At 29.8% G+C, this 53,603-nt stretch carries 57 protein-coding genes and 1 riboswitch (1 of these 58 only partly in view); of the genes, 24 read left to right on the top strand and 33 right to left on the bottom strand.

All coding sequences use genetic code 11. From position 1 onward, the window contains the following. Positions 1–98: 98 nt before the first annotated feature. A complete protein-coding gene (gene rpsT / locus ACTTAQ_RS01655; RefSeq protein WP_440694980.1) occupies positions 99–362 on the bottom strand; it encodes a 30S ribosomal protein S20 in 264 nt (87 codons plus the stop codon). A gap of 46 nt (positions 363–408) precedes the next feature. Continuing rightward, positions 409–1,269: a bifunctional DNA-formamidopyrimidine glycosylase/DNA-(apurinic or apyrimidinic site) lyase gene (gene mutM, locus ACTTAQ_RS01650; protein WP_440694978.1), complete on the bottom strand. Its 861-nt coding sequence runs from the start codon at positions 1,267–1,269 to the stop codon at positions 409–411. Between the two features lie 38 nt (positions 1,270–1,307). Here mutM and ACTTAQ_RS01645 point away from each other — a divergent pair, with 38 nt between their 5' ends. Genes ACTTAQ_RS01645 through ACTTAQ_RS01605 form a run of 9 tightly spaced genes read left to right on the top strand, consistent with a single transcriptional unit; the run spans position 1,308 to position 8,958 of the window. Continuing rightward, a complete protein-coding gene (locus ACTTAQ_RS01645) occupies positions 1,308–2,018 on the top strand; it encodes a ubiquinone/menaquinone biosynthesis methyltransferase (RefSeq protein ID WP_440694976.1) in 711 nt (236 codons plus the stop codon). Further along, positions 2,011–3,567, top strand: coding sequence for a 2-polyprenylphenol 6-hydroxylase (ubiB, locus tag ACTTAQ_RS01640; protein WP_440694974.1), 1,557 nt, complete (start codon positions 2,011–2,013; stop codon positions 3,565–3,567). Before ACTTAQ_RS01645 ends, ubiB begins: the two co-directional genes overlap by 8 nt. A 6-nt stretch (positions 3,568–3,573) precedes the next feature. After that, positions 3,574–4,785 carry a bifunctional phosphopantothenoylcysteine decarboxylase/phosphopantothenate--cysteine ligase CoaBC gene (coaBC, locus tag ACTTAQ_RS01635; RefSeq protein ID WP_440694972.1) on the top strand — a complete coding sequence of 404 codons (1,212 nt, stop codon included), beginning with the start codon at positions 3,574–3,576 and terminating at the stop codon, positions 4,783–4,785. Next, positions 4,763–5,206, top strand: a complete 444-nt coding sequence (gene dut / locus ACTTAQ_RS01630) for a dUTP diphosphatase (RefSeq protein ID WP_440694970.1) — start codon at positions 4,763–4,765, stop codon at positions 5,204–5,206. The genes coaBC and dut overlap by 23 nt, the downstream gene beginning before the upstream one ends. Continuing rightward, entirely contained in the window at positions 5,206–5,949 is a 744-nt protein-coding gene (locus ACTTAQ_RS01625; protein ID WP_440694968.1) for a HesA/MoeB/ThiF family protein, read from the top strand. The genes dut and ACTTAQ_RS01625 overlap by 1 nt, the downstream gene beginning before the upstream one ends. After that, positions 5,942–6,400, top strand: a complete 459-nt coding sequence (locus tag ACTTAQ_RS01620) for an SH3 domain-containing protein (protein WP_440694966.1) — start codon at positions 5,942–5,944, stop codon at positions 6,398–6,400. The genes ACTTAQ_RS01625 and ACTTAQ_RS01620 overlap by 8 nt, the downstream gene beginning before the upstream one ends. A 53-nt stretch (positions 6,401–6,453) precedes the next feature. Then, positions 6,454–6,966: a bifunctional 3-hydroxydecanoyl-ACP dehydratase/trans-2-decenoyl-ACP isomerase gene (gene fabA / locus ACTTAQ_RS01615; protein WP_440694964.1), complete on the top strand. Its 513-nt coding sequence runs from the start codon at positions 6,454–6,456 to the stop codon at positions 6,964–6,966. Continuing rightward, on the top strand, positions 6,963–8,174 hold the full coding sequence (gene fabB, locus ACTTAQ_RS01610) for a beta-ketoacyl-ACP synthase I (RefSeq protein WP_440694962.1): 1,212 nt from the start codon (positions 6,963–6,965) through the stop codon (positions 8,172–8,174). Before fabA ends, fabB begins: the two co-directional genes overlap by 4 nt. 1 nt (position 8,175) lies before the next feature. Continuing rightward, positions 8,176–8,958: an enoyl-ACP reductase FabI gene (locus tag ACTTAQ_RS01605; protein WP_440679844.1), complete on the top strand. Its 783-nt coding sequence runs from the start codon at positions 8,176–8,178 to the stop codon at positions 8,956–8,958. Here the strand turns inward: ACTTAQ_RS01605 and pnp are convergent. The 19 genes from pnp to murJ all read right to left on the bottom strand — a co-directional run bounded on the left by pnp (position 8,955) and on the right by murJ (position 27,521). Further along, entirely contained in the window at positions 8,955–11,033 is a 2,079-nt protein-coding gene (gene pnp / locus ACTTAQ_RS01600) for a polyribonucleotide nucleotidyltransferase (protein ID WP_440694960.1), read from the bottom strand. The two genes, ACTTAQ_RS01605 and pnp, sit on opposite strands and share 4 nt — an antisense overlap. Before the next feature lie 13 nt (positions 11,034–11,046). Then, positions 11,047–11,316 (bottom strand): 30S ribosomal protein S15, encoded by a 270-nt coding sequence (gene rpsO, locus ACTTAQ_RS01595; RefSeq protein ID WP_009373039.1) that lies wholly within the window; start codon positions 11,314–11,316, stop codon positions 11,047–11,049. Further along, the gene (gene truB / locus ACTTAQ_RS01590; RefSeq protein ID WP_440694958.1) at positions 11,309–12,202 is read right to left on the bottom strand and encodes a tRNA pseudouridine(55) synthase TruB; all 894 of its coding nucleotides are present in this window, start codon (positions 12,200–12,202) and stop codon (positions 11,309–11,311) included. Before truB ends, rpsO begins: the two co-directional genes overlap by 8 nt. Continuing rightward, positions 12,202–12,567, bottom strand: a complete 366-nt coding sequence (gene rbfA, locus ACTTAQ_RS01585) for a 30S ribosome-binding factor RbfA (RefSeq protein ID WP_009373041.1) — start codon at positions 12,565–12,567, stop codon at positions 12,202–12,204. The genes truB and rbfA overlap by 1 nt, the downstream gene beginning before the upstream one ends. Before the next feature lie 2 nt (positions 12,568–12,569). Continuing rightward, positions 12,570–14,753, bottom strand: a complete 2,184-nt coding sequence (infB, locus tag ACTTAQ_RS01580) for a translation initiation factor IF-2 (RefSeq protein ID WP_440694957.1) — start codon at positions 14,751–14,753, stop codon at positions 12,570–12,572. 21 nt (positions 14,754–14,774) lie between these two features. Beyond that, a complete protein-coding gene (nusA, locus tag ACTTAQ_RS01575; RefSeq protein WP_440694955.1) occupies positions 14,775–16,319 on the bottom strand; it encodes a transcription termination factor NusA in 1,545 nt (514 codons plus the stop codon). A 76-nt stretch (positions 16,320–16,395) separates the two neighbouring features. After that, positions 16,396–16,899 carry a tRNA (guanine(46)-N(7))-methyltransferase TrmB gene (gene trmB / locus ACTTAQ_RS01570; RefSeq protein ID WP_440694989.1) on the bottom strand — a complete coding sequence of 168 codons (504 nt, stop codon included), beginning with the start codon at positions 16,897–16,899 and terminating at the stop codon, positions 16,396–16,398. A gap of 133 nt (positions 16,900–17,032) precedes the next feature. Next, on the bottom strand, positions 17,033–18,190 hold the full coding sequence (gene metK / locus ACTTAQ_RS01565) for a methionine adenosyltransferase (protein WP_440694953.1): 1,158 nt from the start codon (positions 18,188–18,190) through the stop codon (positions 17,033–17,035). Positions 18,191–18,246: 56 nt separating this feature from the next. Further along, on the bottom strand, positions 18,247–19,092 hold the full coding sequence (locus tag ACTTAQ_RS01560) for a hemolysin family protein (protein ID WP_440694951.1): 846 nt from the start codon (positions 19,090–19,092) through the stop codon (positions 18,247–18,249). Then, positions 19,089–19,541 carry an rRNA maturation RNase YbeY gene (gene ybeY, locus ACTTAQ_RS01555; protein WP_440694949.1) on the bottom strand — a complete coding sequence of 151 codons (453 nt, stop codon included), beginning with the start codon at positions 19,539–19,541 and terminating at the stop codon, positions 19,089–19,091. The genes ACTTAQ_RS01560 and ybeY overlap by 4 nt, the downstream gene beginning before the upstream one ends. Next, positions 19,541–20,509, bottom strand: coding sequence for a PhoH family protein (locus ACTTAQ_RS01550; protein ID WP_440694947.1), 969 nt, complete (start codon positions 20,507–20,509; stop codon positions 19,541–19,543). The genes ybeY and ACTTAQ_RS01550 overlap by 1 nt, the downstream gene beginning before the upstream one ends. Positions 20,510–20,514: 5 nt before the next feature. Beyond that, positions 20,515–21,822 (bottom strand): tRNA (N6-isopentenyl adenosine(37)-C2)-methylthiotransferase MiaB, encoded by a 1,308-nt coding sequence (gene miaB / locus ACTTAQ_RS01545; protein ID WP_440694945.1) that lies wholly within the window; start codon positions 21,820–21,822, stop codon positions 20,515–20,517. Beyond that, on the bottom strand, positions 21,819–22,253 hold the full coding sequence (locus ACTTAQ_RS01540) for a Fur family transcriptional regulator (protein WP_009373050.1): 435 nt from the start codon (positions 22,251–22,253) through the stop codon (positions 21,819–21,821). The genes miaB and ACTTAQ_RS01540 overlap by 4 nt, the downstream gene beginning before the upstream one ends. Before the next feature lie 18 nt (positions 22,254–22,271). Then, entirely contained in the window at positions 22,272–22,787 is a 516-nt protein-coding gene (locus tag ACTTAQ_RS01535; protein ID WP_440694943.1) for a hypothetical protein, read from the bottom strand. Between the two features lie 5 nt (positions 22,788–22,792). Continuing rightward, entirely contained in the window at positions 22,793–23,962 is a 1,170-nt protein-coding gene (locus ACTTAQ_RS01530; RefSeq protein WP_440694941.1) for a glucosaminidase domain-containing protein, read from the bottom strand. Further along, positions 23,955–24,494: a NifU family protein gene (locus tag ACTTAQ_RS01525; protein ID WP_440694939.1), complete on the bottom strand. Its 540-nt coding sequence runs from the start codon at positions 24,492–24,494 to the stop codon at positions 23,955–23,957. Before ACTTAQ_RS01525 ends, ACTTAQ_RS01530 begins: the two co-directional genes overlap by 8 nt. 38 nt (positions 24,495–24,532) lie before the next feature. Further along, complete coding sequence (locus tag ACTTAQ_RS01520) at positions 24,533–24,994, bottom strand: universal stress protein (RefSeq protein WP_440694937.1); 462 nt, start codon at positions 24,992–24,994, stop codon at positions 24,533–24,535. Then, positions 24,994–25,995, bottom strand: a complete 1,002-nt coding sequence (gene trpS / locus ACTTAQ_RS01515; RefSeq protein ID WP_440694934.1) for a tryptophan--tRNA ligase — start codon at positions 25,993–25,995, stop codon at positions 24,994–24,996. The genes ACTTAQ_RS01520 and trpS overlap by 1 nt, the downstream gene beginning before the upstream one ends. Beyond that, the gene (gene murJ, locus ACTTAQ_RS01510; RefSeq protein ID WP_440694933.1) at positions 25,992–27,521 is read right to left on the bottom strand and encodes a murein biosynthesis integral membrane protein MurJ; all 1,530 of its coding nucleotides are present in this window, start codon (positions 27,519–27,521) and stop codon (positions 25,992–25,994) included. The genes trpS and murJ overlap by 4 nt, the downstream gene beginning before the upstream one ends. Positions 27,522–27,590: 69 nt before the next feature. Between murJ and ACTTAQ_RS01505 the strand changes: the two genes are divergently transcribed. Continuing rightward, entirely contained in the window at positions 27,591–29,870 is a 2,280-nt protein-coding gene (locus ACTTAQ_RS01505; protein WP_440694931.1) for an NADP-dependent malic enzyme, read from the top strand. On the opposite strand, the gene ACTTAQ_RS01500 is transcribed toward ACTTAQ_RS01505, so the two are convergent. Beyond that, positions 29,867–30,475: a BON domain-containing protein gene (locus ACTTAQ_RS01500; protein WP_440694929.1), complete on the bottom strand. Its 609-nt coding sequence runs from the start codon at positions 30,473–30,475 to the stop codon at positions 29,867–29,869. The genes ACTTAQ_RS01505 and ACTTAQ_RS01500 overlap by 4 nt on opposite strands. Further along, on the bottom strand, positions 30,468–31,304 hold the full coding sequence (gene rsmI / locus ACTTAQ_RS01495; RefSeq protein WP_440694927.1) for a 16S rRNA (cytidine(1402)-2'-O)-methyltransferase: 837 nt from the start codon (positions 31,302–31,304) through the stop codon (positions 30,468–30,470). Before rsmI ends, ACTTAQ_RS01500 begins: the two co-directional genes overlap by 8 nt. Before the next feature lie 44 nt (positions 31,305–31,348). Here rsmI and ACTTAQ_RS01490 point away from each other — a divergent pair, with 44 nt between their 5' ends. After that, positions 31,349–32,491, top strand: a complete 1,143-nt coding sequence (locus ACTTAQ_RS01490; protein WP_440694925.1) for an ABC transporter substrate-binding protein — start codon at positions 31,349–31,351, stop codon at positions 32,489–32,491. On the opposite strand, the gene rdgB is transcribed toward ACTTAQ_RS01490, so the two are convergent. Together rdgB and rph are read right to left on the bottom strand one after the other, a co-directional pair. Continuing rightward, complete coding sequence (rdgB, locus tag ACTTAQ_RS01485) at positions 32,478–33,089, bottom strand: RdgB/HAM1 family non-canonical purine NTP pyrophosphatase (protein ID WP_440694924.1); 612 nt, start codon at positions 33,087–33,089, stop codon at positions 32,478–32,480. The two genes, ACTTAQ_RS01490 and rdgB, sit on opposite strands and share 14 nt — an antisense overlap. Further along, on the bottom strand, positions 33,082–33,795 hold the full coding sequence (rph, locus tag ACTTAQ_RS01480) for a ribonuclease PH (RefSeq protein WP_440694922.1): 714 nt from the start codon (positions 33,793–33,795) through the stop codon (positions 33,082–33,084). Before rph ends, rdgB begins: the two co-directional genes overlap by 8 nt. Positions 33,796–33,831: 36 nt before the next feature. On the opposite strand from rph, the gene grpE reads away from it, so the two are divergent. From grpE to ACTTAQ_RS01445, 7 genes are all read left to right on the top strand, one after another. After that, positions 33,832–34,413, top strand: coding sequence for a nucleotide exchange factor GrpE (gene grpE / locus ACTTAQ_RS01475; protein WP_440694920.1), 582 nt, complete (start codon positions 33,832–33,834; stop codon positions 34,411–34,413). A gap of 95 nt (positions 34,414–34,508) precedes the next feature. Further along, positions 34,509–36,434 carry a molecular chaperone DnaK gene (gene dnaK, locus ACTTAQ_RS01470; protein ID WP_440694918.1) on the top strand — a complete coding sequence of 642 codons (1,926 nt, stop codon included), beginning with the start codon at positions 34,509–34,511 and terminating at the stop codon, positions 36,432–36,434. A 34-nt stretch (positions 36,435–36,468) separates the two neighbouring features. Then, positions 36,469–37,620, top strand: a complete 1,152-nt coding sequence (gene dnaJ / locus ACTTAQ_RS01465; protein WP_440694916.1) for a molecular chaperone DnaJ — start codon at positions 36,469–36,471, stop codon at positions 37,618–37,620. Then, positions 37,620–38,390: a 4-hydroxy-tetrahydrodipicolinate reductase gene (gene dapB, locus ACTTAQ_RS01460; protein WP_440694914.1), complete on the top strand. Its 771-nt coding sequence runs from the start codon at positions 37,620–37,622 to the stop codon at positions 38,388–38,390. Before dnaJ ends, dapB begins: the two co-directional genes overlap by 1 nt. Positions 38,391–38,396: 6 nt before the next feature. Beyond that, on the top strand, positions 38,397–39,056 hold the full coding sequence (nth, locus tag ACTTAQ_RS01455; RefSeq protein ID WP_440694912.1) for an endonuclease III: 660 nt from the start codon (positions 38,397–38,399) through the stop codon (positions 39,054–39,056). A gap of 3 nt (positions 39,057–39,059) precedes the next feature. Beyond that, entirely contained in the window at positions 39,060–39,989 is a 930-nt protein-coding gene (locus ACTTAQ_RS01450) for an adenosine kinase (protein WP_440694910.1), read from the top strand. Positions 39,990–40,023: 34 nt separating this feature from the next. Continuing rightward, positions 40,024–40,974: a dienelactone hydrolase family protein gene (locus ACTTAQ_RS01445; RefSeq protein WP_440694908.1), complete on the top strand. Its 951-nt coding sequence runs from the start codon at positions 40,024–40,026 to the stop codon at positions 40,972–40,974. Here the strand turns inward: ACTTAQ_RS01445 and ACTTAQ_RS01440 are convergent. Then, on the bottom strand, positions 40,939–42,342 hold the full coding sequence (locus tag ACTTAQ_RS01440; RefSeq protein WP_440694906.1) for a sodium:solute symporter family transporter: 1,404 nt from the start codon (positions 42,340–42,342) through the stop codon (positions 40,939–40,941). The two genes, ACTTAQ_RS01445 and ACTTAQ_RS01440, sit on opposite strands and share 36 nt — an antisense overlap. Then, positions 42,334–42,421, bottom strand: a riboswitch (TPP riboswitch). (Overlaps the previous gene by 9 nt.) 50 nt (positions 42,422–42,471) lie before the next feature. Between ACTTAQ_RS01440 and ACTTAQ_RS01435 the strand changes: the two genes are divergently transcribed. After that, positions 42,472–43,395 (top strand): DUF805 domain-containing protein, encoded by a 924-nt coding sequence (locus ACTTAQ_RS01435; RefSeq protein WP_440694904.1) that lies wholly within the window; start codon positions 42,472–42,474, stop codon positions 43,393–43,395. Between the two features lies 1 nt (position 43,396). Here ACTTAQ_RS01435 and arfA read toward each other — a convergent pair whose 3' ends face one another. From arfA to ACTTAQ_RS01420, 3 genes are read right to left on the bottom strand one after another with little or no spacing between them, the layout of a single operon-like run. Further along, positions 43,397–43,504, bottom strand: a complete 108-nt coding sequence (arfA, locus tag ACTTAQ_RS01430; protein ID WP_009373073.1) for an alternative ribosome rescue factor ArfA — start codon at positions 43,502–43,504, stop codon at positions 43,397–43,399. Beyond that, positions 43,501–44,985, bottom strand: a complete 1,485-nt coding sequence (locus tag ACTTAQ_RS01425) for a cryptochrome/photolyase family protein (RefSeq protein ID WP_440694902.1) — start codon at positions 44,983–44,985, stop codon at positions 43,501–43,503. The genes arfA and ACTTAQ_RS01425 overlap by 4 nt, the downstream gene beginning before the upstream one ends. Further along, positions 44,982–45,635 (bottom strand): winged helix-turn-helix domain-containing protein, encoded by a 654-nt coding sequence (locus ACTTAQ_RS01420; protein WP_440694900.1) that lies wholly within the window; start codon positions 45,633–45,635, stop codon positions 44,982–44,984. Before ACTTAQ_RS01420 ends, ACTTAQ_RS01425 begins: the two co-directional genes overlap by 4 nt. A gap of 21 nt (positions 45,636–45,656) precedes the next feature. Between ACTTAQ_RS01420 and ACTTAQ_RS01415 the strand changes: the two genes are divergently transcribed. Next, entirely contained in the window at positions 45,657–46,148 is a 492-nt protein-coding gene (locus tag ACTTAQ_RS01415; protein ID WP_440694898.1) for a L,D-transpeptidase family protein, read from the top strand. Here the strand turns inward: ACTTAQ_RS01415 and ACTTAQ_RS01410 are convergent. Further along, on the bottom strand, positions 46,145–46,780 hold the full coding sequence (locus ACTTAQ_RS01410) for a YggS family pyridoxal phosphate-dependent enzyme (protein ID WP_440694896.1): 636 nt from the start codon (positions 46,778–46,780) through the stop codon (positions 46,145–46,147). The genes ACTTAQ_RS01415 and ACTTAQ_RS01410 overlap by 4 nt on opposite strands. A 4-nt stretch (positions 46,781–46,784) precedes the next feature. Here ACTTAQ_RS01410 and ACTTAQ_RS01405 point away from each other — a divergent pair, with 4 nt between their 5' ends. The 4 genes from ACTTAQ_RS01405 to holA all read left to right on the top strand — a co-directional run bounded on the left by ACTTAQ_RS01405 (position 46,785) and on the right by holA (position 51,416). Next, positions 46,785–47,363: a thiamine phosphate synthase gene (locus tag ACTTAQ_RS01405; RefSeq protein ID WP_440694894.1), complete on the top strand. Its 579-nt coding sequence runs from the start codon at positions 46,785–46,787 to the stop codon at positions 47,361–47,363. Between the two features lie 17 nt (positions 47,364–47,380). Then, positions 47,381–49,936, top strand: coding sequence for a leucine--tRNA ligase (gene leuS, locus ACTTAQ_RS01400; RefSeq protein ID WP_440694892.1), 2,556 nt, complete (start codon positions 47,381–47,383; stop codon positions 49,934–49,936). A 65-nt stretch (positions 49,937–50,001) separates the two neighbouring features. Beyond that, positions 50,002–50,415 (top strand): LPS assembly lipoprotein LptE, encoded by a 414-nt coding sequence (gene lptE, locus ACTTAQ_RS01395; protein WP_440694890.1) that lies wholly within the window; start codon positions 50,002–50,004, stop codon positions 50,413–50,415. After that, the gene (gene holA / locus ACTTAQ_RS01390) at positions 50,412–51,416 is read left to right on the top strand and encodes a DNA polymerase III subunit delta (protein ID WP_440694888.1); all 1,005 of its coding nucleotides are present in this window, start codon (positions 50,412–50,414) and stop codon (positions 51,414–51,416) included. Before lptE ends, holA begins: the two co-directional genes overlap by 4 nt. On the opposite strand, the gene ACTTAQ_RS01385 is transcribed toward holA, so the two are convergent. The 3 genes in view from ACTTAQ_RS01385 to rsmG are tightly spaced (each overlapping or abutting the next) and all read right to left on the bottom strand, a layout consistent with a single transcriptional unit that may run on beyond the window. Further along, positions 51,400–52,266 carry a ParB/RepB/Spo0J family partition protein gene (locus ACTTAQ_RS01385; protein WP_440694886.1) on the bottom strand — a complete coding sequence of 289 codons (867 nt, stop codon included), beginning with the start codon at positions 52,264–52,266 and terminating at the stop codon, positions 51,400–51,402. The two genes, holA and ACTTAQ_RS01385, sit on opposite strands and share 17 nt — an antisense overlap. Beyond that, positions 52,263–53,042 (bottom strand): ParA family protein, encoded by a 780-nt coding sequence (locus tag ACTTAQ_RS01380; protein WP_440694884.1) that lies wholly within the window; start codon positions 53,040–53,042, stop codon positions 52,263–52,265. The genes ACTTAQ_RS01385 and ACTTAQ_RS01380 overlap by 4 nt, the downstream gene beginning before the upstream one ends. After that, positions 53,043–53,603, bottom strand: partial view of a 16S rRNA (guanine(527)-N(7))-methyltransferase RsmG gene (gene rsmG, locus ACTTAQ_RS01375; RefSeq protein WP_440694882.1) — the 3' portion only. The gene runs 57 nt beyond the window's last position; the window shows 561 of its 618 coding nt (coding positions 58–618); the start codon falls outside the window, past its right edge; the stop codon is at positions 53,043–53,045.

Raw genomic sequence — 53,603 nt, 5'->3', positions numbered from 1 at the left:
TTTTGTATTACAAAAAAATTCAAAATTTTTTTAATCTGTAAGTTGAAATTTTAAAATCTAAAGTTGAATTTTTTTTTAAGTTTAAATGAATCTTAGACTTACTTCATCAAAGCAAGCTTTTTTGAAGTTCTAGAAATTTTTCTTGATGCAGTTTGTCTTCTTATAGAGCCTTTTTTAGATACTTTCATCAACTGTGACTGGAATTTATCAAAAAGCTTTTTGGCCTTAGCTTTATCTCCACTTTTGATTGCATTTTCTATCTCAGAAATTGCTGCTTTGTACTTACCGATCCTTATACGATTAACAGCTGTCTTTCTTTTAATGACTTTTGTTTTTTTTTTAGCTGATGATGTATTTGCCATTTTTTTTGATGGGCAGTTTATATAGCCTTTTTAATTGTGGTCAACACTATGTTTGGCACTTAATACAAAAAAAAGAAGACCTTCCAGAAGCGATTACACGCCTAATTTTTCCAGTGCACCCAGCTCTTTTACAAGTTTCACCCTCTCTGTCATAAACTTTAAAATTAGCTTGATAAGAACCAGTCTTCCCTTCAGAGTTGTGATAATTTTGGATAGTTGAACCACCAGCTTTTATTGCCATTTTCAATACTTTTTTAATGGCAATTATAATTTTTCTTGTTTCTATATCTTTTAGAAACTTTCCCGGTTTTTGAGGGCTCACACAACTTCTGAATAGAGCCTCATTTACATATATGTTGCCTAGGCCTGAAACTACAGATTGATTCATTAATAAATTTTTTACAGCAGAATTTGAGTTTCTAATTTTGTTTTTTAAATATTTAAAACTAAAATTTAAACTTAATGGCTCAGGTCCAAGTGAACTTATATGTTTTGTGCTTTCAATATTTGTTGATAAAATTTTCTTAATAAATCCAAATTTTCTAATATCGTTATAAATTAAATCAAAACCTTTGAATGAAAGTTTTAAATGATCATGTTTTTTAATTATTTCGTTTTTAGTGTAAAAACTAGTATCAATTTTATTTTTACCTTTTTTCACAAAATAAAACCGGCCTGTCATTCCAAGATGCACTAATAAAATATTTTTATCATTAAAATGAATCAGTAGATACTTTGATCTTCTAATTATTTTTTTTATAATTTTATTTTTTAAAGATAATAAATTTTGTTTATTTAATTTGTATCGAAGCTTAGGATTTAATATTGTGACATTTTTTACTTTTTTATGCAAAATCTGTTTGCTTAAGCTTATTTTTGTAATCTCAACTTCTGGAAGTTCTGGCATATAATTTTTTTTTTAATACAATCGTCTTTTAAAGAATTATGAAAAATATTCACCAATATAAAAATACTAGTTTAGTAAATAAAGTATTCGATGGCGCTTTTAAGAAGTACGATATGATGAATGATATCATGTCACTTGGTACCCATAGAATATGGAAGCAACAATTTGTAGATACGGTTATATTAGAAAATAACAACACAATAGTTGATATGGCATCAGGAACCGGTGATATTTCAAGATTACTGATCCAAAAAAACAAAAGCAAAGAAATAATAAGAATTGAGCCAAACTTTAATATGTTAAATCAAAATATTGATGAATTTAAAAGTTACAAAAATATCAAGCATCTTTGTAGTTATGCAGAAACAGTACCTCTAAAAAACAATTCTATTGATGCATATCTAATTAGCTTTGGTCTTAGAAATATATCGAAATTAGATATTGCTCTCAAAGAAGCTTTTAGAATTTTAAAAAAAGGTGGGGGTTTTTATTGTCTTGAATTTTATAAAGTTAATAAACCGATACTAAGAGAAATTTATAATTTTTACTCTAAATCAATACCTGCTCTAGGAAAAGTATTTAATCAAGATTCAAAGCCTTATGAATATCTCACTAAAAGTATTGAAGATTTTTATTCTCAAGAAGAAATATCAAAAAAATTAAGAGATGTCGGTTTTAGAAATATTAGCACCAGAGATATATTTGGTGGAATTGCTTCGATACATTATTCTTGGAAGCTAAATGATTAAAAAAATTTTAATTCTTCTGAAAATTGGTAGAGCTCTGGCTAAATCGTCAACCTTAGATTATTTTGGTGAATTGTATAAACCAAATTTTTTAATTCGATATTCAATAAAAATTTTCGGTTTTTCTTCTTTTAAAAAAAAAAGTTTAGACAGCAAAAGTGTTGGCCAAAGATTAGTGTCGGCATTAAAAGAATTGGGCCCAACGTTTATTAAGCTTGGTCAATTTCTCGGAACAAGACCTGACATTGTTGGCAAAGATCTAGCTAAAGAACTTCAAAGCTTACAAGATGACTTGCCACCCTTTGATATGGAAATAGCAAAAAAAAGTATAAGTAATGAAATTGGAGAAAAAAAGTACAAACAAATTGAAAATTTAAGCAAACCGATAGCTGCAGCTTCTATAGCGCAAGTTCATTTTGCAACAATTGAGGGTAAGCAATATGCGATTAAAGTATTAAGACCTGGTATTGAAAAGAAATTCAATGAAGAGTTGGAAGCGTTAATGTTATTTGCTTCAATAGTGGAAACAATTTTACCTAAAACAAAAAGACTTAAATTAATTGAAGTAGTTCATTTGCTTAAAGAAATTACTGCCATTGAGATGGATTTAAGATTTGAAGGATCAGCGGGCAGTGAATTAAAGAAAAATACAAAATCTGATCCAAAATTTAAAGTGCCTGACATTAATTGGGATTTTACATCAAAAAGAGTTTTAACTTCTGAAAAAGTAGAAGGTATTAGTATAAAAGAATTAGATAAAATTAATGAACTTAAAATTGATAAAAAAGAACTTGCAAAAAATATAATTCAAAATTTCCTAAGACAAGCTGTCGGGGATGGTTTTTTTCACGGCGACATGCATCAGGGAAATCTTTTTGTAGACTCAGATGGAAACATTATTCCGGTTGACTTTGGAATAATGGGTAGATTAGATAAAGATAATCGAAAATATTTAGCTGAAATTTTATATGGTTTCATTCAAAGAGATTATGAAAAGGTTGCTGACGTACATTTTATTGCAGGGCTAGTTCCTTTAGATCAGTCAAAAGATGCTTTTTCTCAAGCACTTAGATCCATCGGAGAGCCTATTTTTGGACAATCAATTAAAAATATTTCAGCGGGAAAATTATTAGCACAACTCTTTGAAATTACAGAACAATTCAACATGGCAACTCAGCCTCAACTTTTACTTTTGCAAAAAACTATGGTTGTGGTTGAAGGGGTAGCCAGAACACTTGATGAGGACGCAAATATCTGGGAAATATCAAAACCAGTTTTGGAAGGGTGGCTAAAAAAAGAAGTTGGGCCTGAAGCAAAGATAAATCAAGCTATCAAAACTACATCGCAAGTTATGGACAGACTACCAGAACTGCCAGGTATGATGGATAAAGCCTCAAAAGCATTGGAACTGCTTGCCGCTGGAACAGTGGCATCAAATAATGAGATGGCAAAAAAATTTGAATTTGAAAAATTAAAAATTAAAAATCAACAAAATAAAATAATTATATTTATCTTATTAGTGGTAATATCATTGTTAGTATTATTTAATTAAGCTCTAATGAAAAATAATAAAAAAATTTTATTAATTATTTCTGGTGGCATTGCTGCCTACAAAACTTTAGACTTAATTAGAAATTTACGCTCAAAGAACTATGAAATAAAAACAATATTAACAAAAACTGCAGAAGAATTTGTAACACCTTTGTCAATTTCATCATTGTCTAATAACAAAGTTTATCTTAACAAATTTGATCTTAATGAAGAAATTGAAATGGATCATATAGCTTTATCAAGATGGGCAGATTTAATTTTAGTAGCTCCTGCTACTGCCAATATCATTGAAAATATCTCTAATGGTTCGGCAAATGACTTTATTAATACTGTTATTCTTGCATCTAATAAAAAAATATTTTTAGCACCAGCGATGAATGTAAAAATGTGGGAAAAAGATGCTACTCAAATAAATGTCAAAAAATTGAAAAAAAGAAATTTTTCAATGATTGGTCCATCAGAGGGGCTTTTAGCTTGTGGTGAGTTCGGTGAAGGCAGAATGGCAAATGTTAATGAAATTGAATTTACAATCGATAATTTTTTTATAAAAAAAGATGTTAATTTATCAGCAGTAGTTACTGCCGGTCCAACAAGAGAATATATTGATCCTGTTAGATATATTTCAAATGAGTCTTCTGGCTTGCAAGGTTATTATATTGCTAAAAAAATGGTTGAGTGTGGAATTAAAACAAAGCTGATAATGGGCCCTTCTCAAATCAAAATTGAGGATAACATTAATACAGTAAAAGTTACAACCGCTCAGGAAATGCTTGAGGCGGTTAAAGAAAGTTTGCCTACAGATATTGCAGTATGTTCAGCGGCGGTTTCAGATTTTAGAACTGATAAATTTGAACAAAAAATTAAAAAAAATAATAAAGATTTAAATTTAAAACTATATCAAAATATGGACATACTAAGCTTTATAAGCAATCACAATAATTTACGACCAAAACTTGTCGTAGGTTTTGCAGCAGAAACAAATAATGTAATTGAATATGCTAAAAAAAAACTTGAACAAAAACATTGTGATTGGATAATTGCAAACGATGTTTCTGATAAAAATATTGGTTTTAATTCTAAAAATAATGAAATTTCGATAATTCATAAAAACCAAGAGATTGAAAAAATATCAAAAAGAGAAAAGTCTGAAATTGCAACATTATTAGTTCAAAAAATTTTAAAAGAATTTCCAATTAATGAAAATAAAAGCCTTAATTAAAAAACTTAATCCTAAAGTTAATATCCCTGAATACAAAACAACTGGCTCTTCAGGTTTAGATTTAGAAGCTTTTATTGAGCAAGATATTATAATTAGATCAAAAGAAACTGCATTAATTCCAACAGGAATTTCTGTAGCAATTCCTGAAAATTTAGAAATACAAATCCGACCAAGATCTGGGTTGGCATTTAAGAATAAAATTACAGTATTAAATACACCTGGAACTATTGATGCAGACTATAGAGGAGAAATTAAAATAATTTTAATAAACTTGGGTGACAAAGATTTTATAATTAAAAATGGTGATAGAATCGCGCAAATGGTTCTTTGTCCAATTGTGAAAGCAGAATTTCAAGTGAAAGATAATTTGCCAGAATCTATCAGAGGCGAAGGTGGTTTTGGCTCTACTGGTAAAAATTAATGTCACTAACAATTGATGAAATTGAAAGATACAAAGGTCAGATCAACTTAAAAAAAATAAATATTCAAGGACAATTAAAGTTAAAAAAAGAAAAAATCTTAATTATAGGAGCTGGTGGCATAGGTTCACCATGTGCACTTTTCTTGGCTCGGTCTGGTATTACAAATTTTGGAATTGTAGATTTTGATAAAGTCGCAAAAAGTAATTTACATCGACAGGTCTTATTCGATCAAAAAGATATAGGAAAACATAAAGCTGAAATTACCAAAAAAAAAATTCAGCTCATTAATAAAAAAATAAATATAAAAATATTTAAAAAAAAGATTAATGCTAAAAATATTAAATCAATAATAAAAAATTATAATTATATAATTGATGGTACAGATAATTTTCTTTCTAAATTAGTTATAAATGATGAATGTATTAAAAATAAAAAAAAATTATTTATTGGATCAGTAAGTAAATTTGATGCCCATATTTTTTTCTTTGATTTTTCAAAAAAGAGTGCTTGCTTAAAATGTTTTATGCCTAAGGCTCCAAATATTTCACCAAGTTGTCAAGATGAAGGTATACTTGGCACAGTAACAGGATCGACAGGGGCAATCATTTCAAATGAATTGATAAAAAATATTACAGGAATCAAGTCAAACCTGAAAAATCATGTTTTAGTTATAAACTTTGAAACACTTAATTTTAGGATGGTAAAAATTAAAAAAAGTCAAAAATGTAAAAATCATGGATAAAATTTTATTAATAATTTTTGCTATTTTTTTTTTATATCATTCATCTTCAGCCGAAATTAGAAGTTTAAAAAATAATAAAGTAAATGTTAGGCTTGGACCTTCCAAAACTTATCCAGTAAAATTTATTTATAAAAATAAATATTTGCCAGTTTTGATTATTGATGAACATTATAATTGGAGAAAAATTAAAGATTATGAAAATGACTTAGGATGGATACATATTTCTCAATTATCTAGAACAAGATCAACAGTAACTACAAAAAATAATCAGGTTATATTTTCATCTCCTACAATTTTTTCAAAGCCAAAAGCAAAGCTTGAAATATATCAAGTTTTAATAATTAGTGAGTGTACCAAAAATTGGTGTAAAGTTAAAAATTCAAAAATTAATGGATGGATTAAAAAAAATCATCTCTGGGGTATACAAAAAGATGAAATTATTAAAAAATAACAACGCGTTTTTTGTTTAAATAAATACTTCCATCAAGTATAAACATCTTCTTCATGACAAAAAAAAACTCCTTCACTTACGATGAGCTTATCTCTTGTGCTGATGGAGATATGTTTGGACTTGGTAATGCTAGATTACCTTCGCCTCCTATGCTGATGTTTGATCGAATAACAAAAATTACTGAAAATGGTGGACAGTTCAACAAAGGTTATATCGAAGCAGAACTAGATATAAAAAAAGATCTTTGGTTTTTTGACTGTCATTTTAAAACTGATCCAGTTATGCCTGGTTGTCTAGGATTAGATGCTCTTTGGCAACTTGTTGGTTTTTTTCTAGGATGGATTGGCAATCCTGGTAAAGGCAGAGCATTAGGTGTTGGGGAAGTTAAGTTTGTAGGTGAAGTTTTACAATCAAACAAGTTAGCTAAGTATAAAATCGATATGAAAAAAATTATCAGAAAAGGAGAGACGTCAGTAGGTTTAGGTGATGGTGTACTTTTAATTGATGATAAACAAATATATAGTACTAAAAATTTAAAAGTAGGTTTATTTAAAAGTAATTTATGAGAAGAGTAGTTATTACTGGATTTGGTATAGTTTCATCAATTGGAAACAATAATGAAGAGGTTTTAGACTCCTTATTAAATACTAAATCAGGCATAGTTTTTTCAGAAGAATACAAAGAATATGGTTTTAGAAGCCAAGTCTGTGGGTCTATAAAACTTAATTTAGATGAAGCTTTAGAGAGAAAAGAAAAAAGATTTATGGGCGATGGTTCAGCCTATGCCTATATTGCCATGAAAGAGGCTGTTAAAAATTCTGGCCTTGAAGAAAAAGATATCAGTAATATTAAAACTGGAATTGTAATAGGTTCTGGTGGTCCATCAATTAAAAATGTAATTCATGCGGTAGATACTACGAGAAAATCTTCGCCAAAAAAAATGGGACCTTTGATTGTACCAAGAACTATGTCTAGTACATGCTCTGCTACACTAGCAGTTCCATTCAAAATAAAAGGTATAAATTATTCTATAAGTTCGGCTTGTGCTACTAGCGCTCACTGTATTGGAAATGGAATGGAGTTAATTCAATCTGGAAAACAAGATATTATCTTTGCAGGTGGTGGTGAAGAATTAGAGTGGGGAATGTCAGCAATGTTTGATGCCATGCCTGCACTATCATCGAAAAGAAATGACACACCTCAAAAAGCATCTAGAGCTTACGATGCAGACCGTGATGGATTTGTAATTGCAGGTGGTGCAGCTGTTTTAGTTCTTGAAGAAATGGAGAGAGCAAAATCAAGAGGAGCAAAAATTTATGCTGAAATTACTGGCTATGGTGCTACATCAGACGGTTATGATATGGTTCAGCCTTCTGGAGAAGGGGCTGTGAGATGTATGAAAATGGCTTTATCAACGAAAAGAAATAAGAAAGTTGATTACATTAATACCCATGGAACATCTACACCAATTGGAGATGTAAAAGAGCTAGAGGCTATAAAAGAAACTTTTGGAAATGACGTTCCTTCTATGAGTTCTACAAAATCTATAACTGGTCACTCATTAGGTGCCGTATCAGCTCAAGAAGCTGTATTTTGCCTTCTCATGATGGAGCATGGATTCATGGCTGAGTCAGCTAATATTGAAAATTTAGATGAGAAAGCAAAAGATCTACCAATATTAAGAAAAGTAGAAAAAAAAGATTTAAATTGCGTCATGTCAAATAGTTTTGGTTTTGGAGGAACAAACTCAACACTGATTTTTGAGAAGGTTTAAAATGCTTTTAAAAGGTAAAAAAGGATTAATCATGGGTGTTGCTAATGACAGGTCAATAGCTTGGGGTATATCAAAAAAACTATCAGAACATGGCGCCGAATTAGCTTTTACTTATGTGGGTGATGCTTTAAAAAAAAGAGTAATTCCATTAGCCGAATCTTTGGGTTCTAAGTTTACATTAGACTGTAATGTTGAAAATAAAGAGCAAATTGTAAATACTTTTCAGGAAATTAAAGATAAATGGGGTGAATTAGATTTTGTTGTTCATGCAGTAGCTTTTTCAGATAAATCTGAATTATCAGGAGAATATTTAAATACTACAAGAGATAATTTTTTAAGAAGTATGCTCATCTCATGTTTTTCGTTTACAGAAGTTGCAAAAGAAGCAGCGCCATTGATGAAGCAAGGTGGAAGTATGATTACTTTAACTTACGAGTCTACTAAGACAATTCCTAACTATAATGTAATGGGAGTTTGCAAGTCTGCCCTTGAAACAAGTACAAAATATTTAGCAAGAGATCTTGGTAAAAATGGTATTAGGGTTAACGCGATAAGCGCAGGACCGATCAAAACTCTTGCAGCATCGGCAATCGGAGATGCTAAATTTTTATACAAGTGGAATGAAGACCATTCTTTCTTGAAACGAAATGTTGATATTCATGATGTTGGAAACTCAGCATTATATCTTCTAAGTGACCTTGCAGGTGGTGTTACCGGTGAAATTCACTATGTGGACGCTGGTTATAATAAAGTTGGAATGCCAGATCCTAAAAATATGTCTTAAGAACCTAAAGCCTCTTTAATAGATAGCTTTACTTTTCCCCTGTCAAATCCAATAACTTTAACTTTAACTTCATCGCCTTCTTTGACTACATCTGAGACTTTTTCTACTCTTTTTTCAGCTAACTGAGAAATATGCACCAATCCATCTTGTTTTCCTAAAAAGTTTACAAATGCACCGAAATCCATAATCTTAACTACTTTTCCAGAGTAAATTTTTCCAACCTCAGGCTTTTCTACTAGTGAATTTATCATTTGAATTGCTTTATCTCTAGTTTCTTGATCTGCAGCTGAAACTGTTACTTCTCCACTATCATTAATATCAACTTTTGCGCCAGATACTTCAACAATCTCTCTGATGTTTGCTCCACCTTTTCCAATCACAGTTGCGATATCTTTTTTATCAACTTGAATTTTTTCCATTCTAGGAGTGTATTGCGATAATTCTTTATTAGACTCTTTGATAGCTTTTGCCATTTCATTTAAAATATCTAATCTTCCTTTTTTAGCTTGCTCTAAAGCTTTCTCCATAATTTCAAAAGTAATACCGTTAATTTTAATATCCATTTGAAGAGAGGTGATTCCATCTGCAGACCCTGCAACTTTGAAATCCATATCGCCAAGATGATCTTCATCACCTAAAATGTCGCTTAATACTGAAAATTCGTCACTCTCTTTAATTAAACCCATTGCAATACCAGCAATTGGTTTTGCTATCGGAACACCCGCATGCATTAAAGCCATTGATGAACCACAAACAGTCGCCATTGAAGAAGAACCGTTAGACTCAGTAATATCTGATACAATTCTGATCGTATATGGAAAATCTTCATGCTTAGGAAGTGCTGCATTTATTGCTCTCCAGGCAAGTTTACCATGACCAATTTCCCTTCTTCCAGTTCCACCGACTCTTCCAACCTCTCCTACAGAAAATGGAGGGAAGTTATAGTGAAGCATAAATCTAGATTTTTGCATCCCTTCTAGACTTTCAAACCTTTGTTCATCGTCAGATGTTCCAAGTGTAGCAGCAACAATTGCCTGTGTCTCACCTCTTGTAAACAAAGATGATCCATGAGCTCTTGGAATAATTCCTACTTCACATAAAATATCTCTAACTTCATCTAATTTTCTGCCATCTATTCTAGATTTCTCTTTTAAAATTTTTGTTCTAACAATATCTTTTTCTAAAGACTTTAATTGGTCTTTAATTTGAACTTTTGTGTATGTTTCATCACCTTCGAATAATTGTTCTACTTTTTCATTAGCTTCGCTAATCATAGAAGAGCGTTGCTTTTTATCTTTTTCAGAAAAAGCTTTGACTAAATGATCTCTAACCTCTGAAGAAATTTTTGATTTTAATTCTGAAAAATCTTTACTTTCAATTTCCCATTTAGGTTTGCTTGCTTCTTTAGCTAATTCTTCAATCAAATTAATAACTGGTAAGAAATTTTCATGGCCAAATTTCACAGCATCTAACATCTGAGCCTCTGTTAAACCTGAAGCTTCTGACTCAACCATTAAAACTGCTTCTTTGGTACCAGCAACAACTAATTCTAGGTTAGAACTTTTAATACTTTCTTTTGAAGGGTTTAAAATAAACTTACCATCAATCAAACCCACTTTGGAAGCAGCAACTGGACCTTGAAAAGGCAAGCCAGAAATACTTAGTGCTGCAGAACTTGCAATCACTGCTAAAATATCTGGATCACATTCTTTGTCATATGATAGTACGGTTGTTAAAACTTGCGTCTCATTTCTAAACTGATCCGGGAATAATGGTCTAATTGGTCTATCAATTAACCTTGAAATTAATGTTTCGCTTTCAGTTGGTCTTGCTTCTCTTTTAAAATAACCACCAGGAATTTTTCCAGCAGCATAAAACTTTTCTTGATAGTTTACAGTTAAAGGAAAAAAATCTGTATCCGGATTTGCTTTCTTCGAAGCAACTGCAGTTGAAATGATTACAGTATCACCCCATCTTAATATAACTGCACCATCTGCTTGTCGTGCAATTTTACCAGTTTCTATTGATAAATTTTTTCCCGCCCAATTAATTTCTTTTTTGACAATGTTAAACATGAATTAGCTCCAACTATTTTCTTAGTCCAAGCTGCTCAATAACTTTTTTATATAAGGTTGGTTCTTTTTTATTTAAGTAATCTAAAAGTTTTTTTCTTCTAATAATTAATTTACTTAACCCAGTATTTGAGTGCTTGTCTTTTTTGTTATTTTTAAAATGTTCAGTTAAATATTTAATTCTCTCAGTTAAAATACCAATTTGAACTTCAGAAGATCCCACATCTTTGTCAGATTTTTGAAGCATCTTAATTACTTTGCTTTTATCTAAGTCTTTTTTACTCATTAATATTTAAAATCCTTTTTGGATAAAAAACTCCATTTTTCATAGAACCCAAAGCCACAACGTTTTGATGATAATCTGCTAGAATTTCTTTATGCTCTTTAGAACCAACTTCTTCCAACATGCTTACTTTCATTCCGTTTTTAATAAGCTTTAATTTTTTATCGTTAATTTCAATTGTGGGTATATGATATAAAACAGACTTAATATCAAGCATGTATTTAAAAAAATCATTAATATTTTCGTTATTTATCAGTGTTTTTAGAGCATAAGAGTTTTTTTTTCTAAAAATTCCATCTCTTAATCTTACAATTTTAGAGCAATAACAAAAAGTTTTTAGCTCCATTGCTATATCTTTGGCTAAGCTCCTAACGTAAGTTCCACTCTCACAACTGACTACAAATAAAGATTTTTTATTATTAAAGTCATGGTTTAAAATTTTTAATCCATAAATTTCTTTTTTTACTTTTTTAAGTTCAAATTTAACTCCTTCTCTAGCAAGCTGGTATGCTCTTTTTCCATCAATTTTTTTTGCAGAAAATTCAGGCGGGCTTTGATTAATTATACCAATAAACTTTTTAATTGCTTTTTTAATATGTTCATATGACGGTGTAATTTTAGATATATTAATTACTTCACCTTCAGAATCTAAAGTATTGGTTTGCTTGCCCCAATTCACTTCAAAAAAATAAGTTTTTTTAGACTTATTAATTAAAGGAATTGTTTTAGTTGCTTCATTTATTGCTATTGGCAAAACACCTTCTGCCATAGGATCAAGAGTTCCAATATGACCAATCTTTTTTAATTTAAATTTTTTTTTTAGTAAGTTTAAACAATATGATGAGGTAAAACCTGTGGGCTTATATAAATTTATCCAACCGTGAACCATTAGTCTTTGTCTTTTAACAATAAATTTTCTATTTTTTCTGCATAATCAAATGACTCATCAATAACAAAATTTAGATTAGGCATAAATTTAGCTGTCCATTCTTTTGATGCAGATTTTTTTATTTCTAAGGAATATTCATTTAATGTTTTTAAAAATTTATCTATATCTCTTCCTGCCAGTGGCATGAAGAAAACCTTTGCATGCTTAAGGTCAGGAGATACTCTGACCTCAGTAATAGTTACTAATTTGGTATCAATTTCTGGTAATATAATATTTTGCTGAATAAATGACCTGGCTAAAATTTTTTTTAGATTTTCACCTGCCTTAAGTTGTCTTTGGGTGAATGGCTGATTATTATTTTTCATTATTACTCTCTATCAACTGTAACAATCTGAAAAATTTCTATGATATCTCCTTTTTTATAATCTATAAAATCTTTTATTGTTAGACCACATTCCAGTCCCGACTTTACTTCTTTTGCCTCATTTTTTTCTCTAAATAAACTTCCAATTTTTCCAGTATAAACCACAGTTCCATCTCTAGTTAATCTTGCATCAGAATTATTTCTTACTTCACCCTGCGTAACTTTAACTCCTGCTACTTTGCCTGCTTTTGAAACATTAAAAACTTCCAATACTTCGCATTGTCCAATACTTTCCTCTTTTGTCTCAGGTTCCAAAGTCCCTTTTATCGATTTTTCAACAAAGTCTATTGCCTCATAAATAATATTAAAATAGCTGATGTCCATCTTGTAACTATTAGCCAATTCTTTAGCTTCTTTATTAGGTCTAACATTAAAGCCTAAAATTTTAGCATTTGATGCCTTGGCTAAAGTTACATCCGTTTCTGTAACAGGGCCTACTGCAGATAAAATTATTTTTGGTTTAATTTTCTCGATTTCAATTTTTAATAATGCTGCGTTTATAGCCTCAAGTGAACCGTGTACATCGGCTTTTACTACAATATTTAACGTTTCAGCTTTATCTGCATTTCCAAAAATATCATCATTGTCAGTAGTTGATTTTAAAGTTTTTTGTTTTGCTCCATTTTGTCTAAATTCCAGTATTTCTGAAATCTTATTTTCATCATTCAAAACTATAAAATCATCCCCCGCGCTTGTAACACTTTCAAAACCTATAACTTCTACAGGTGTAGAGGGTTCGGCTTGAGAAATTTGTTTGTTATTATAATCAAACATTGCTCTTACTTTACCTTTTGCTGCTCCACTCACAAAAGTATCGCCTCTTTTTAAAGTTCCACTAGTTACAAGAACTGTCGAAACAGGTCCTTTGCCTTTATCTAGCCTAGACTCAATAACAACACCTTTGGCAAAGCTATCCTTTTTAGTTTTTAAGTCTAATAATTCAGACTGTAATAAAATATTTTCTTTTAACTTATCTAAATTTGTTTTTTTTATTGCTGATATTTCAGTGCACAAAACATCACCACCCATTTCTTCAACAATAAGTTCGTGTTCTAAAAGTTGATTTTTAACTTTATTAGGGTCAACACCTGGCAAATCACATTTGTTTACAGCTACTAAAATTGGAACACCTGCTGCCTTCGAGTGCTGTATTGCTTCAATTGTTTGAGGTTTAATTCCATCATTTGCTGCAACAACAAGTATAACTATATCTGTAATTTTTGATCCTCTGGCTCTCATTTCAGTGAATGCTGCATGTCCAGGCGTATCAATAAAAGTTATTAATTGCTTATCATTAACTTTTACTTGATAAGCACCAATATGCTGAGTGATACCGCCATGCTCTGTTGACACTACGTTTGCTTGCCTTAAAGCATCTAACAATGAGGTTTTTCCATGATCAACATGGCCCATAACTGTTACAACAGGCGGCCTTGGATCACTGCCTTTATCTTCTTTTTCTTCTTCAACTATTTTTTTAATTTGATCTTCAGTAACATCTCCTCTAATTGCATTGTGTCCAAATTCACCAACAATAAATTCTGCAGTATCAGCATCAATACTATGATTAACTGTAACTTTTACATTTTTTTCTAATAAATATTTTATAATTGCACTTGATTTTTCAGCCATTCGATTTGCAAGTTCTTGAATAGTAATAACAGAAGGAATATTCACATCTCTTGCGATTTTCTGGATTTCCTCCTGATCGTCATCTTTTTTAAACTGCTTTTCTCTGGCTCTTTTAACCGATGCATGGCTTCTTTGACGCTCTATTTCATCGGCATCTGTTAAAGCCCTTCCTAGTGTAAGTTTGTAATCTCTTCTTTTTCCCTCAACTTTTTTTTCACTCTTTTTTTTGCCCTTATGCAACTCTTCTTGTATCTTTTTTTTAGCCCACTCTTTGGCATTTTTTTTCTTTTCATCAGATGGAGGTGTTATTTTTGGAGCAAAAGGTTTTGAAAATGGCTTCTTTTCAAAAGTTTGTTTTTTGTCTTGTGATCTAAAATTAGGGTTTTTTCTCTCTACTACAACTTTACCTTGAGTTTTGGTGCTATTATCGTTGAACTTTCGAGGTGTACCCTTGAAATTTTTTAAGGTCAGTTTTTTTTTCTTTTCTTTGCTCATATTTACCCTCGAAACTCATTGTTAAAAATTAAAAACTTTTTTTCTTGCACGCATAATTAAATCTTCAGCATCTTTTCTTGGAATATTAAATTCTTCTAATACTCCATCAAATTTTTCTCTTTTACCTTTGATTTCATCATATCCACCCACAATTTCATCCGTAGATAACTCTGCAAAATCTTTTAAAGTTTTGATATTTTCCTCACCTAACGTCAAAAGCATGCCCAAAGTTAAACCTTTATGATTTGCTAAATCTTCTTCAATTCCAAGCTCTTGCACTTTGCTTGCAATCTCTTTTTCTTCTTCTTCTAAAAACTCTTTAGCCCTATCTTGTAGTTCCTTGGCTGTTTCTTCATCAAAACCATCAATTTTTAAAAAGTCATCAACATTTGCATTATTAATATCTTTGATAGTGTTAAAACCTTCAGAGACTAAAAGTTGAGCCATGGTTGTATCAATTTCTAAAGCTTTAATAAGTTTTGAAGAATTTTCTTTAAATTCACTTTGTCTTTTTTCTGACTCTTCTTTATCTGTTAAAATATCAATTTCATAATCTAATAATTTAGAAGCTAACCTAACGTTCTGACCTCTTCTTCCAATCGCTTTACTTAAATTGTTTTCATCAATAACAACTTCTGCTCTTCTATTCTCTTGATCTAAAACAACTTTCATCACTTCAGCTGGCGCTAAAGCACTAACAACTAATGAGCCAACATCTTCTGTCCAATTAATAATATCAATCTTTTCACCTTGAAGTTCATTAACAATAGTTTGTACACGACTTCCTCGCATACCCACACAAGCTCCAACTGGGTCAATAGAACTATCTTTTGATTGTACACAAATTTTTGCACGACTACCTGGGTCCCTCGCTACGGATTTAATCGAAATTGTGCCTTCATAAATTTCTGGAACTTCTTGCTGGAAAAGCTTTGCTAAAAACTGAGGATGAGCTCTAGATAAGAAAATTTGTGGACCCTTATTTTCTCTTCTTACATCATAACAATAAGCTTTTACTCTATCACCATTTTTTAAATTTTCTCTTGGAATTAATTCCTCACGTCTAATAATCGCCTCTGATTTTTGCAAGTCTACAATAATATTTCCAAACTCTGATCTTTTTACGATACCACTTAAAATTTCTCCAACTTTATCTTTAAACTCATTAAACTGTCTATCTCTCTCAGCATCTCTAATCTGAACTGAAATAACTTGTTTAGCTGTTTGTGCTGCAATTCTTCCAAAATCAATCGGTGGAAGCTCTTCCTTTATCTCTCCTCCAATTTCGGCAGAAGGATCTTTTTGCTTTGCTTCATCCAAACTAATTTCTGAGTGACTTTCTAAAACTTTTTCAACAACTTTTAATTTTCGACCAAGTTCAATAATGCCCGTTTCCCTATCGATGCTGACATAAATATCATTTTCTGATCCGTAGCGTGTTCTCGCTGCCTTCTCAATTGCAGTTTCCATTGATGATAAAACTAGATCTTTATCTATCGATTTTTCGGCTGCAACTGCATCCGCTATTCTTATTAATTCTGTGCTATCAATTCTATTATTAAGCATTTTTTAATTATGTAAAAAAAAATGGGCATAAGCCCATTTTTTAAATTAACAATTTACAAGGTAAATAAACGAAAATTTAAATTTTATCAATCTTTAAAAAATTTATATTATTCTTCAATTTTAAAGCTCTTGCATGATATCTTGTGATTATAGTGGGTGTTTTTTTGTAGCTTTTTACAGATATTTTAAGCTCCTTTTTCAATGATTTAGACTTATTCTTAACGTCATTAAAATAATTGTAATTATCAGAACCGAAATAAATTGTCCCTTTAGAATTACAATGAGAGATAAGTAATTTTAAAAATTGATAGTTAACTAGTCTTCTTTTATGGTGTCTTTTTTTTGGCCATGGGTCTGGAAAAAAAATATAACATTGATCAAAACAGTAGTTTTTGAATTTTTTTTCGAATTTTTGAAAAACAAATGGAAATAAAAATACGTTTTTGATTTTATTTTTTGAACAATAATATGCCGTATTAGCTAAACCATTTTTAAATGGCTCAATTCCTATTACCAAGTTTTTTTTATATTTTTTTGATAAAAAAAATAAATTTTCCCCAACCCCAGAACCTATTTCAATAATAATCTTTTTTCTTTTATTAAAAAAAGATTTTGTAATTTTTTGTTTATTAATGAATTTTTTTAAAATTTTTTTTTTTCTTGAGAAAGTGTTCTTGATTGCAAACGACCGAAAAAAAGTCTCTCTTTAATCATTAAATATTTTTAAACAAATCAACAATATCAGTTTTTTCCCAAGTAAATGTTCCATCAGCACCTGGCTGCCTTCCAAAATGACCATAAGCTGCTGTTGGTTTGTAAATAGGATTATTTAAATTTAATTTTTCTCTTATTCCTCTTGGACTTAAGTTAATTTCTTTTCTAATTACACTTTCTACTTTTTCAGATAGTTTTTGATCGCCATTAAATAGATCAATATAAATTGATAGTGGTTGCGAAACTCCTATTGCATAAGATAATTGAATTACGCATTTATCACTGACTCCTGCTGCAACAATATTTTTAGCTAAATATCTTGAAATATAAGCTGCAGATCTATCAACCTTTGTTGGATCTTTTCCTGAAAAAGCACCGCCGCCATGTAAAGCTGCTCCTCCGTATGTATCAACTATGATTTTTCTACCTGTTAATCCTGTATCACCATCAGGTCCTCCGATTACAAATCTGCCAGTTGGGTTTACATAAAATTGCTCTTCCGGACAATCCCAACCTTCTGGCAAAACTTTTTTTACGTAAGGTCTTACTATTTCTTTTACATCATTCTGATCTAACTTTTCATCATGTTGAGTTGAAATTACTACTGAAGAAACACCTGTTGGTTTTCCATTTTTATAAACAACAGATATTTGGCTTTTTGAATCTGGTCCTAATCCTTTTTCTTTCCCTGACTTACGTACATGCGCTAACTCTTCTAAAATTTTATGAGAATATAAGATTGGAGCTGGCATTAATTCCTTTGTTTCATTGCAAGCATAACCAAACATAATTCCTTGGTCACCAGCACCTTCATCTTTTTCATTTCCAGATGAATCTACTCCTTGAGCAATGTCAGTTGATTGAGCATGTAAATAATTAAAAAATTCTAATTTTTCGTGATGGAAGCCCTCTTGTTCATAACCAATTTCTTTTATTGTATTCCTCACTGCTTTTTCAATTTCTTCAGAACTAATTTCTGGGCCTCTAATTTCACCCGACAAAACAACTTTATTGGTCGTTGTTAAAGTCTCACAAGCAACTCTGCTTTCATTAAATTTGGATAAATACAGGTCCACTATAGTGTCTGAAACTTTATCACAAACTTTGTCTGGATGACCTTCTGAAACTGATTCTGATGTAAAGATGAAATCTTTCATAATTTGAACTAGCAATTATAAACAATCTTTAACGTTGTCAAATCTAAATTGTAATCTTAAAGAATTTTAAATATTCTGATTTTTTTTATCTTTCTAGGGTCAGCTTCAATAATCTCAAATTGATAAGTATTATCCACCTTGATTACCTCACCAGCATAAGGAACTCTGTTAATCTTGGAAAATATATACCCCCCCAGAGTATCAACATTTTCTTCAACAATACTCAAGTTTGACTCATGGTTAAAATCGTCTAACGTCATATCTGCTTTTGCTTCAAAAGTATTAGAGTCTATTTTTTTAAAATTAAAATCATCATCTTTATCGTGTTCATCTTCAATTTCTCCTACAATTTCCTCTATAACATCTTCAATCGTAATTAATCCATCAGTTCCACCATGCTCATCTATAACTAAAGCCATATGAAGTTTGGTAGCTTGCATTTTTAATAATAAATTCATAACAGGCATTGTTGGAGGAACAAATAAGACCTCTCTCATAATTTTTTTTATATTAAAATCATTATGATTTGATCCTGAGAATTTAATTATATCCTTTATGTGTATCATACCCAACACATCATCAAGGTCTTTTCTAAATACAGGCATTCTTGAATGCGATTCTTTATCAATTGTATCTATAATATTTTGAAAAGAAGAGTCTTGTGAAATCGCAATAATTGAAGCTCTTGGTATCATTACATCATCTGCTTTTAATTTATTGATACTTAAAATATTTGATAAAATTGATTTTTCTTTAGAACTTAAGTCTATATTTTGACTTTCCTCGTTTGATTTTTCATCAATAACATCTTTAATACTATCTCTTAAACTCTGATTATTACCTAAAAAATTTATTTTTTTAATAAGTTTAGAAATTATATTTAAATTTTCTTTTTTACTCATGCTAATTTTAATATTTTGTTTTGTATCTTTTCCATTTTTAAAAAATTTTTCTCATTATCATGATCATAACCAATCAAATGAAGAAAGCCATGAACAAGCATTTTTTTTAAATATTCTTCAAATTCAATTCCTTGTTTTTTTATATAGTTGAAGGATAAAGCTAAATCACCCAAGTATATATTTTTTTGTTTTAATTTTTTTTTAAAAAAACTAGGTTTTTCACTAGGAAAAGAGAGAATATCGGTATCTTTTTTTTTATTTCTATACTTGTAATTTAATGAGGTCATTTTTTTTGTATTCGTCAATAAAACAGAAATTTCAATATTTTTAGATAAAAATTTTTTCTCACTCATGATGCTTTTCTTTAAAATATTTTTTATTTTTTTCTCAACATTAGTCGAATCTTTAAGCCAGATTTTTGAATCGCAAGATATATGAATTTTATGCATTATTGATTTTTTTTATAAGCATCAATAATTTTTGATACAAGAGGGTGTCTTTGAACATCTGAAGTGTCAAATCTGGTAATTTTTATCTCATCTATATCATCTAAAATGTTGATAGACTTTAATAACCCTGAGGATTTTGATCCAGGCAAATCAATTTGACTAGGGTCACCATTAACAACCATAGTAGTATTTTTTCCAAGTCTAGTTAAAAACATTTTTATTTGAGTGTCGGTAGCATTTTGTGCTTCATCTAAAATCACAAAAGAATCCTTTAGGGTTCTTCCTCTCATAAATGCTAATGGAGCAATTTCAACAGTTCCATCTTCAATTTTTTTTTGCATTTTCTCATAGCCTACTAGCTCATAAAGAGAATCGTACAGCGGTATGAGATATGGGTCAATTTTTTCTTTCAAATCACCTGGTAAGAAACCAAGATTCTCACCTGCCTCAACAGCAGGCCTAGATAAAATAATTTTTTTGACTTCACCGCTCATTAATTTACTCACAGCAACAGCTACGGCTAAATAAGTTTTACCGGTACCAGCTGGTCCGAGAGAAAAAATTATGCTATTTTTTGCTAAATTATTAATATAAGTTTTTTGCTTTTCAGTTCTTGCAAAAATATTTTTTCTTGGCGTTTTTATAACAACATCGTTAGCTAACACATCATTATTTGATGACGACTCAAAGTGATATAAAGATTTTACATCTTCTTCTTCAAGTTCTTTGCTTAATGACTTTTGTAACATTTGATTAATTGTATTTATAACTAATTTGCTTTTAGAGTTATCACCCTTAATTGTAATTAAATTTCCCCTTAAATTAATTACTGTTCCAGATAATGTTTCTAAAACTTTTAAAAACGAGTCTTGAACACCAACAATTCTATTTAAAGCCTTATTGTCGTTTACATATAAGCTAGTTGATAAACTATCGTTTTCTATGATTTGAAAAAGGTTTGCTGTCAATTAATTTACGCTATTCTGCCAAATAAATTATTTCTATTAGCATTTTCTATAAAAATTTTCTTTATTTCGCCAGCTTTAATTACAGTATTTTTAATAAATACTGGCGTCATATATTGATTGCGACCAAAAAATTGTTCTTCATTTTGTGTTTTGTTCTCAAACAAAACACTATTCTCATGATTAATCATAGAGTGATTGAACTCAATTTGCTGTTTGAACAAAAGACCTTGTAGTTCTTCTAATCTTTTTTGTGATATATTATTGTCTACTTCACTTAAATTTGTGGCTGGTGTACCTGGCCTTTGACTATAAATAAATGAATAAGATAGTGAAAACTTTACTTCTTTAACTAAATTTATTGTATCAAGATGATCTTCATTAGTTTCTCCTGGAAATCCAACTATAAAATCACTTGAAAACTGAATATCTGATTTTTCTTTTCTAAATTTTTCTATAAGGTTTAAATAATCTGAACGGGTATGATTTCTATTCATTAGTTTCAAAATTTTATCAGAACCTGATTGAACCGGTAAATGCAGTTGTGGCATCAATTTAGGCTCTTCTCCAAATAAAGATATTAATTCTTGATCAAAATCATTTGGATGTGAAGTCGTAAATCTTATTCTTTTTACATTATTAATTTTTGCTATTTTTTTTATTAATTTTGCCAAAGAGATATCATTATTTTTATATGCACTAACATTTTGGCCAAGAAGAACAATTTCTTTAGTACCGTTATCTGTTAACAACAAAATTTCGTCTAATATTTTATTATGATCTCTGGAAAATTCTGGACCACGTGTGTATGGCACAACACAAAATTTGCAAAATTTATCACAACCTTCTTGTATAGTCACAAAACTTGATATTTTCGATTTAGTATTTTTTAAATTTTTTAAAACATCAAATTTTCCATCTACATCCAGTTCGGTTTCAACAGATCTTTGTCTGTTGCTTTGGAAGCTTTTAATTAAAGAGGGTAATTTGTGGTAAGCCTGAGGTCCTACAACAATATCAACATAATCACTTTTTTCAAAAACCATAGATGACTCGGCTTGTGCTACACATCCAGCAAGAACAAAAATTGGTTTTTTCTTATTTTTATAAATTTTTTTTATTTTGCCAATGTCTGAATAAACTTTTTGAGTTGCTTTTTCTCTAATATGGCAAGTGTTGAAAATAAAACAGTCAGCTTCGTCAATCTTATCTATTTTTTGATATGCAATACTGTTCATTAAATCAGAAATTTTATTTGAATCGTATTCATTCATCTGACACCCAAACGTTTTAATATAGAATTTTTTTTGATTCATTTTTTTTTACAATAAAGCTCTAAACGATGATCAATGAGCTCGTAGCCCAACCTCTTGGCAATTTTTTTTTTTAAAGTTTCAATCTCATCATCTACAAATTCAATAATTTCACCTGAATTAACATCTATTAGATGATCGTGATGATTTTCTGTTGCAACTTCATATCTTGCTTTACCAGCTTTAAAATCATGTTTTTCAATAATTCCGTTTTCTTCAAGTAACTTTACCGTTCTGTAAACAGTAGCAACACTAATTTTTTTATCTATTTTTACAGCCCTATTAAATATTTCATCAACATCAGGATGAAACTTTGTGTCTGAAATAGTCTCTTCTAATAATCTTACGATAACTTTTCTTTGATCTGTTAACCTTAAGCCTCGGTCCTGGCAAATTTTTTCCAAACTTATCGCAAATGGAGATGTTTTAATCATTTGTGAATTATATTTTAACTAGAATGAAATTGGTACAATTTTCTTAGCAAATCTATTCTTCAATAATAAAGACTTTATGTCTTTAATATTTAATTCCAAATTTGACTTATAATTGTTAAATTTTGCTAAATCTTCTTTTTTTATTTTATTAATATTTTTATTTTTTACATTTAATAATATATTTTGATTTTTAAGAGAAATTAAAGCTTTGGTCTTTTTATGTTTTTTTGCATTTAATAAATCAAAATTGTTAAAAGCTAATAACTTGCAACCAAATACTAGAGAAATTATTTTTGACAAAACAATAGAATTTCTTATTGAAATTATTTGACCAGGTCCGACATTTACATAAATTACGAAAGAACTATCTAGCTTTAGTTTTTTTTTTTTTAAAAAATCAAAAAATACTAATGGTAATTTTTCTGTTTTATGCAAATTTTTAATTTTTTTAGTAAAAGTTTTGTTATCTGAAATTAGAAAAAAAGATCCATTGCCTAAAGTAAAATTAATTATTAACGATTTATTTTTAACCATTTAGCTTACGCTAAATTTAATTTTTTTGTTGGAAGAAGAATGGATTTATCAAAATCTGTAAGGCTATTTTGCTCAATAATCTTTTGTAAATAAAAAACATATTTATCTTTAATTTCAGAGTATTTATCTAGATGCTTCGATAGCTCAAGACCAGAAATTTCTAAATTATCATTTCTCATTTTTGATCTTTCTTGTCTTAGTCCTTCGTATGATTTGTGAGTATTTAGATTTTTTTTATAAGCTTTAACCGAAGCTCTAATAATATCAAATTTTGTTACTTTAAATGACTGATCTTCATCTCTATCCAAAGGAATAATTCCTGCGTTTTTCTTCCAAGTTCTTTGACCGAATAAGGAATTACCTTCCAGCGCAAACCTTGATGTGCCCCAACCACTTTCATATGCTGCTTGAGCTATTGCGAGTGACGGTGGAATGATATCAGCTCTTTCCAACAGTAAATTAAAGTCACCACTCTTAACTTTGTAGTATTTAAATTTTTCTTCTAACCAGTTTTTGTCGGTTTTAGAAATTTTTGAAGATTTTGATAAAAATAATATTTTTTTTCTCTCTGCTAAAATATCTTCATTTTCAGATAATACTAAAGGCAAAACAATTTGTATAAATATCTTTTTTCGATTTTGAATATTTTCTAATTCATTTATACCTCGCGGAAGCTGAGTGAAAAATACAGGCTTAACAGGTTTCCCATCCCTTATCTCTTTTAAATCATATTTTAGTTCATTGAATAAAGCTAAGACACTTCTTGCATGAGGCGTATTGAAACCTCTGGTGTCTCTTTCTTCAAAAAACTTATTTTCAACATCTTCTTTTGGTTCTTCAATCTTAACTGAGGCTAGTTCTTTTTGAGCATAAGTCGACTTTACTAAGGCAGTATTTTTTTGAATAACTCCAGGCAATAATACCAGTGCAAAAACACAGGCAACCATCAGTCCTGCTCTCATTAAATTGAAATATGACTCTCTTTGTGTTTGTTCTTTTGATAATCTTGGAGTTTCGTCTTTTGGAATGGCTATACCATTCCTTAATAAAATTAATTCAATTTGTTTAGCTGTAAGCTTACGTCCTTTCTCCTCATAAAAAAGATACTCTTCTACCTCATACTTTTTAGCTGTAAGTATTAAATGATTTAGATAATTATATTTTTTTTTACTCATTAATATTAAATGCTTCAACTGAAGTTACTTCAGGAACATAGTGCTTGATCATTCTTTCCACTCCATGTTTTAATGTTACAGTTGAGCTCGGACAACCCGCACAAGCTCCTTTTAACATCACCTCAGCAACCCCATCTTTAAATGATTTTAATCTAATATCACCGCCATCCATAGCAACAGCGGGTCTAATTTTTTCATTTAAAACTTCTTCAATTCTTTTTGAAATATCATCTGTAAATTGACTTTCCTCTTCAAAAGATAGAGCATTAAAATTTTCAGAAATCCTTTTATTTAACGTTTCTAGAATATCTTGAACAATATCGTCCCATGATGAGTCTTTATTTTTTTTAATAGAAATAAAATTTTTATCTAAATAGACTAATTCTAATTCTTTAATTAAAAATAAATCATTTACCAAATCAATTTTTGACTGATCACTTTTTTTGAATTCTTTTGAACCAATTTTTACAATCGTCTGATCAAAAACAAATTTTTTAGTATCTGGATTGGGTGTGTCGACTACATTTATCATCGGCTTTAAGTATTATTTTTGGCTCAATTTTTCAATGTTTATACAATAGAATCTATATCTTTTTCGCTCATAGAGCCAGGAACTAAAACAACGGGTATGGATAAATCTTTCATTTTACTAGATAATAAGGATTTAATTATAGGACCGGGGTTTTCACTTTCCTCAGAGGTTGCAAGAACTAAGAAACGTATATCGCTGTCTTCAGTTAAGACCTTTATTATCTCATCATCTCTTTTACCTAATTTAAGAATTATCTCAGTTTCAATCCCAAAATTTTCTTTTATTTTTTGTGCCCATGATCGGCATATTTTTTTAGCTTCACTAGTTTCTTCTTGTTCTATTAAATGCTCAACTTTTGACCATTGAGCATTAATTGCGTGATCAATGACATAAAGCATAGATAAACTACCGTTAGTATTCTTTGCTCTTTGAGCCGCAAAGTGGATTGCATTTTTTAGCTCTTTACTATTATCTACTACAACTAAAAACTTTTTTTTCATTAAATTAATCCTACAATTTTTTTCACTTCGATGATCGTTTTATTGGCAGTATTTGATGCCTGCTCGTTTCCATTTTTTAAAATTTTTATAAGTTGCTCTTTGTCATTTTTATATTCTTTAATTTTGTCTGAAATTGGACTTATTTTTTCTACTAATAATTCTGCAAGACTATTTTTAAAATCTGAGAAGCTTTTGCCATCAAAATTCTTTATAATTTTTTCTGGACTCTCTGAATTTAAACTTGCATAAATTTTAATTAAGTTTTGAGCTTCATATCTTTTAGTATCTAATGCTAGTATCCTTTCATTAATCGGTTCACTATCAGTTTTAGCTTTTTTAACTTTTTGCATAATTTGATCTTTGCTATCAGTTAAATTTATACGAGATAAATCTGACTCTTCAGACTTGCTCATTTTTTTAGTTCCATCCCTTAAGCTCATAATTCGAGCAACAGATTTTGGAATTATTGGCTCTGGAATTGTAAAAAAATCACTTTTATAATCATTATTAAACTTAGTTGCTATATCTCTACAGAGTTCTAAATGTTGTTTTTGATCTTCGCCAACAGGAACATGTGTTGCCTGATAAATTAAAATATCAGCAGCCATTAATATTGGATATGTATATAATCCAACACTTGCTTTTTCTTTGTTTGAACCAGCCTTTTCCTTAAATTGAGTCATTCGATTTAGCCAACCAACACGTGCGATACAATTTAAAATCCAAGACAATTCAGAATGCGCTTGAACTTGTGATTGGCAAAAAATAATATTTTTTTTTTCGTCCAATCCACACGCTAAAAAAGTTGCGGCTGTATTTAAAATATTTTCTCTTAGTTCGTCTGGATTTACAGAAACTGTAATAGCATGTAGATCTGCCAACATATAAAAACACTCATAATCATTTTGCATAGTTACAAAGTTTTTTATTGCGCCCAAATAATTACCAAGATGCAAATTACCAGTTGGCTGAATACCTGATAAAACTCTTTTTGAAGTCATTTATAATTTTTTAACTTAAAATCTTGTATACTAAAAGCTTTAAACAACGAAGTTATAAGAAAATAGACAATAATCGAATCTCCAACCACAAAAAATAAATAAAAAACTTTGCTTACAGATGTAGATGAAAACTCCTCTCTAAAATAGAAAAATTGAAAATATAAAATTGCACCCATTATAAGTGAAGAGGCTATAATCTTTGAAAATCTTTCGATAAAAAGTTTATCCGATAAATGAAATTTGTTTTTTTTTAAATTGAATTTATAAATAAATATAGCCAGCCAACATGAAATAGTTGTCCCAGCAGCGATAGATAAAAAACCATATTTTTTAAAAAATATAATACTTATCAAAATATTAGTCACAACAGTAAACACAGAAACTTTAAATGGAAAATTTGTATCTCCTCTAGCAAAATAAAAATTAGAATATAATTTTAAAAGTGAAAAAGCTGGTAAGCCAAAACCAAAAATAACTAGAGCATTTGCAGTATTATTAATACTGTCCTGATCAAAAGATCCGTATCCAAAAAGACAGGAAATTATTTGTTCTGCTCCAACAATAATTCCCATAGCTGCTGGTGCTGATAAAAATACAGATAACTCAACAGATCTATTTTGTATGAAGTAAACATTGTTTTGTGTTTCATTAATTATGACTTTGCTCAAAACTGGCAAAACTACAGTTCCAATTGCAATTCCCGATATAGCAAGTGGTAATTGATATATACGGTCGGCATAATATAAGTATGAAACAGCACTTGATTGAAATGAAGCTATTATGGTTCCAACTAAAATATTAATTTGCATTACTCCTGACGAAAAAATACTAGGTAGAAGTTTTTTAAAGAAAATTTTAACTTGATTAGTAAATTTTATAATCAAATCAATTTTAGGAAAAAAGAATTTTTTACAATAAATTATTAAAATTATTAATTGAATTAATCCTGCTAAAAATACTGCTATCGACATAAATTTTACAAATGATTGATCGAAAGATTTGGCTAAAAAAATTGCTAAAATTAAAAATAAATTTAAAATAATTGGTGCTGCAGCTGCTACTGCAAATTTTCCATTAGAATTTAATATTGCTGAAAAAAAAGAAGATAATGATACAAATAGTAGAAAAGGGAAAGTTATACGACTTAATTGTATTGCTAGATTGAATTTTTCAGGATCTGATGCAAAACCTGGTGAAATTAAATAAATAAATCCACCCATAAAAATTTCCGCAATTAAAGTTAAAATTAACAAAATTATTAACAAAAAATTAAAAACTAAATTTGTAAATTTTTTAGTGTCTTTCTTAGCTTTCAGCTTTGTATAAATAGGAATAAAAGCAGCATTAAACGTTCCTTCTGCAAACAATCTCCTAAATGTGTTTGGAAGTCTAAAGGCTACAAAAAAAGCATCAGCCATTGCTGTGGTACCAACAAATATTGCTATTAATATATCTCTAAAGTAACCCAAGACCCTGCTGAGAAGTGTTAATGAGCCAAAAGAACTGACTGCTTTTAAAATATTCATATAAGTTGTTTACACCTCATATCTTCTGGATTAATAATCTTCCACCATAATAATACGACAAAACTTTGAATGCCTAAAAAAAAAGAAACAATAGAGAAATATACTGATAAAGAAGCATTAGATTTTCACATTCAGGGTAAGCCTGGAAAGATAGAAATTATATCTTCTAAACAATTATCAACTCAAAGAGATCTGTCACTTGCATATTCTCCCGGTGTAGCTGTTCCTGTTTTAGAAATATCTAAAAATCCACAAACTGCTTATGAATATACAAGCAAAGGAAATTTAGTTGCAGTAGTAAGTAACGGTTCAGCAATTTTAGGTTTAGGGAATCTTGGCGCTCTTGCCTCAAAACCTGTAATGGAGGGAAAGTCAGTATTATTTAAAAGGTTTGCTGACATTGACTCAATAGACATCGAAGTGGACTCACAAGATGCTGAGGATATTATTAAAACTGTAAGCAATATTGCATGCTCTTTTGGAGGAATTAATCTTGAAGACATAGGCGCACCAGACTGTTTTGTTATTGAACAAAAATTAAAAGAATTAGTCGATATTCCCATTTTTCATGACGATCAACATGGTACAGCAATTATTACAACAGCTGGATTGATTAATGCATTAGATATTTCTGGCAAGTCAATTAAAGATGTAAAAATAGTAGTTAATGGTGCAGGTGCATCGGCTATTGCTTGTACTGAGCTTTTTAAAAACTCTGGGGTGCCAAATGAAAACGTAACAATGTGTGACCGGAAGGGCGTTATCTATCGTGGAAGAGAAGGAGTCGATCAGTGGAAATCTAAACATGCAATTGATACAAAAGATAGAACTTTAGAACAAGCTATCAAAGGTGCTGATGTAGTTTTAGGTTTGTCTGCTGCAGGAGCAATTACTCAAGATATGATTAAATCAATGGCAAAAAATCCGATCATATTTGCATGTGCAAATCCTGAACCAGAAATTAGACCAGAAAAAGTTTTAGAAGTGAGAGATGATGCAATAATAGCTACAGGAAGATCAGATTATCCAAACCAAGTAAATAACTTAATTGGTTTTCCATATATTTTTAGAGGAGCATTAGATGTACAAGCAAAAACTATAAATGAAGAAATGAAAGTAGCTGCAGCTCAAGCCATAGCAAAACTAGCTAGAGAAGATGTCCCGGATGAAGTTGTTGCGGCCTATGGTGGTGACAGACCTCATTACGGAAAAAATTACATAATACCGTCTACTTTTGATCCTAGGTTAATCACAACAATTCCTACTGCAGTCGCAAAAGCTGCTGTGAATAGCGGTGTAGCTCAAAAACCAATTAAAGATTTTGATGCTTATATTGATGAGCTAGAAGCAAGACTTGATCCATCTGTAGGACTGATGCAGGGAATTAATTCAAAAATAAAAAAGACTAAAAAAAGAATCGTTTTTGCAGAGGGTGAAGATGAAGAAAGTTTAAAGGCTGCGATTGCGTTTAAAAATTATGGATTAGGTGAACCTATATTAATTGCAAATAAAGAAAAATTAAATGAGTCTTTAAAAAAAATAGGTTTAGATGAAAATTTTAATATTGAGATAACAAACTCTTCAGATGTTGAAAAATCAGAAAAATATAAAAACTATCTTTATGAAAAATTGCAAAGAAAAGGTATCTTGGAAAAAGAATGTGATAAAATGGTAAAATCTGACAGAGTCACATGGGGATCTTGTATGGTTGCATGTGGTGACGCTGATGGAATGGTCGCGGGTAATACGAGACACTTTTCTGCAACAGTTGATAAATTGGCCCAATCAGTTGGCTCTCGAGAAAATGAAATACTTTTTGGTTTATGTTTATATGTATCAAAGGGAAAAACAATTTTAATAGCAGATACAAACGTAAATGAATTTCCCACATCAGAAGAATTAGTAGAAATTGCAATTTCAAGTGCAAGAGTAGCTGAAATTTTGGGTTTCGATCCAAAAGTTGCACTATTATCTCATTCAACATTTGGTCAACCAGAGACTGAACGAACAAAAAGAGTAAGACAAGCTGTTGAAATGTTAGAAAAAAGAAAAGTAGATTTTTTATTTGATGGTGAAATGCAGCCAGATGTAGCTTTAAATCCAAAATTTCAATCTACATATCCTTTTTCAAAAATTGTAGGAAATGCAAATGTTCTTATCATGCCATCAATTCATGCTGCTGCAGTTTCAACAAAGATGCTTAAAGAATTAGGTGGTGGTAAAGTAATTGGTCCTCTATTAATTGGACTTGCCCAACCGATAGAAGTTGCTCCTCTTAGATCATCTAGCTCAGAAATTTTAAATCTTGCATCTATTGCAGCTTATTCTTCAGAAATAATAAAATACTAATTTGCTATTCTTTGATTATTAGCAAGATCTTCTTTTAAGAAAATGCTTGGTATCACTTCTTTTATTCCTTGAACGGCCTTTGCTTCATTTATTACAATTTTTCGCTCATCTTCAGATCTCGCAATTCCAAAAATATATAAATTCTTATTAATTGTTGTAAAACTAAAATTATTCGATTTAACCTCTTTATGTGCAATTAGCGCTACTTTAAATTGCGAAGTAATTAATAAATCTTTAGCTTTATCGGTTAATGAACTTTGATCGTTTACTTTAATAATATTTTCAACTGATCTGACTCCATTTGTCTCCCAGGCAATTTTTGTCATTTTAATTTTTTCATCAATTGTCTCGACATTACCTTTTAAAATAAACCTTCCGTCGATTGAATTAACTTTAATTTTTAACAAATATTTTTCATCAATTTGAGAAATTTTATATAAAAACTTTTTTTCAATAACATTATCATCAACAATTCTACCTAACGATCTGGGGTCGTCAGCAACTTCAACACCAGTTTTAATTATACCTATAGTTGATACTCCAACAACTGGAACGCATGCGCTTACCAATAGAGTTAATAAAAAATAAAAAAAATATTTAGTCATTTAGATCAATAACTCTTTGATAAATTGATTTTTTATTTATTTCTAGTTTTTTTGATAAGTATTCCGAAATATCTTTTGAGCTCATCTTTCCAATTAAAAGTTTTATTTCTTTATCTAAATCAATATCTTTGCTCAATTCTGAAGCAGAATTGTCAATGATCAGTGTCATTTCACCTTTGTCATTATCATCAATGTAATTAATTATATTTTTAATATCATCTCTAATATAAGTTTCGTGAACTTTAGTTATTTCTCGAGCTAAGAAAAATTTTGTTTTATTAAAAAACTTTATCAAATATTCCGAATTTTTTCTTAAATCTCTTGCAGGCATAAAAAAAACTAAACATGCTTTGATTGGTTTTAACTTTAATAAATAATTTTCAATTTCCTTATTTTTTTTTGGCATAAATCCACAAAAATAAAAATTGTCATTAAAACCAGATGCAGACATTGAAGCTGTGATCGCTGATGGCCCAGGTATTGGAATAACCTTAATCCCCTCATCGTGACATTTTGAAATAATTATCTGACCCGGATCACTTAGCGCTGGTGTTCCAGCATCAGATACCAATGATAAAATTTTGTTTTCTTTAAGATCATTTATTAACTTATCAGTTTTATTTTTTTCATTAAATGAATGATATGAAATTAATTTTTTTTTAATATTTAGAAAATTAAGTAATTTGGATGTTACTCTCGTATCTTCACACAAAATATAATCTGAACCTGACAATATTTCTTGTTGCCTTTTTGAAATATCTCCAAGATTACCAATTGGTGTAGAAACAATATATAATGCAGGTACAATTTTTGTTTTGTGGATGTTCATAAATTTAACAAATATAATAATTATGTATAACTGTTCGAAATAAAATGAAAAAAATATTTAAAATAGTCATTTTTTGCTCTCTTTTCTTTACAATAAATAATGCAGCCTATTCTAAATCAGAATTAAAAATTGGAGCAATTTTACCATTAAGTGGTGATCATGAGTTATTAGGAAATAATATTTATCAAAGTATTTTAATTACAATATTTGAATTAGAGAATTTAAATATAAAAATCATACCCCTTGATACTCAAAGTTCAAAAGCAGGTGCAATTAATGCATTTAGACAGGGCATGAATAAAAAGGTCGACCTGTTTGTTGGTCCTATTTTTTACGACACGCTAAATGAAATAAAAAATATAGAAGGATTTAAAGAAAAACTTTTTATTTCTTATAGCAATAGAGAAGAAAATATTTTTCCAAATGTAATTAATTTTGGTGTGAATCTTAGTTCTCAGATAAATTCTTTGGTTAAGTTATTTCAAAATAACGAGCAATTTATTTTTTTTGGCGACAACAGTTCATTTACGAAAAAAGTTTTAGAAAAAAGTAAAAAATTCAAATCCAAAACATCTGATGTGGTTTTTTATAAGGATTTTAAAGATATAGGAAATCAAACAAAAAAAGTCACCAATTACGAAGAAAGAAATAAAAAGCATCTAGAAGAAATTAAAAAATTAGAACAAATTGAAGATAATCTTGATGAAAAACTTATTGAGTCGATGAAAAAACACGACACAAAAGAAAAAGTAAATTTTAAAAAGGTTTTTGTCTCATCTTTTGATGATGAGCTGATTTCTTCTATTTCCTATTTTGATTTTTATGATGCAAATTATAAAGATGTACAGTTTGTTACTCTAAATCTATGGTTTGATAATAAGTATTTAAAAGAACCATCTTTAGAAAACTTAATATTTCCCTCAATAAATTTGAATGCTTACCAAGAACTGAATCAAAAATATAAGAAAAATTTTGGTAGAAATATTTATCATTTAGAAACTTTATCATTCGATATTATACCGCTCGCATCAGCTATTTGGTTTTCAACGAAAGAACAACAATTAAAGGCTTCCATGTTTAACGGTACTTACAAAGGCAAAACTGGAGATTTTACTATCAAGGAAAACAAAACTGATAGAGATTTAATTTTATATAAAATTGAAAATAAAAGGTTTAAGAAAATTTAAAATATTTTTTAATTTTCACAAAAGCATCATATCGATGTGAAATTTTGTTTTTTTTTAACTTACCAATTTGAGCAAAAGTTTTTTTTTCACCTTTTGGAATGAATATTGGATCGTAACCAAATCCCTTTTTCCCTCTTGCAGGAAAGCTAATATATCCTTCAACTTTTCCTTGAAACTCAAATGATTTACCATCAGGAAATGCAATTGAAATTGCACATATAAATCTAGCTTTTGAATTTAGTTTTTTTTTTTTATTTAATAAATTAAAAACTTTTTTTATTGCTATATCAAAGTTTTTTGTAGGACCTGCCCACCTAGCAGAATATATTCCAGGTTTTTTGCTTAAAGCATCTACTTCAAGTCCAGAATCATCAGAAATACAAACTAAACCTGTTCTTTTGGCAGCATATAAAGATTTTATTTTTGCATTAGATTTAAATGTTTTTCCATTTTCAATAGGTTCTCTTAACCTGAAGTCTTTTGGCTTAAAGTATTTTATTTTCTTTGGTAAAATTTCTTTTAATTCTCGAAATTTTCCAGGATTATTTGTCGCTAATAAGAGTTTTTGAACTTTTTTTAATAGATAAAGTCTATGCACTTAAAGCTTCTTTTTGTTTTTGAATAAGCAATTGAATTGATTGTTTAGAAAATTTTAACATTTCGTTTAATTTTTCTTCAGAACAAGTTGTTTGTTCACCGGTTAACTGAAGTTCAATAATTTCGTTTTTTTCATTTATAACAAAATTAGCATCCACATCTGCTCCACTGTCTTCTTTATAGTCAAGGTCTACAAGGGTCTCTCCATTTACAACTCCACAACTAATTGCAGCGACATGATTTTTAATTGGGTTGGTATTAATGAGTTTTTTATCTTGTAAAATCTTAACACATTGATTCAAAGCCACAAATCCCCCAGTTATAGAAGCTGTTCTAGTGCCTCCATCTGCCTGTATCACATCGCAATCGATCGTTATTAAGTTTTCACCTAGTAAACTTAAATCAATACTGGCTCTCAAAGATCTTCCAATTAATCTTTGTATTTCAGATGTTCTGCCACCTATTTTTCCAGCAGATGCTTCTCTTCTCATTCTTTCATTAGTTGATCTTGGTAACATTCCATACTCTGCAGTAACCCAGCCTTTTCCAGATCCCTTCAGCCATCTTGGGACTTTATCTTCATAAGATGCTGTGCAGATTACATGAGTATTTCCAAACTTTATTAAACAAGAACCATCAGCATTATTAATATAATTGGGTATAATTTCGACAGGCCTTAATTCTGTATTTGATCGATTATTTCTCATAAAGTCTTGGATTTTATTATTCTATCACTATATAGCATGCAAACAATTAATATTATGAGTGACAATAAAGACAAAATAAAAAAAGAAAATCAAAATAAAGTTGAGGAAAATAGTAAAGACGAAGATCGCTCAACGAAAGCTAAAGAAAATTTAGAAGATAATATTGAAGTTAAGTTAAATGACTTAAATGATAAATATTTAAGATTACTAGCTGAAAACCAAAATCTTAGAAAAAATCACGAGCAAGAAAAAGAAGATATTTTAAAATATGGTTCATTTAGCTTTGCACAGCAAATACTTGGTTTGACTGACAATTTAGACCGAGCTTTTCAAATATTTAAAAATGATGAAAAATTTAAAACAGATGAATTTAAAAATATTTTAAGTGGTATCGAAATGATTGAAAAAGAACTTCAAAGTACACTCGAAAAAAATTCAATTAGATATATTGATTGTTTGGATAAGCCTTTCGACCCCAACCTTCACCAAGCCATTGGTGAAAAGGAAAGCGATAAATCACCAGGAACCGTAGTTGAGGAAATGCAAAAAGGCTATCAAATGCATGATAGGCTTTTAAGACCTTCTATGGTTTATGTATCAAAAAAGTCTGATAAATAGACATTTTTTCAAAATAAATTAATTTTTTTTCTATCTTGCAATAGCAAAAACTATCCCCATATCAATCTCAATAAAGAAAAGGAGACTTAAGAATTATGTCAAAGATTATAGGAATTGATTTAGGAACTACAAACTCGTGTGTTGCCATCATGGATGGCAAAGAAGCTAAAGTTATTGAAAACACTGAAGGTGCTAGAACAACCCCTTCTGTTGTTGCTTTTACAGAAGCAGAGAAATTAGTTGGAGCTTCAGCTAAAAGACAGGCCGTAACTAACCCAGAAAATACTTTCTACGCAGTAAAAAGATTAATTGGAAGAAAGTTTGATGGTGCGGCAGTAAAAAAAGATATTGAAGGACTTCCTTACAAAGTCATTGCTGCTGATAATGGTGATGCTTGGGTGGAGTCTAAAGGTGAAAAATATTCACCAAGTCAGATCTCTGCTTTTGTATTACAAAAAATGAAAGAGACAGCAGAAAAACATTTAGGAAGTGAAGTTAAAAAAGCGGTAATTACCGTTCCAGCTTATTTTAACGACTCTCAAAGACAAGCAACAAGAGATGCTGGTAAAATCGCGGGTCTTGAAGTTGAAAGAATTATAAACGAACCAACTGCTGCTGCGCTTGCTTACGGATTAGATAAGAAGAATGCAAAAACTGTTGCTGTGTACGATTTAGGTGGCGGTACATTTGACGTATCAATTTTAGAACTGGGTGATGGCGTATTTGAAGTTAAATCTACAAATGGTGATACTACACTTGGTGGTGAAGACTTTGATGCTACAATAGTAGACTACCTAGCAAGTGAGTTTAAAAAAGATAACGCAATAGATCTTAAACAAGATAAATTAGCATTACAAAGATTAAGAGAAGCAGCAGAAAAAGCTAAAATTGAATTATCTTCATCTACACAAACTGAAGTAAATTTACCTTTCATTACTGCTGATAAAACAGGTCCAAAACATTTAAATATTAAATTAACTAGAGCGAAGTTAGAGTCACTTTGTGCTGAGTTAATCGAAAGAACAATTGAGCCATGTAAAACTGCTCTTAAAGACGCAGGTCTTTCTGCAGGTGAGATTGGTGAAGTAATTCTTGTGGGTGGTATGACAAGAATGCCAAAAGTTGTTGAAACTGTGAAAAACTTTTTTGGTAAAGACCCTAGTAAAAGTGTAAACCCAGATGAAGTTGTTGCCATGGGTGCGGCTATTCAAGGTGGTGTATTACAAGGTGATGTTAAAGATGTATTGCTTTTAGATGTAACGCCTTTATCACTTGGTATTGAAACTTTGGGTGGAGTTGTAACTAAACTAATTACAAAAAATACAACAATCCCAACTAAAAAAAGTCAGGTGTTTTCTACAGCAGAAGATAACCAACCAGCAGTTTCTATAAGAGTTTTCCAAGGTGAAAGAGAAATGGCAGCGGATAACAAACTGCTCGGAACATTTGATTTAACTGGAATTCCACCTGCGCCAAGAGGTGTTCCTCAAATTGAAGTTACTTTCGATATTGATGCTAACGGAATCGTAAGTGTTTCTGCAAAAGATAAAGGCACAGGCAAAGAACAGAAAATTCAAATTCAAGCTTCTGGTGGATTATCAGATGAGGAAATTGAAAAAATGGTTAAAGATGCCGAAGCCAATAAAGAAGCAGACAAAAAGAAAAGAGACGAAGTTGACAGTAAAAACTCAGCTGATGCTCTAGTCGCTTCAACAGAAAAAAGTTTGAAAGAGCACGGTAGTAAAATTAGTGATGCTGACAAAAAAACTATCGAAACTGATCTTCAAAATTTAAAAGATGCAATTAAAGCTGACAAAGTTGAAGATATAAAGGCAAAAACTCAAACCCTTGTTCAATCATCAATGAAACTTGGTGAAGCAATTTATAAAGAGCAACAAGCAAAGGCTGGTGGAGCTCAAGGCCAAGGGGCTGAAGGAAAAGCAGATGCTGGATCTGAAAAAAAAGAAGATGTAGTTGATGCTGAGTACGAAGAAGTTAAAGACGATAAAGATAAAAAATAACGCTTAAATTTTTAAGCGGATAGGATTTTGAGGCATGTCTAAAGCGGATTATTATGAAACATTAGGTGTAAACCGCAGTGCCTCAAAAGACGAAATCAAAAGCGCTTACCGAAAACTAGCAATGAAATACCACCCGGATAGAAATCCTGGTGACAAAGCAGCTGAGACAAAATTTAAGGACGCAACAGAAGCTTATCAAATTTTATCGGACCCCAACAAAAAAAGTAGTTATGATCAATTTGGTCATTCAGCTTTTGAAAACATGGGTGGTGGTCAAGGTGGCTTTAATGATTTTGGAGGTTTCGACTCTGGATCATTCTCAGATATCTTTGATGATTTTTTTGGTGACTTCATGGGATCTGGCAGAGGAAGAGGTGGCGGAAGAAGGAAATCTAGAGGTCGAAGAGGTTCAGATTTAAAAATTAATTTAGAGGTTTCATTAGAAGAAGCTTATCAAGGGAAAAAAACTACTTTTAACATTAACTCAGCTGAAAAATGTGGAACATGTTCTGGAAGCGGCGCAAAACCTGGTTCAAACCCAAAAACATGTGGAACTTGTGGAGGCGATGGAAGGGTCAGATCTCAGCAAGGATTTTTTACAGTTCAGCAAACTTGTCCTGACTGTAGAGGTGAAGGAGAAGTTGTTGGAAGCCCATGCAAAGATTGTAGTGGGTTTGGAACACAGAAAAAGAAAAAGACATTATCAATTCAAATTCCAAGGGGTGTAGACGATGGAACAAGAATTAGGCTATCTGGAAAAGGAGAGGCAGGTTCTAAAGGTGGTGCAGATGGAGATTTATATGTTTATATACAGGTTAGAAAGCATGAACTCTTTGAGAGAGAAGAAGAAAATTTATTTTACGAGCTTCCAGTCTCTTTGGCAGATGCTGCTCTTGGTACATCAATTGAAGTACCAAACATTGATGGATCAAGATCTAAAGTAAAAATTCCAGCAGGTACGCAATCTGGAAAACAATTAAGATTAAGAGACAAAGGAATGCCAATGTTAAGAGGTGGTGGGTATGGTGACCTATATCTTCAAATTAAAGTTGAAACGCCAATTTCATTAAATGCTGAACAAAAAGAATTACTTGAAAAGTTTAAAGATTTAGAAGATTCTAAAAATAATCCTGAAAATCAAAGTTTTATAAAAAAAGCAAAGAAATTTTGGGAAAGCATTAATTAATGAAAAAAATAAATATTACAATTACAGGCGGCTTAGGCCGTATGGGTCAGCTGCTTATTAAGCAGACCCAAAAAGATAAAAAATTAAAATTATATTCCGCGACTGAATATAAAGAATTTAAAAGGGGAAAGATTAAATACCAAAAAAATACAGATGCAGCTTTTAAAGGTACAAATGTTGTCATAGATTTTACAAGACCAAATTGCACTCTTGAAGTATTGAAGCTGGCAGTAAAACATAAGAAAAAAGTAATTATTGGAACAACTGGATTTCAAAAAAAACATTGGGATGCAATAAAAAAAGCATCTAAAAAAATTGCAATTTTACAATCTGGTAATATGAGCCTTGGTATTAATTTAATGCAATTTGTATCAAAAATTTTATCAAAGGGGTTTATGAGCGATTACCAAATGGAAGTTCATGATGCTCATCATATAAAAAAAATTGATTATCCATCAGGCACTGCATTGATGCTAGGCCATGCTGTAGCAGAGGGTAAATCTAAAAGTCTAAAACAAATACAAGGTAAAATATTTTTAAATAAAAAAGGAAAAGGTAAATCTAATAAGCTAAATTTTTATATTGTAAGGAAAGGAAAAATTCCTGGAACGCATTCTGTAATTTTTGAAAATAAGCAGGAAAAATTAGAAATTCAACACACGGCTCGTTCAAGAGATTTATTTGCAGAAGGCGCAATAGGTGCCGCTAAATGGTTAGCAAACAAGAAACCTGGTTTATATAATATGCACCATGTTTTAGGTATTAAATAATCTTTTGTGAAAGTTGAAAAAAAAGATAAAGCAAAAATAATACTTAAAGAACTTAATAAACTTTATCCAAAAACACCTTCCCCGCTAACTCATACGAATAATTTTACTTTACTCATTTCGGTATTACTTTCTGCTCAATGTACAGATTTGAATGTTAATAATGTTACAAAAGATATTTATCCAAAATATAATAAACCAGAACATTTTGTAAAATTAGGTCAAAAAAAAATAGAAAAACTCATTCAAAAGATTGGTCTTTTTAGAATGAAATCTAAAAGTGTTTATCGCTTATCAAAAATTCTGCTTGATAAACATAAAGGAAAAGTGCCAAAAACTTTTGAAGAACTTGAGGCATTACCAGGTGTTGGACATAAAACTGCTAGTGTAGTGATGTCTCAGGGATTTGGTTATCCAGCTTTCCCAGTAGATACTCATATTCACCGGTTAGCACAAAGGTGGGGTTTAACGAATGGAAAAAATGTAGTTGAAACTGAGAAGGATTTAAAAGAACTGTTTCCAAAAAAACACTGGAATAAACTACATTTGCAAATTATTTTTTATGGTAGGGAATATTGTAAAGCTAGGGATTGCTTTGGTCTAGAATGTAAAATATGTACACAGTGCAATCCAAAAAGAAAAAGGCCAATTTTAACTAAGAAAGCTTAAAGGATGAAAGTATTAGGAATAGGTAATGCCATTGTAGATGTACTTTGTAAAGTTGATGATCAATTTATCAAAGATCATTCTCTTACAAAAGGAACTATGAAACTGGTTGATGAACAAGAATTTCAAAAACTTTTATCTAATTTAAAAATTGAAAGTACAGTATCTGGCGGATCTGTTGCAAACTCAATTGTTGGGATGTCTCAATTAGGAGATAATGTTTCGTTTATTGGTAAAGTTAATGATGATGATCTTGGCCATAAATATATTGATGGTCTTAAAAAAGAAAATGTAGATTATTTTTACAATGTTAAAAAAGAAAACATTCCTACAGGAACTTGTTTAATTTTGATCACTCCAGATTCTGAGAGAACAATGTGTACTTTTTTAGGAATTGCAGGCCAAATTGATGATAATGATATTGATACAAATGCAATTCAAAACGCTGAAATTACTTTCTTAGAAGGATATTTGTGGGATGAAGGTGGTCCAACAAAAGCTTTTGAAAAAGCTTTGTCAGCTGCAAAAAAATCAGCAATGTCTCTTTCTGATCCTTTTTGTGTTGACCGACACAAAGATAGTTTTTTAAATTTAGTAAAAAATAAATTAGATATTATTTTTGCAAATGAAAAAGAAGCAATGTCTTTAATTGATGCTAAAAATTTTGATGAGGTTATTGAATTTGGAAAATTACTTAATAAACTGTTTATTGTAACGCGTTCTGATAAAGGCTCTGTTGCTATAGAAGGAAACGATGTGTCTGAAGCTCAAGCTAAATCAAACTTAAACATTGTAGATCTTACTGGTGCAGGTGATTTATTTGCTGCTGGTTTTTTACATGGGTTTACTAATAATAAAAACCCACATGAAAGTTTGAAGTTAGGAACTGAAATGGCTTCAAAAATAATACAAAAAATTGGTGCTCGTTTAGATTAGATTGACAAGCTAATAGGTTTGGTAAGATCTACTCATGAAAAAAATTGTAATTTTCTCATCGTTTTTTTTAATTATTCTTACATCAAATTCTTTTTCAAAAATTGAGATCAAAAAAGTAAAAAAACATAATATCGAACTAATCAAATTTCAAAGTCCAGACAGAAGATTTCCTGGAAAAGATGATGTTATTGCACAAATTCATTTTCCTAAAAATATAAATGAGAAACTCCCTGTAATAATCTTTCAACACGGTAGTAACCGTGATGGAATGAAATTTAAAAAATGGGGTGGAAAAACTGATGAAATGGGCGGACGTTTAGCAAAAAGAGGTGTTGAAGAAGGATATGCGGTCGCCGTCTTAGACTCATTTTATAAAAAAGGAATTAAACCAAGTGATAAGAAAAAAATGCCAAACGCAATTTTTTTTGCACTTGTTTTAAAAAATATTTTATCTGAAGACCCGAGGTTTGATCCTAATCGTTTTTTTTACTCAGGATTTAGTTATGGCGCTGGAAATGCTTTAAAATTATATAGTCCTGTCTTAGCTAGAACTAATCCTCCATGGAAAGCATTGGTTGCCGCTGAACCTGGCTGTAATACAGCTCAATACCCTGCTAAAATTTCTTCAAAAGGATTAATAATTAAAGGAGAGGAAAGTCACTACTATCCTCCAGCATGTATTTATTATCATAAGCTACTTCAAAAAGTTGGGAATGATGTAGAATTAGTAACAATTCCAAAAGTGAATCATTTTTTTAGTTTAAACGGTGTAATTGGAAAGGGTGTAGCTGTTAATGGTTGTACTGATAATATTGCACTTAGATATCCAGATGGTTCCTTTAAATTTGCAGATGGCACTCCAACAACTAGACAAGAAATAATTAAAAAATGTATTACAAATGAATCTGGTGTTGGAAAAACCAGAGAAAAATTAGACGAAGCTGTAGATCTAACGATTAATTTTTTTAATAAACATAATAGGTGAAAATAAAGCTACAATAAAAGACCAGAACAATAGATAATTTGAAATTATTGCTGGGAACATAGATTTATCAAATAAGGTTCCAACTAATAAACTTTTAGAAAAATCTAAACTTGGAAATAATAATAAACCTAAAATTATTCCAAAAATAATTGCTTTAAATACATCATCATGTTTAATTTTTTTATTATAAAAACCATAAAAAATTGGAATTGCAGCAGCACAACATAATAAATCAGCTAGTAAAAATAGGTACAAAACACTCATTCCTTTTGATGAAATATAAAAAGCAGAGCCTGCTAAAATGACACCGCCAGTAAGATAAAAATTATTAATATTTCTCTTTTTAATAAATTTATTCGAATGAATTATAAAAAGGCTTGAGACACTTGCAATTAAAGTATCTAGACTACTTAAAACTAAAGTTAATGATAAAATTAAGATAACTAAATTTAATAACAAATACTCTTTGTTAACTAATAAAGAGAAAATAATAGTACTTGGATCTTTTATCTTTCCATTTAAAGAAGCATAAATTCCAACTAAACCTAAAAGCAAAATAGTTATTAAAACAATACAAAATGCTGCTATAAAACCTTTTTTTAACACCTCAATATTCTTAGATGCATAAACTCTTTGCCAAATCCCTTGGTCAAATAAGTTAGTTGCAAAAACAGCAATGAAAAAAGTAAGACCAGCAGTAAATCCTCCAAAACCAATACTTAAATTTGAAGATTTACTTGTAATCAAACTTGGAGAAAGAAAATCTATTTTTTGGTTTAAAATTATAAAAATAATTAATAAAAAAATTATGATAATCCAGAACTGAAATTTATCTGTAATAATCGATATTTTTAGACCACCTTTCAGTGAATAAATTAATGTAGAGATGATAGTCAAAGCTGCAGTTAACCATAAAGGAGAGCCTAAAATTAAATTAACAACTTTTGAAATTGCTGTAACTTCAGCGCAAAAGTAAACATAAAGATAAAGTGTCGTTAAAATTAAAATTAATTTTAAAACTTTTTGATCGTATCTCTTTTCAATAACTTCAGTTAAGCTTTTGGCATTTGGCAAAATTTTTCTAATTTTCTCTCCAATTTTAGAAAAATACAAAAATACAAAACTTTGACCTGCTGCATAACCAATCACAGCCCCTACTCCGCCCCAGGTTGATGCTTCTGCAGGACCAATTAAAATCCATATTCCAAAACAAGACGCGGTTAAACTAAAAGTTAATCCAAAGACATTAACGTTTCGGTCACTGACTAAAAAAGCAGATTGTGAGATTTTTCCTCTAGATACATAGTAACCAAAAGACATAAATCCTAAGCAAACTACAAAGAGTGAAATAATTAAAATCGTGTTCATATGTTTTCTTCCTCCGCCAGCATTATCTGGATCAGGTTTAAAGGGTTCATCTCAGGCTAAGCCGCCCCTGAAAACTAATAGATAAGTACAGTATTTTGCAAAAAAGTCTATCGGTGATATCTTTTGCAAATGAAAAATAAAATAATTATCCTATTATTATTTTTTTCTATTCAATTTACCTCTAACAGCTTGGCTGATCATTGTGGTCATGACATGGATAGGACTTGGTTTTATACATCGAATTTTTCATCAAACTATCAAGTTAGTAAATCAAGAGCCAAATATCAAAAATGGACCTTTAAAAATAAAACTGACAAGCAAATTACAATTTACAGCGTAGGTCTTTGGTCAAAAGGCAAAAAAGTCATGAAAGAACAGACGGTAAAGAAATATCTAAAACCTTTTGGTGTAGCTTCAGTGAAAATGTATGTTGGTGACCTAAATCTTGATGTTGCCGGAAGTGGTTTTTCTAGATGTGAATACGGCAAACCAGTTGTTAAAAAAAAAACATATAATCAAAAACCAAGCACATACTCAAAACCAAAAACTTACTATAAGCCAAAAACTAAAAAGAGAAGAAATGACGACAATTTTACATTATTCAATTTATTTTTACTAGCTGTAGCAGGAGTTTTAATCTTAGTCTTTGTTGCCGCTACTAAAAAAAATGAATACAAAAAATATGTAAAAAAATTTCCAAAAGTTTTTGATTTTGCAGACCAAACTATTATTTGTTTTAAAAAATATAGTACCTTCAAAGGACGAGCACAAAGAAAAGAGTATTGGTATTTCTACTTATTTACTTTTATTGTCTCGGTATTAACCTATTTCATTGATGTAAGTATTTTTAGAAAAGACCCTGATGGAATACTTTTTATTAATGCATTTTTCTCCATGTTAACCTTTTTACCTTCAATAGCTGCTGGATGTAGAAGATTACATGATGTTAATAAATCTGGGTGGTGGCAGTTAATTTCTTTAACAGTTGTAGGAATAATTCCGTTAATCATTTGGCTCGCATCAAAGTCAGTTAAAGAAAACAATAAATTTTAAACTATTTTTTTTTACGTTTAAAGCTGCCTTTTCCTTTTTTTGGCTTAACAATTCTTTTTTTATATTTTGGTGATCTCAAATCCTCTGCAATAGGATTTCTTTTTTTCATAACGTATTTGATTTTATAAATGTATTTGCGGCTGAAAAAATTTCTTTTTTTCGATCGGGTTTCATTTTTTCTAAAATTCTGACCATCATTGATAAACGCGGATTTTTAAGAAAAAATTTCTTATTTTTATCTATAAATCTCCAATACAAACCATCCATAATGTTACACCAAGGACCTTTTGTAAAGTCCATCATCTTAAGGAAGTACGCTGATCCACAAATATATGGCTTTGTTGCAAAGGTTCCTCCATCACTAAATAAACCCATGCCATAAACATTAGGTGACATTACCCACTCCGAAGAGTCCATAAACATTTCCATAAACCATTTATAAACTTGCCTAGGTTCAATTTCACAAAGGTTCATGATGTTTGATAAAATCATTAATCTTTCAATATGATGAGACCATGCATAATCTTTAGCATTTTTAATAGCATGATCTAATGGGTCTAGGCCTGTGGTACCTTCATACCAAGAATTTTTCATCTTATTTTTATGATTAAAAAAATTTGATTTTTGCATTTTATCATCAAAGTTTTGATAAATACCTCGCATAAACTCTCTCCATCCTATGACCTGTCTTAAATAACCTTCGTAAGAATTTATACTCACTTTTTTTTCAAACTTAGTTAATTCATCTAAAATTTCTTGAGGTGTAATAGAGCCATTATTAATAAATGGACTCAGCGCGCTATGAAACAAAATATTATCTCTTTGGTCAACAGCATCTTCATAATCACCAAATAATTTGAGTTTATTTTTTAAAAAATTATCTAAAACTAATTTTGCATCTTTTCGAGTTGTTCCAATCCAAAATTGATTAGTATCACCAGGATGCTTTGGAAATTTTTCATTTATAATTTTTTTTAATTTTTTTGTGTGCTCTGTTTCTTTAAAAATTGGTTGCTTAGGCAGTTTAATATCTTTTGGTAATTTTTTTCTATTCTCGCTATCAAAACTCCATTTACCACCCTTTGGACTTCCATCTTTATTCATTAAAATATTAAATTTTGTTCTCTGAATTTTATAAAAATTAGCCATGAAAGGTTTTTTAGATTTTCCAAGGTAACTTATAAAATCGTCTCTACTACTTAAAAACATTGGTGTTTTGAGTATCTTATAATCTACTTTTTCCTTTTTAAGGTATGAAACAATTTTTTTTTCAAAAGGCTTATCTTCAATTTCAAAAAAATTAACATTTTTAATTTTCTTATTTTTTATTACGTTTGCTAATTTTTTTACATAATCGTCTTTAAATTCTTTATCTTCAATTTTATGATAAATAACTTTGTAACCCACCTGTTCTAACTCATCTTTAAATGATCTCATTGAGGAGAGAAAAAATGTAATTTTTTGTTTATGATGTTTTTCGTATGTACAAAGCTCAAAGTCTTCTGCCAAGAAAAATAAAGATGATTTGTAATCTTTGAAATGCTTAGGATGGAAAAGCTGATTACCTAAAACTATAAATAGATCATTCATGAAGAAATGAAATATTTTCCATCTTCTACCGAAATGAATTTTTTATCACTAAGTTTGCTTTGTAATTTTTGTCTTAATCGATAAAGATGAGTTTCATAAGTATGTGAATCAATCTCTTCTCCATGAGACCAAATATCTTTCATAATTTCTTGCTTAGTTGCCCCCTCTTTTTTTCCAGATAAATATAAAATAATATCCAATTCTCTTTCAGTTAATTTTGCAGATTTTTTTCCATGTGAAATAGTTCTCTCATTTTTATCTAAATTATATTTTCCAATTTCTACCTTGGACTGGAATAAAAATTTAAATTTTAAAATCGCAAGTTTAATAATTTTTTCTAAATCCTGGTAATTAACAGGAAGCTCTAAAAAACTACTCAGCACATTATCTTTTTTAATAGTTTTAAAATTTTCGCTTTTTTTAGAGAAAAAAATTTTTGGATATTTAATTTTTTTTAATTCTTTTAAATCTAGTTTTTCTAAATCATCAACAAAAAACAAAAATACATAAACATCTATCAATGGAGTTTTTAATATCTCTTTAACTTCCTTGAAACTCTTGAGATTCTGTAAGTTATACTCAGTTTTCTGCTCCTGCATACACTCAAAAAAAACAGGTGACCCTACGGTAATGATTGAGTAATTTTGCATAACGATAAAATATAAATTTATATGATTATAGTAAATAAAAACGGCACGCTTATGCACAATAAAAAGCTTTATAAATGTGCTTTAGGAAAACGCGGCATTACAAAAAATAAAAGAGAAGGTGATAAAAAAACACCTGCAGGAGTTTTTTCTCTTGGAAAAGTATTTTATCGAAAAGACAAAATTAAAAACCTGAAAACCAAACTAAAAAAAGTCATTATCAAAAAGAATATGGCATGGTGCGATAACTCTAAAAATAAATCTTATAACAAGCTCATTTTTACAAATGATAAAAGTAAAGAAAAGCTTCATCGAAAAGATAATCTTTATAATATAATTATAGTTATTAATTATAATGTTAGACCTGTTAAAAAAAACAAAGGTAGCGCAATCTTTATTCATTTAGCTAAAAAAAATTATACAGGCACAATGGGGTGTATCGGTTTAAAGAAAAAAGATTTAATTGAGATTTTAAAAACTTTAAAAAAAAATACAAAGATTAAAATTCTGACCTAACCTCTTGCTCCAAAAATTTTGCTACCGACTCTTACATAAGTCGCTCCATTTGCCCCGGCCTCTAAATAATCATGACTCATGCCCATACTAAGCTCTTTTAAATTTAGCTTTATCGATAACTCACGTAAAATTTCAAAATGTTTTTTTGAGTCCCCCTCTGCTGGAGGAATACACATTAAGCCTATAATATCTATTTTTTTTTGAGCATAATTATAAAGCTGTTCTGTATTTTCTATACTTACACCAGATTTTTGATCTTCATATCCCGTGTTAACTTGTAAGAAATATTTTCTTTTTAAATTCAGATTTGTTTCAGCTGATGCAAGTGTGTCTACTAACTTTTCTCTATCTACTGAGTGAATATAATGAAACAACTTTACAGCGTCTTTTGATTTATTTGTTTGTAAACCGCCAATAAGATGAAGTTGAATATTGTTATTTATTTTTAAAAGCTCTTCCCATTTTCTTTTAGCCTCTTGAACTTTATTTTCTCCGTAAGCTAAATGCCCATGATCGATGAGGGGCTGTATGTGGGATAATTCAAAAGTTTTACTCACTGCAATAATTTTCGAATTGATATTATTTGAAACTAATTCTTTTTTAATATTTTCTAAATTTTGTACTATACTCATAAAAATGTTTAAAATTTTTTTCTATATTAATGAATTAAACGATATTCAAAAAGAAAATCTTAATCAACTAAAGAATATAAATATTATTTACAGAAATTACCAAAAAACTGATTATCTTAGTAATGCTTTCAAACTTCAAGATTATTGCAAAAAAAGAAATTTTAAACTCTATATTTCCAATGACGAAAGGTTAGCCATAAAACTTAGGTCTCATGGTTTATATATACCAAGTTTTAATAACAAAAAAAAATATTTAAAATCAAGTCTACATCTCATTGGTTCTGCTCATAATGAAATTGAATTACGTAAAAAAATTAGCCAAGGCTGCAAAGAAATCTTTATCTCACCCATTTTTAATACTTGTTCGGGCTCAAATAAAATTGGTAAAGGCTTGAATTTTTATCAAAACTTATTGTTAAAATTTTCGAAGATACACATCCATGCATTGGGTGGCATTAATGAAAAAAACATAAAAAAAATAATTCTTCTTAAAGGAAGAGGTTTTGCATCAATTAGTATGATTGATAAAAAAATGAAAAAAGACTTCATTTCATATCTTAATTTAATTGCTACAAACCTTTAAATAAGTAAATTCACCTCATGCACCTAGAAAAGTTTAACCCTTCAGTAGTCGATAAAAAGTGGCAAGAATATTGGGATAAAAATAAAGTATTTCAAGCTTCGAAGTCAAAAGATAAACCTAAATACTACTGCCTTGAAATGTTTCCTTATCCATCAGGTAAAATTCATATGGGTCACGTCAGAAATTATACTTTGGGAGATGTCATCGCTAATTACAAAAGATTAAAAGGTTTTAACGTTTTACATCCTATGGGCTGGGACTCTTTTGGAATGCCAGCAGAAAATGCAGCTATGCAAAAAAAACTTCACCCTAAAGACTGGACGTTAAACAATATAGAGACCATGAAGGGTCAATTAAAATTACTTGGGTTTTCAATTGACTGGGGAAGAGAGATATCAACGTGTAATGATGATTATTACAAGCATCAACAAAAATTCTTTCTTAATCTATTAAAAAAAGGATTAGTTTATAAAAAAGAAAGTTTAGTTAACTGGGACCCAGTAGACAATACAGTTTTAGCTAATGAACAAGTTATAGATGGTAAAGGCTGGAGATCTGGCGCTCAAGTTGTTCAAAAAAAACTTTCACAGTGGTTTTTTAAAATTACAGCTTTTGCAGATGATCTAGATGCATCATTAAATACTCTTAATGAATGGCCCGAAAAAGTAAAAATTATGCAAAAAAACTGGATCGGCAAATCAGTTGGGTGTGAGCTAAATTTTGAAATTAAAAATGATAATAACAAAATTACTGTATTTACAACTAGACCAGACACTATTTTTGGAGCATCTTTCATTGCGCTAGCTGTTGATCACCCTCTATCAAAAAAATATAAAAATGATGAAAAATATTTAGACTTTAAAGAGGCTTGTTACAAAACAGGAAATACAGACGAAGCAATAGCTAAAACAGAAAAGCTTGGATTTAAAACTGATTTCGAAGTTTTGCACCCATTTATTAAGGGTAAAACTTTACCGGTCTTCTTTTCAAATTTTGTTCTTATGGAATATGGAACAGGTGCAATTTTTGGCTGTCCAGCACATGATCAGAGAGATTTAGATTTTGCTAACAAATACAAATTAGAAGTAACGCCCGTCATACTTCCAAAAGATCAAAAAGCTTCTGATTTTAAAATTGAAGATGAAGCATACACCGGTGATGGAAAAATTATTAATTCAGATTTTTTAAATAATTTTAGTGTTGAGGAAGGAAAAGCTAAAGTCATCAAGGAAATTGAAAAGAATAAATTTGGAACAGCAAAAACAACATTTAGATTAAGAGATTGGGGAATTTCAAGGCAAAGATATTGGGGTTGTCCTATTCCTGTAATGTATGATGAAAAAGGTGAGGCTATACCAGTTCCAGAAAATGAGCTTCCAGTAAAACTTCCTGAAGATATTAATTTTGATAAACCAGGTAACCCATTAGACCGACATCCAAATTGGAAAAGGGTTAAATGTTCTGAAACTGGAAAAGAATTAATTAGAGAAACCGATACACTAGATACTTTCGTAGATTCGTCATGGTACTTTTTAAGATTTTGTTCAAGTGATAATTCAAAAGAAGGATTTTCAATCGATGATGCAAAATACTGGATGCCAGTTGATCAATACATTGGTGGAGTAGAGCATGCTATTTTACATTTGCTTTATTCAAGATTTTTTACAAGGGCAATTACGAAAGATACTAGCCTTGAAATAAAAGAACCATTCAAAGGGCTATTCACACAAGGTATGGTTTGCCACAAAACTTTCAAAAATGAGAAAGGCGAATGGGTTTTTCCTGAAGATGTAATTGAAGAAAATGGTAAATTCTTTGATAAAAATAACAAAGAGACAATTAAAGTTGGACCTTCAGAGTCCATGTCTAAATCAAAGAAAAATGTAGTTGATCCTCAAACAGTAATTAATCTATATGGTGCAGATGCAGTAAGGTGGTTTGTTTTATCTGATAGTCCGCCAGAAAGAGATATTCAATGGAGTGATGAAGGAATTTCTGGATCTTATAAGTTTATTCAAAAAATTTGGACAATTTCTGAAATGATACAAAATATTGAGGAAAAAAATAAATTAAATGACGAAGAAATTAACCAATGTGAAAAGTTAATAAATAAACTCGTTAAAGAAATTTCGTACAATATTGAAAACTTTCATTTTAATGTGGCAGTCGCCAAATTTTATGAGTTTTTGAACTTTCTATCTAAAAAATTGCATGAAAATAAATCAGAAAAAATTTTATTTAAAAAAATGTTCAAAGAGTTTTTAGTTTTAATATATCCTTTTACACCTCACATAGCGTCTGAATGTTGGGAGAAAAACTATGGTAACAAAGAAATTCACATCTCAGCATGGCCAACATATGATGAAAAATTAATCAAAGAAGACAAAATCAACATTGTTATTCAGATTAATGGTAAAAAAAGAGCATTACTTGATGCAGAACCTGACCAGAGTGAAGAAAGGATATTTAATGAGTGTTTAGAGATTGAAAACATTAAAAACTTAGTGTCAGGAAAAAATATAATAAAAAAGATATACGTTAAGAATAAATTAGTTAATATTGTTGTTAAATGAAAATGTTTAAACAGTTTTATATTTTTATTACTTTACTTTTTTTAACATCGTGTGGCTTCTCGCCAATGTTAAAAAATGTTGATCTTAGCGATATTAAAATAAATAAGATTGATTACTCAGGTCCAAGTGGGCTAACATATTATCTAAAAAGTAACCTTAATATTCCAATCAATAAAGCATTGAAAGATGCTTATTCTTTAAAAATAAATATTGGAGAGAGTTCTGCTTCTGTAACCAAAAATACTGCAGGAATAACAACGGAAGAAGAAGTTACGGTCACAATTAATTTTCAAATTGTTGATAACAAAGGTAAACAAATTGGTGGAGAAAGCCTAAGTGATGGAAGAGTAGTAAGTGTAACAAACAACGTATCTACAGATGACGAAGTTAAAAGAATTGAAAAAGAAAATATTATTACAAATTTAATTCAACAACTTACTTTTGCCGTTAGAGCAAAAATCATATCTAGCCAACAATGATAATTAAAAGTTTTTCAATTAATTATGAAAAACTTTTTTCAGATTACAAAATAAATTTAATTTATGGTGAAAATTTTCATTTAAAAACCGAAATCCTAAATAAATTAACTCAAATTTTTAAAAAAAATGAATTCAAAACAAAATTTATTAAAGAAGATGAATTTTTAAAAGACATTGAAATATTAGATAATTATTTAAATCAAGATAGCTTGTTTGGTGAAAAAGAAATTTTAATTATTCAAGAAGCGTCGGATAAACTATTAGATTACATAAATTTTTCAGAGATAGATAAAAAATTAATTATAGTTACTAATAACCTTACAAAAAAAAGTAGCTTAAGAAATAAAGCTGAAAAAGAAAAAATAATATCTTGTATTGCATGTTACGAAGATGATGAAAAAACCCTACAATCTTTGCTTAGAAATGGATTAACAAAACTTGGTATAAAAGTTCCCTATGAAGCCATAGATCAATTATTTAATATTAATAAACTTAATCGAAATGACATCAATAGTGGATTGGAAAAATTAGAGCTTATTACAAAAGATAAAAAATTAGACAGTGAAACATTTTCTTCACTATTTAACACTACATCTTCTTTTGATGCTTTTGAAATATCTAACGCTTTATTGTCAGGGGACAAAAAAGCATTAAATAAAATACTCTCAAGTTTTTATCATTTTTCTATTAACTTCAATGAAGTGCTTGGCCCACTAAAATACAAAATAAACAAACTAATTGATATTTATGAATATAATGAAAATGAAACTAAAATTGCGGTATTAGTTGATACTTATAAACCACCAATTTTCTGGAAAGAAAAAAGCATTATCCAAACACAATTATCTAAATGGAATAAAAACGAATTAAATACATTATTAGACAAAATTAATGAAATTGAAATACTATGTAAACTTAACTACGAGATCGCGGAAACAATTTTTAATAAATTTCTTTTAGATATTGTAACAAAAAGGGTATTAACTAATACTTACTTTTAACATTCGCAACAAGCTGATTTAATTGATCTAGATCTTTATATTCGAAAGTAATCTTACCTTTATTATTTTTCTTATTATCAATAATAACTTTCATGCCTGTTTTTTGTTCTAATGAATTCTCTAAATCTTTAATATTAGGATCAATATTTCTAATTTTAATTTTTTTAGAAAAGGTTGCATTTTTTTTGCTGAGTAATTCAGCTTGTCTTACAGATAAATTTTTATTAATAATTTCCTTTGCTAGCTCAATATTATTATTTATATCAATTAAAGATCTAGCATGTCCTGGTGTAAGCAGACCATTTGTAATCATATCTTGAATTTCATTAGGAAGTCTTTTTAACCTTAGCGTATTAGCGATATACACCCTGCTCTTCCCTATCATGTCAGCGATTTTGTCTTGAGTGTAACTAAATTTATCGATCAAAGTTTGATACCCTTCTGCTTCCTCTAACGCATTTAGGCCCTCCCTCTGAACGTTCTCTAAAACCGCGAATTCAGCGGCTAATTCGTCATCTGCATCAAGTAAAACTGTTGGAACCTCATGGACTTTTGCCAGCTGGGCAGCTCTCCATCTTCTCTCTCCAGCTATAATTTCAAACTTACCATCTTTTGATTTTCTGACAGCTATGGGCTGAATAATTCCTCGTGTTTTAATAGATGTTGCAAGTTCATCAAGTTGTTTTTTGTCAAAATTTTTTCTTGGTTGATATTGATTAGGAACTAAAAGATGAATTGGTGTTTTATCTGTTTTAACATTTGAAAGTTCAACAACATTCTTTTTCTCATCATTGTTACTATCGCCTAATAATGCAGATAAACCTTTACCTAAACCTTTTGCTTTAATCATGCAGCATAACTTCCATTTAGAATTTCGTTAGATAATTCTTGATAGGCAATCGACCCAGAACTATTTTTATCATAAACAATTACTGGCATTCCATGAGATGGTGCCTCTGAAATTCTAACATTTCTTGGTATGACTGTTTTATAAACTTTTGAACCAAAATATTTTCTTGCTTCCTGTTCAACTTGACTAGAGAGTTTATTTCTTCTGTCATACATAGTTAAAATTACACCTTGTATTGATAAATTTTTATTTAAATTTTCTTTTACTCTTTCAATTGTTTTGATCAGTTGAGAAACACCCTCCAATGCAAAAAATTCTGTCTGCAACGGTATAATTACTGTATCTGAGGCAACTAAAGCCATAATAGTAAGCAAACTTAGGGAAGGTGGGCAATCAATAAGTATATGATTATATTGATTTTTTTCCTTTATTTGGTCTAAAACATCCCTTAAAAAGAAGGCTCTTTTACTCTCATCAGCAACCTCCGTTTCAAAACCTGAAAGGTCTTCGTTTGCACATATAATATCTAAATTTTCCGTTTGAGTTTTTGAGATAAATGAATTTGGATCATCATTTCTACTAACTAAAAATTCATAAATTGTTTTTTCTCTTTTGCCTCTGTCAATTCCTAAGCCCGTGGATGCATTTCCTTGAGGATCTAAATCTATGACTAAAATTTTTTGTCCGCTTGATGCTAACGCATGCCCAAGGTTAATTGTCGATGTAGTTTTTCCAACACCGCCCTTTTGATTTATTATGGAAATTATTTTTGTCATTTAATTTTTAGATACACCTTTTATTACAAAAACTTTCGAACCCGGATTTGTGATACTTTCATGGTACTCACAATTTATTTCAAAATATTTTTTTGCTTCAATAAATTCATCCATGAACTTTTCACCCTTCATTAAAATAATTTTTTTAAATTTTATTTGTGATTGATTAATTATATTAAAAAATTCTTTCATTGGCTTAAAAGCTCTGCTTACAAGCGTAGTAAAATTTTTTATTTCCATCTGCTTTACGTCACAGTTATGTATTTTAATATCAAGATCAAGAAAACTATTTGCTTTTTTCAAAAAATTTGACTTTTTTGGACTTTTTTCAACAAGATGTGTTGAAAAGTTTAAATTATGGTCTTTCTTGATTATATCCAAAATAATACCTGGCAGGCCAGCACCAGAACCTATATCTAGAATACTTTTATCGGTTTTATCTAAATATTTAATGATTTGTGCACAGTCTACATAGTGTCTCTCTATAGCCTCTTTTTCAGTGCTTTTTGATATTAATGATAGTTTTTTATTACTTTCAATCAAAAATTCATGGTATTTTAA

This window comes from Candidatus Pelagibacter sp. HIMB109, assembly GCF_052048155.1.
GTDB lineage: Bacteria > Pseudomonadota > Alphaproteobacteria > Pelagibacterales > Pelagibacteraceae > HIMB114.
This window is presented reverse-complemented; position numbering and strand designations above follow the sequence as displayed.

Bases quoted from the DNA above. Each gene is read 5' to 3' on its own strand.
- infB (WP_440694957.1), bottom strand. From the start codon at position 14,753: ATGAGCAAAGAAAAGAAAAAAAAACTGACCTTAAAAAATTTCAAGGGT.
- rsmI (WP_440694927.1), bottom strand. From the start codon at position 31,304: ATGAACATCCACAAAACAAAAATTGTACCTGCATTATATATTGTTTCT.
- ACTTAQ_RS01405 (WP_440694894.1), top strand. From the start codon at position 46,785: ATGTTTAAAATTTTTTTCTATATTAATGAATTAAACGATATTCAAAAA.
- ACTTAQ_RS01505 (WP_440694931.1), top strand. From the start codon at position 27,591: ATGCCTAAAAAAAAAGAAACAATAGAGAAATATACTGATAAAGAAGCA.
- rpsT (WP_440694980.1), bottom strand. From the start codon at position 362: ATGGCAAATACATCATCAGCTAAAAAAAAAACAAAAGTCATTAAAAGA.
- ACTTAQ_RS01530 (WP_440694941.1), bottom strand. From the start codon at position 23,962: ATGAGTAAAAAAAAATATAATTATCTAAATCATTTAATACTTACAGCT.
- ACTTAQ_RS01435 (WP_440694904.1), top strand. From the start codon at position 42,472: ATGAAAAATAAAATAATTATCCTATTATTATTTTTTTCTATTCAATTT.
- miaB (WP_440694945.1), bottom strand. From the start codon at position 21,822: ATGAATCAAAAAAAATTCTATATTAAAACGTTTGGGTGTCAGATGAAT.
- ACTTAQ_RS01445 (WP_440694908.1), top strand. From the start codon at position 40,024: ATGAAAAAAATTGTAATTTTCTCATCGTTTTTTTTAATTATTCTTACA.
- ACTTAQ_RS01625 (WP_440694968.1), top strand. From the start codon at position 5,206: ATGTCACTAACAATTGATGAAATTGAAAGATACAAAGGTCAGATCAAC.
- ACTTAQ_RS01420 (WP_440694900.1), bottom strand. From the start codon at position 45,635: ATGCAAAATTACTCAATCATTACCGTAGGGTCACCTGTTTTTTTTGAG.
- holA (WP_440694888.1), top strand. From the start codon at position 50,412: ATGATAATTAAAAGTTTTTCAATTAATTATGAAAAACTTTTTTCAGAT.
- nusA (WP_440694955.1), bottom strand. From the start codon at position 16,319: ATGCTTAATAATAGAATTGATAGCACAGAATTAATAAGAATAGCGGAT.
- truB (WP_440694958.1), bottom strand. From the start codon at position 12,202: ATGGTTCACGGTTGGATAAATTTATATAAGCCCACAGGTTTTACCTCA.
- rpsO (WP_009373039.1), bottom strand. From the start codon at position 11,316: ATGAGTAAAAAAGACTTAGATAAAAGCAAAGTAATTAAGATGCTTCAA.
- fabB (WP_440694962.1), top strand. From the start codon at position 6,963: ATGAGAAGAGTAGTTATTACTGGATTTGGTATAGTTTCATCAATTGGA.
- dnaK (WP_440694918.1), top strand. From the start codon at position 34,509: ATGTCAAAGATTATAGGAATTGATTTAGGAACTACAAACTCGTGTGTT.
- ACTTAQ_RS01425 (WP_440694902.1), bottom strand. From the start codon at position 44,985: ATGAATGATCTATTTATAGTTTTAGGTAATCAGCTTTTCCATCCTAAG.
- ACTTAQ_RS01525 (WP_440694939.1), bottom strand. From the start codon at position 24,494: ATGATAAATGTAGTCGACACACCCAATCCAGATACTAAAAAATTTGTT.
- trpS (WP_440694934.1), bottom strand. From the start codon at position 25,995: ATGACTTCAAAAAGAGTTTTATCAGGTATTCAGCCAACTGGTAATTTG.
- ACTTAQ_RS01605 (WP_440679844.1), top strand. From the start codon at position 8,176: ATGCTTTTAAAAGGTAAAAAAGGATTAATCATGGGTGTTGCTAATGAC.
- ACTTAQ_RS01620 (WP_440694966.1), top strand. From the start codon at position 5,942: ATGGATAAAATTTTATTAATAATTTTTGCTATTTTTTTTTTATATCAT.
- mutM (WP_440694978.1), bottom strand. From the start codon at position 1,269: ATGCCAGAACTTCCAGAAGTTGAGATTACAAAAATAAGCTTAAGCAAA.
- rph (WP_440694922.1), bottom strand. From the start codon at position 33,795: ATGAGAAATAATCGATCAAATACAGAATTAAGGCCTGTCGAAATTATA.
- coaBC (WP_440694972.1), top strand. From the start codon at position 3,574: ATGAAAAATAATAAAAAAATTTTATTAATTATTTCTGGTGGCATTGCT.
- ubiB (WP_440694974.1), top strand. From the start codon at position 2,011: ATGATTAAAAAAATTTTAATTCTTCTGAAAATTGGTAGAGCTCTGGCT.
- ACTTAQ_RS01560 (WP_440694951.1), bottom strand. From the start codon at position 19,092: ATGAGTAAAAAAGAAAATTTAAATATAATTTCTAAACTTATTAAAAAA.
- lptE (WP_440694890.1), top strand. From the start codon at position 50,002: ATGTTAAAAAATGTTGATCTTAGCGATATTAAAATAAATAAGATTGAT.
- dut (WP_440694970.1), top strand. From the start codon at position 4,763: ATGAAAATAAAAGCCTTAATTAAAAAACTTAATCCTAAAGTTAATATC.
- rbfA (WP_009373041.1), bottom strand. From the start codon at position 12,567: ATGAAAAATAATAATCAGCCATTCACCCAAAGACAACTTAAGGCAGGT.
- ybeY (WP_440694949.1), bottom strand. From the start codon at position 19,541: ATGCATAAAATTCATATATCTTGCGATTCAAAAATCTGGCTTAAAGAT.
- ACTTAQ_RS01500 (WP_440694929.1), bottom strand. From the start codon at position 30,475: ATGACTAAATATTTTTTTTATTTTTTATTAACTCTATTGGTAAGCGCA.
- ACTTAQ_RS01535 (WP_440694943.1), bottom strand. From the start codon at position 22,787: ATGGTTAAAAATAAATCGTTAATAATTAATTTTACTTTAGGCAATGGA.
- ACTTAQ_RS01410 (WP_440694896.1), bottom strand. From the start codon at position 46,780: ATGAGTATAGTACAAAATTTAGAAAATATTAAAAAAGAATTAGTTTCA.
- ACTTAQ_RS01385 (WP_440694886.1), bottom strand. From the start codon at position 52,266: ATGATTAAAGCAAAAGGTTTAGGTAAAGGTTTATCTGCATTATTAGGC.
- murJ (WP_440694933.1), bottom strand. From the start codon at position 27,521: ATGAATATTTTAAAAGCAGTCAGTTCTTTTGGCTCATTAACACTTCTC.
- ACTTAQ_RS01520 (WP_440694937.1), bottom strand. From the start codon at position 24,994: ATGAAAAAAAAGTTTTTAGTTGTAGTAGATAATAGTAAAGAGCTAAAA.
- ACTTAQ_RS01490 (WP_440694925.1), top strand. From the start codon at position 31,349: ATGAAAAAAATATTTAAAATAGTCATTTTTTGCTCTCTTTTCTTTACA.
- ACTTAQ_RS01380 (WP_440694884.1), bottom strand. From the start codon at position 53,042: ATGACAAAAATAATTTCCATAATAAATCAAAAGGGCGGTGTTGGAAAA.
- fabA (WP_440694964.1), top strand. From the start codon at position 6,454: ATGACAAAAAAAAACTCCTTCACTTACGATGAGCTTATCTCTTGTGCT.
- pnp (WP_440694960.1), bottom strand. From the start codon at position 11,033: ATGTTTAACATTGTCAAAAAAGAAATTAATTGGGCGGGAAAAAATTTA.
- dapB (WP_440694914.1), top strand. From the start codon at position 37,620: ATGAAAAAAATAAATATTACAATTACAGGCGGCTTAGGCCGTATGGGT.
- ACTTAQ_RS01440 (WP_440694906.1), bottom strand. From the start codon at position 42,342: ATGAACACGATTTTAATTATTTCACTCTTTGTAGTTTGCTTAGGATTT.
- ACTTAQ_RS01645 (WP_440694976.1), top strand. From the start codon at position 1,308: ATGAAAAATATTCACCAATATAAAAATACTAGTTTAGTAAATAAAGTA.
- dnaJ (WP_440694916.1), top strand. From the start codon at position 36,469: ATGTCTAAAGCGGATTATTATGAAACATTAGGTGTAAACCGCAGTGCC.
- grpE (WP_440694920.1), top strand. From the start codon at position 33,832: ATGCAAACAATTAATATTATGAGTGACAATAAAGACAAAATAAAAAAA.
- ACTTAQ_RS01415 (WP_440694898.1), top strand. From the start codon at position 45,657: ATGATTATAGTAAATAAAAACGGCACGCTTATGCACAATAAAAAGCTT.
- ACTTAQ_RS01450 (WP_440694910.1), top strand. From the start codon at position 39,060: ATGAAAGTATTAGGAATAGGTAATGCCATTGTAGATGTACTTTGTAAA.
- metK (WP_440694953.1), bottom strand. From the start codon at position 18,190: ATGAAAGATTTCATCTTTACATCAGAATCAGTTTCAGAAGGTCATCCA.
- arfA (WP_009373073.1), bottom strand. From the start codon at position 43,504: ATGAAAAAAAGAAATCCTATTGCAGAGGATTTGAGATCACCAAAATAT.
- ACTTAQ_RS01540 (WP_009373050.1), bottom strand. From the start codon at position 22,253: ATGATTAAAACATCTCCATTTGCGATAAGTTTGGAAAAAATTTGCCAG.
- leuS (WP_440694892.1), top strand. From the start codon at position 47,381: ATGCACCTAGAAAAGTTTAACCCTTCAGTAGTCGATAAAAAGTGGCAA.